54 protein-coding genes (2 of these 54 only partly in view) are annotated in these 57,671 nt (G+C 51.4%); 25 read left to right on the top strand and 29 right to left on the bottom strand.

Going from position 1 to position 57,671, the window contains the following annotated elements; genetic code table 11:
- On the bottom strand, positions 1–403 hold the beginning of the coding sequence (locus C7W93_RS12395) for an efflux RND transporter periplasmic adaptor subunit (protein ID WP_108440647.1). The gene continues 821 nt to the left of window position 1, outside the view; the window shows 403 of its 1,224 coding nt (coding positions 1–403); its start codon is at positions 401–403; its stop codon lies off the left edge, out of view.
- Positions 404–624: 221 nt separating this feature from the next.
- Between C7W93_RS12395 and C7W93_RS12390 the strand changes: the two genes are divergently transcribed.
- Complete coding sequence (locus C7W93_RS12390) at positions 625–1,260, top strand: TetR family transcriptional regulator (protein ID WP_108440281.1); 636 nt, start codon at positions 625–627, stop codon at positions 1,258–1,260.
- Positions 1,261–1,357: 97 nt separating this feature from the next.
- On the opposite strand, the gene C7W93_RS12385 is transcribed toward C7W93_RS12390, so the two are convergent.
- From C7W93_RS12385 to C7W93_RS12375, 3 genes are all read right to left on the bottom strand, one after another.
- On the bottom strand, positions 1,358–2,671 hold the full coding sequence (locus tag C7W93_RS12385; protein ID WP_370446450.1) for a TolC family outer membrane protein: 1,314 nt from the start codon (positions 2,669–2,671) through the stop codon (positions 1,358–1,360).
- Between the two features lie 95 nt (positions 2,672–2,766).
- The gene (locus tag C7W93_RS12380; RefSeq protein WP_108440279.1) at positions 2,767–3,090 is read right to left on the bottom strand and encodes a rhodanese-like domain-containing protein; all 324 of its coding nucleotides are present in this window, start codon (positions 3,088–3,090) and stop codon (positions 2,767–2,769) included.
- A gap of 15 nt (positions 3,091–3,105) precedes the next feature.
- Positions 3,106–3,771 carry a protein-L-isoaspartate O-methyltransferase gene (locus C7W93_RS12375; RefSeq protein WP_108440278.1) on the bottom strand — a complete coding sequence of 222 codons (666 nt, stop codon included), beginning with the start codon at positions 3,769–3,771 and terminating at the stop codon, positions 3,106–3,108.
- Between the two features lie 415 nt (positions 3,772–4,186).
- Between C7W93_RS12375 and C7W93_RS12370 the strand changes: the two genes are divergently transcribed.
- The 4 genes from C7W93_RS12370 to recQ all read left to right on the top strand — a co-directional run bounded on the left by C7W93_RS12370 (position 4,187) and on the right by recQ (position 8,631).
- Complete coding sequence (locus tag C7W93_RS12370; RefSeq protein ID WP_161539926.1) at positions 4,187–4,723, top strand: DUF1439 domain-containing protein; 537 nt, start codon at positions 4,187–4,189, stop codon at positions 4,721–4,723.
- Between the two features lie 147 nt (positions 4,724–4,870).
- The gene (locus tag C7W93_RS12365) at positions 4,871–5,716 is read left to right on the top strand and encodes an undecaprenyl-diphosphate phosphatase (RefSeq protein ID WP_108440276.1); all 846 of its coding nucleotides are present in this window, start codon (positions 4,871–4,873) and stop codon (positions 5,714–5,716) included.
- Between the two features lie 172 nt (positions 5,717–5,888).
- Positions 5,889–6,761, top strand: coding sequence for an undecaprenyl-diphosphate phosphatase (locus C7W93_RS12360; protein ID WP_108440275.1), 873 nt, complete (start codon positions 5,889–5,891; stop codon positions 6,759–6,761).
- Positions 6,762–6,810: 49 nt separating this feature from the next.
- Complete coding sequence (gene recQ / locus C7W93_RS12355) at positions 6,811–8,631, top strand: DNA helicase RecQ (protein ID WP_108440274.1); 1,821 nt, start codon at positions 6,811–6,813, stop codon at positions 8,629–8,631.
- A 148-nt stretch (positions 8,632–8,779) separates the two neighbouring features.
- Here the strand turns inward: recQ and C7W93_RS12350 are convergent, their stop codons facing one another.
- The 5 genes from C7W93_RS12350 to C7W93_RS12330 form a co-directional block, all read right to left on the bottom strand.
- Complete coding sequence (locus C7W93_RS12350; protein WP_108440273.1) at positions 8,780–9,664, bottom strand: copper resistance D family protein; 885 nt, start codon at positions 9,662–9,664, stop codon at positions 8,780–8,782.
- Positions 9,664–10,068 (bottom strand): copper resistance protein CopC, encoded by a 405-nt coding sequence (locus C7W93_RS12345; protein WP_108440272.1) that lies wholly within the window; start codon positions 10,066–10,068, stop codon positions 9,664–9,666. Before C7W93_RS12345 ends, C7W93_RS12350 begins: the two co-directional genes overlap by 1 nt.
- 11 nt (positions 10,069–10,079) lie before the next feature.
- Complete coding sequence (locus tag C7W93_RS12340) at positions 10,080–10,976, bottom strand: hypothetical protein (RefSeq protein WP_108440271.1); 897 nt, start codon at positions 10,974–10,976, stop codon at positions 10,080–10,082.
- 141 nt (positions 10,977–11,117) lie between these two features.
- Positions 11,118–11,609 (bottom strand): DUF2946 family protein, encoded by a 492-nt coding sequence (locus tag C7W93_RS12335; protein WP_255419137.1) that lies wholly within the window; start codon positions 11,607–11,609, stop codon positions 11,118–11,120.
- 207 nt (positions 11,610–11,816) lie between these two features.
- Positions 11,817–12,623 carry a tyrosine-protein phosphatase gene (locus tag C7W93_RS12330; RefSeq protein ID WP_225869821.1) on the bottom strand — a complete coding sequence of 269 codons (807 nt, stop codon included), beginning with the start codon at positions 12,621–12,623 and terminating at the stop codon, positions 11,817–11,819.
- 330 nt (positions 12,624–12,953) lie between these two features.
- On the opposite strand from C7W93_RS12330, the gene C7W93_RS25370 reads away from it, so the two are divergent.
- The 5 genes from C7W93_RS25370 to C7W93_RS12305 all read left to right on the top strand — a co-directional run bounded on the left by C7W93_RS25370 (position 12,954) and on the right by C7W93_RS12305 (position 18,692).
- On the top strand, positions 12,954–13,406 hold the full coding sequence (locus C7W93_RS25370; protein ID WP_108440645.1) for a pilus assembly protein TapA: 453 nt from the start codon (positions 12,954–12,956) through the stop codon (positions 13,404–13,406).
- Between the two features lie 170 nt (positions 13,407–13,576).
- Positions 13,577–14,842, top strand: coding sequence for an SfnB family sulfur acquisition oxidoreductase (locus tag C7W93_RS12320; RefSeq protein ID WP_108440269.1), 1,266 nt, complete (start codon positions 13,577–13,579; stop codon positions 14,840–14,842).
- A gap of 181 nt (positions 14,843–15,023) precedes the next feature.
- A complete protein-coding gene (locus tag C7W93_RS12315) occupies positions 15,024–16,280 on the top strand; it encodes an SfnB family sulfur acquisition oxidoreductase (protein ID WP_108440268.1) in 1,257 nt (418 codons plus the stop codon).
- Positions 16,281–16,443: 163 nt separating this feature from the next.
- Positions 16,444–17,826 carry an LLM class flavin-dependent oxidoreductase gene (locus C7W93_RS12310; protein WP_108440267.1) on the top strand — a complete coding sequence of 461 codons (1,383 nt, stop codon included), beginning with the start codon at positions 16,444–16,446 and terminating at the stop codon, positions 17,824–17,826.
- A gap of 50 nt (positions 17,827–17,876) precedes the next feature.
- Entirely contained in the window at positions 17,877–18,692 is an 816-nt protein-coding gene (locus tag C7W93_RS12305) for a MetQ/NlpA family ABC transporter substrate-binding protein (protein ID WP_108440266.1), read from the top strand.
- A gap of 113 nt (positions 18,693–18,805) precedes the next feature.
- On the opposite strand, the gene C7W93_RS12300 is transcribed toward C7W93_RS12305, so the two are convergent.
- Both C7W93_RS12300 and C7W93_RS12295 read right to left on the bottom strand, forming a co-directional pair.
- Positions 18,806–20,890 (bottom strand): M13 family metallopeptidase, encoded by a 2,085-nt coding sequence (locus tag C7W93_RS12300; RefSeq protein ID WP_108440265.1) that lies wholly within the window; start codon positions 20,888–20,890, stop codon positions 18,806–18,808.
- 141 nt (positions 20,891–21,031) lie between these two features.
- Positions 21,032–21,754: a hypothetical protein gene (locus tag C7W93_RS12295; protein WP_108440264.1), complete on the bottom strand. Its 723-nt coding sequence runs from the start codon at positions 21,752–21,754 to the stop codon at positions 21,032–21,034.
- Positions 21,755–22,130: 376 nt separating this feature from the next.
- On the opposite strand from C7W93_RS12295, the gene C7W93_RS12290 reads away from it, so the two are divergent.
- The 3 genes from C7W93_RS12290 to C7W93_RS12285 all read left to right on the top strand — a co-directional run bounded on the left by C7W93_RS12290 (position 22,131) and on the right by C7W93_RS12285 (position 24,592).
- Positions 22,131–23,426 carry an MFS family transporter gene (locus tag C7W93_RS12290; RefSeq protein ID WP_225869820.1) on the top strand — a complete coding sequence of 432 codons (1,296 nt, stop codon included), beginning with the start codon at positions 22,131–22,133 and terminating at the stop codon, positions 23,424–23,426.
- A gap of 394 nt (positions 23,427–23,820) precedes the next feature.
- Positions 23,821–23,973: a DUF5993 family protein gene (locus tag C7W93_RS24840; protein ID WP_201747207.1), complete on the top strand. Its 153-nt coding sequence runs from the start codon at positions 23,821–23,823 to the stop codon at positions 23,971–23,973.
- 13 nt (positions 23,974–23,986) lie between these two features.
- Positions 23,987–24,592, top strand: coding sequence for a disulfide bond formation protein B (locus tag C7W93_RS12285; protein ID WP_108440262.1), 606 nt, complete (start codon positions 23,987–23,989; stop codon positions 24,590–24,592).
- A 215-nt stretch (positions 24,593–24,807) separates the two neighbouring features.
- Here the strand turns inward: C7W93_RS12285 and C7W93_RS12280 are convergent, their stop codons facing one another.
- From C7W93_RS12280 to C7W93_RS12245, 8 genes are all read right to left on the bottom strand, one after another.
- Positions 24,808–25,536 (bottom strand): amino acid ABC transporter ATP-binding protein, encoded by a 729-nt coding sequence (locus C7W93_RS12280; protein ID WP_108440261.1) that lies wholly within the window; start codon positions 25,534–25,536, stop codon positions 24,808–24,810.
- Positions 25,517–26,173, bottom strand: a complete 657-nt coding sequence (locus C7W93_RS12275; RefSeq protein ID WP_108440260.1) for an amino acid ABC transporter permease — start codon at positions 26,171–26,173, stop codon at positions 25,517–25,519. The genes C7W93_RS12280 and C7W93_RS12275 overlap by 20 nt, the downstream gene beginning before the upstream one ends.
- Positions 26,170–26,850, bottom strand: coding sequence for an amino acid ABC transporter permease (locus C7W93_RS12270; RefSeq protein ID WP_108440259.1), 681 nt, complete (start codon positions 26,848–26,850; stop codon positions 26,170–26,172). The genes C7W93_RS12275 and C7W93_RS12270 overlap by 4 nt, the downstream gene beginning before the upstream one ends.
- Positions 26,851–26,966: 116 nt before the next feature.
- Complete coding sequence (locus tag C7W93_RS12265) at positions 26,967–27,746, bottom strand: transporter substrate-binding domain-containing protein (RefSeq protein ID WP_108440258.1); 780 nt, start codon at positions 27,744–27,746, stop codon at positions 26,967–26,969.
- Between the two features lies 1 nt (position 27,747).
- On the bottom strand, positions 27,748–28,494 hold the full coding sequence (locus C7W93_RS12260) for a GntR family transcriptional regulator (RefSeq protein ID WP_108440257.1): 747 nt from the start codon (positions 28,492–28,494) through the stop codon (positions 27,748–27,750).
- A 266-nt stretch (positions 28,495–28,760) separates the two neighbouring features.
- Entirely contained in the window at positions 28,761–31,658 is a 2,898-nt protein-coding gene (locus C7W93_RS12255) for a LuxR C-terminal-related transcriptional regulator (protein ID WP_108440256.1), read from the bottom strand.
- A gap of 420 nt (positions 31,659–32,078) precedes the next feature.
- Entirely contained in the window at positions 32,079–32,909 is an 831-nt protein-coding gene (locus tag C7W93_RS12250; RefSeq protein ID WP_108440255.1) for an OmpW family protein, read from the bottom strand.
- 158 nt (positions 32,910–33,067) lie between these two features.
- Positions 33,068–34,225 (bottom strand): collagen-like triple helix repeat-containing protein, encoded by a 1,158-nt coding sequence (locus tag C7W93_RS12245; RefSeq protein ID WP_108440254.1) that lies wholly within the window; start codon positions 34,223–34,225, stop codon positions 33,068–33,070.
- 403 nt (positions 34,226–34,628) lie between these two features.
- Here C7W93_RS12245 and C7W93_RS12240 point away from each other — a divergent pair, with 403 nt between their 5' ends.
- The 8 genes from C7W93_RS12240 to trpS all read left to right on the top strand — a co-directional run bounded on the left by C7W93_RS12240 (position 34,629) and on the right by trpS (position 42,773).
- Positions 34,629–35,441 (top strand): FadR/GntR family transcriptional regulator, encoded by an 813-nt coding sequence (locus C7W93_RS12240; protein ID WP_108440253.1) that lies wholly within the window; start codon positions 34,629–34,631, stop codon positions 35,439–35,441.
- A gap of 37 nt (positions 35,442–35,478) precedes the next feature.
- On the top strand, positions 35,479–36,369 hold the full coding sequence (gene ltnD / locus C7W93_RS12235) for an L-threonate dehydrogenase (protein ID WP_108440252.1): 891 nt from the start codon (positions 35,479–35,481) through the stop codon (positions 36,367–36,369).
- Between the two features lie 4 nt (positions 36,370–36,373).
- Positions 36,374–37,675, top strand: a complete 1,302-nt coding sequence (gene otnK, locus C7W93_RS12230) for a 3-oxo-tetronate kinase (protein WP_108440251.1) — start codon at positions 36,374–36,376, stop codon at positions 37,673–37,675.
- Positions 37,672–38,334 carry an aldolase gene (locus C7W93_RS12225; RefSeq protein ID WP_108440250.1) on the top strand — a complete coding sequence of 221 codons (663 nt, stop codon included), beginning with the start codon at positions 37,672–37,674 and terminating at the stop codon, positions 38,332–38,334. Before otnK ends, C7W93_RS12225 begins: the two co-directional genes overlap by 4 nt.
- 50 nt (positions 38,335–38,384) lie before the next feature.
- The gene (locus tag C7W93_RS12220) at positions 38,385–39,725 is read left to right on the top strand and encodes an MFS transporter (protein WP_108440249.1); all 1,341 of its coding nucleotides are present in this window, start codon (positions 38,385–38,387) and stop codon (positions 39,723–39,725) included.
- A gap of 56 nt (positions 39,726–39,781) precedes the next feature.
- The gene (otnI, locus tag C7W93_RS12215; RefSeq protein WP_108440248.1) at positions 39,782–40,570 is read left to right on the top strand and encodes a 2-oxo-tetronate isomerase; all 789 of its coding nucleotides are present in this window, start codon (positions 39,782–39,784) and stop codon (positions 40,568–40,570) included.
- Positions 40,571–40,693: 123 nt separating this feature from the next.
- Entirely contained in the window at positions 40,694–41,671 is a 978-nt protein-coding gene (denD, locus tag C7W93_RS12210; RefSeq protein WP_108440247.1) for a D-erythronate dehydrogenase, read from the top strand.
- Between the two features lie 79 nt (positions 41,672–41,750).
- Positions 41,751–42,773, top strand: coding sequence for a tryptophan--tRNA ligase (trpS, locus tag C7W93_RS12205; RefSeq protein WP_108440246.1), 1,023 nt, complete (start codon positions 41,751–41,753; stop codon positions 42,771–42,773).
- 90 nt (positions 42,774–42,863) lie between these two features.
- On the opposite strand, the gene C7W93_RS12200 is transcribed toward trpS, so the two are convergent.
- From C7W93_RS12200 to C7W93_RS12165, 7 genes are all read right to left on the bottom strand, one after another.
- Positions 42,864–43,760 carry an efflux RND transporter periplasmic adaptor subunit gene (locus C7W93_RS12200; protein WP_108440245.1) on the bottom strand — a complete coding sequence of 299 codons (897 nt, stop codon included), beginning with the start codon at positions 43,758–43,760 and terminating at the stop codon, positions 42,864–42,866.
- A gap of 7 nt (positions 43,761–43,767) precedes the next feature.
- Positions 43,768–43,971 carry a DUF1656 domain-containing protein gene (locus tag C7W93_RS12195; RefSeq protein ID WP_108440244.1) on the bottom strand — a complete coding sequence of 68 codons (204 nt, stop codon included), beginning with the start codon at positions 43,969–43,971 and terminating at the stop codon, positions 43,768–43,770.
- Positions 43,961–46,189 carry an FUSC family protein gene (locus C7W93_RS12190; RefSeq protein ID WP_108440243.1) on the bottom strand — a complete coding sequence of 743 codons (2,229 nt, stop codon included), beginning with the start codon at positions 46,187–46,189 and terminating at the stop codon, positions 43,961–43,963. Before C7W93_RS12190 ends, C7W93_RS12195 begins: the two co-directional genes overlap by 11 nt.
- Positions 46,190–46,219: 30 nt before the next feature.
- Entirely contained in the window at positions 46,220–47,854 is a 1,635-nt protein-coding gene (locus C7W93_RS12185; RefSeq protein WP_161539924.1) for a TolC family protein, read from the bottom strand.
- A gap of 185 nt (positions 47,855–48,039) precedes the next feature.
- Positions 48,040–48,312: a DUF4148 domain-containing protein gene (locus C7W93_RS12180; protein WP_108440241.1), complete on the bottom strand. Its 273-nt coding sequence runs from the start codon at positions 48,310–48,312 to the stop codon at positions 48,040–48,042.
- A gap of 659 nt (positions 48,313–48,971) precedes the next feature.
- Positions 48,972–50,126 carry a tRNA 2-thiouridine(34) synthase MnmA gene (gene mnmA / locus C7W93_RS12170; RefSeq protein WP_108440239.1) on the bottom strand — a complete coding sequence of 385 codons (1,155 nt, stop codon included), beginning with the start codon at positions 50,124–50,126 and terminating at the stop codon, positions 48,972–48,974.
- Entirely contained in the window at positions 50,119–50,604 is a 486-nt protein-coding gene (locus C7W93_RS12165) for an NUDIX hydrolase (RefSeq protein ID WP_108440238.1), read from the bottom strand. The genes mnmA and C7W93_RS12165 overlap by 8 nt, the downstream gene beginning before the upstream one ends.
- 411 nt (positions 50,605–51,015) lie before the next feature.
- Between C7W93_RS12165 and C7W93_RS12160 the strand changes: the two genes are divergently transcribed.
- From C7W93_RS12160 to C7W93_RS12145, 4 genes are all read left to right on the top strand, one after another.
- Positions 51,016–52,131, top strand: coding sequence for a Re/Si-specific NAD(P)(+) transhydrogenase subunit alpha (locus C7W93_RS12160; RefSeq protein WP_108440237.1), 1,116 nt, complete (start codon positions 51,016–51,018; stop codon positions 52,129–52,131).
- Positions 52,132–52,246: 115 nt separating this feature from the next.
- Positions 52,247–52,603 (top strand): aspartate 1-decarboxylase, encoded by a 357-nt coding sequence (panD, locus tag C7W93_RS12155; RefSeq protein WP_108440236.1) that lies wholly within the window; start codon positions 52,247–52,249, stop codon positions 52,601–52,603.
- A 71-nt stretch (positions 52,604–52,674) separates the two neighbouring features.
- Complete coding sequence (locus C7W93_RS12150) at positions 52,675–53,019, top strand: NAD(P) transhydrogenase subunit alpha (protein ID WP_108440235.1); 345 nt, start codon at positions 52,675–52,677, stop codon at positions 53,017–53,019.
- Positions 53,019–54,479, top strand: a complete 1,461-nt coding sequence (locus tag C7W93_RS12145) for an NAD(P)(+) transhydrogenase (Re/Si-specific) subunit beta (protein WP_108440234.1) — start codon at positions 53,019–53,021, stop codon at positions 54,477–54,479. The genes C7W93_RS12150 and C7W93_RS12145 overlap by 1 nt, the downstream gene beginning before the upstream one ends.
- A gap of 196 nt (positions 54,480–54,675) precedes the next feature.
- Here the strand turns inward: C7W93_RS12145 and C7W93_RS12140 are convergent, their stop codons facing one another.
- The 3 genes from C7W93_RS12140 to murU all read right to left on the bottom strand — a co-directional run.
- Entirely contained in the window at positions 54,676–55,896 is a 1,221-nt protein-coding gene (locus tag C7W93_RS12140; RefSeq protein WP_108440233.1) for an FAD-dependent monooxygenase, read from the bottom strand.
- Between the two features lie 7 nt (positions 55,897–55,903).
- A complete protein-coding gene (locus tag C7W93_RS12135) occupies positions 55,904–57,241 on the bottom strand; it encodes an aminopeptidase P N-terminal domain-containing protein (RefSeq protein WP_108440232.1) in 1,338 nt (445 codons plus the stop codon).
- A gap of 89 nt (positions 57,242–57,330) precedes the next feature.
- Positions 57,331–57,671, bottom strand: partial view of an N-acetylmuramate alpha-1-phosphate uridylyltransferase MurU gene (gene murU / locus C7W93_RS12130; RefSeq protein WP_108440231.1) — the final stretch only. Its footprint extends 361 nt past the window's final position; the window shows 341 of its 702 coding nt (coding positions 362–702); the start codon falls outside the window, past its right edge; it ends in the stop codon at positions 57,331–57,333.

Raw genomic sequence — 57,671 nt, 5'->3', positions numbered from 1 at the left:
CAACCAACGGTTTGTAGCGTTGCGCTTTCAGTGTGGCTTGCGTCAAATTAGCTTCGGCTTTCGCCAGCGATGCTTGGGTGCTTTCGTAAGTTGCTTGCAATGGCGCCGGATCGATCCGGAACAATACTTCGCCAGCCTTGACGTCGCTGCCTTCGCGGAAATTGCGCTTAAGAATAATACCGGCTGCGCGCGCCCGAACTTCGGCAATGCGCGTAGCTTCCAGACGGCCGGGTAATTCGGTCGATAGAGAGAGTCGTTCTGGGGCAATACTAATAACGGATACTTCGGGTGGCGGTGGTGCAGCCGGAGCGGCGGCTTTCTGACCGCAGGCGGCGATTGCTGATAATAACGCTACGGCTAGCGCTATGCGCGTAAAACGATAAAGAGGGCCTACTGAAGTCATAAATTTTCTCGCACGTAATTGAAGAAAAGCATTGGATAAATAAAGATCATGCCGAATTCGGGATTGCATTGCACAATGGGGGAATAATGATCGGCTTCGTTAATGCCAGTTAGGTATAACGCGGTGAACAGTGATATTATACATACATTCACGAATGTATGTGCTCGGGTTCCCTAATATGTTGCACCCGCACATCGATGCACAGTTTGGAGATGCTGAAAATGGCAAGATGTACAAAAGAGGAGGCTCTGGAGACGCGTTCGCGTATTTTAGACGCAGCGGTCGACGTGTTTTATACGCGGGGCGTATCGCAGACTTCATTAGCCGATGTCGCAAACGCGGCAGGTGTTTCTCGAGGGGCGATTTATTGGCATTTCACTAATAAGAGTGATTTGTTTAATGCTATGTGTGAGCGCGTCCGGTTGCCGATGGAAGCCTTGATACGCAACAGCGCGGAAGAAAGTTCTATTGATCCTTTAGGTCAATTTCGTAGCTGGTGTTTATTCGCTCTCGAAGAAGGCGTAAATAATCCTCAAACACGGAAGATAATAGCGACTATATTGCATAAATGCGAATTTGTTGATCCGCAAGATCCGATTTATATGCGTCAGCAAGAATGTTTTTTGCAAGGACGTATTAATATCCAGCGAATTTTGCGATATGCAGTGGCGAAAGGTCAGTTGCCACGCAATCTGGATCCAACGTTATCGGCGATTATGGTGCAGTCTTTATTATCTGGCGTGTTGGATAACTGGCTGTTTAGTCCGGATAGTTTTGATTTAGGTGAACAAGCTACCAAAATAGTCGATCTTTGTATTCATATGCTGACGACAGCGCCGAGTTTGCAAAAAAGCTAATTCGGGGATAGTGCAGAGATGAATATATCAGCCTGCTCGGCTTAATTTAAACCCTAAGCCGAGAGGTGTTTGCGGTCTTTATTTATGCAAATGGATATTAATAATAAGCTGGTATCAATAGTGCATTCACTTGCAGCAGGTCATTCTCTTTTAAGGCACCCGCTGCAGCTTTCAATTTTAGACCATTCATTAACGTGTCATAACGGGCTTTAGCCAAATCCCTGCGCGTTGAAAATAATTGTTGTTCTGCATTTAGCACGTCAATATTGATGCGGACGCCGACCCGATAGCCGAGTTTGTTGGAGTCCAGCGAAGACTGGCTCGAAATTTCCGCGGCTTCTAGCGCCTTTACTTGTGCCAAGCCATTACTCACACCTAAATAAGCCTGGCGGGCGTTCAATGCCGCTGTTCTGCGGGCATTATCCAGATCAGATCGCGCCTTATCTTCCAATGCAATCGCTTGCCTGACTTCGCTATCGACTGCGCCGCCCGAATATAGCGGGATCGTCCATTGCACGCCTATCGAATTCGATGCGCCTGCACCATTCGAGATTGGATTGTTGTTGCCACTAATATGAGAGAAGTTGCGACTTGCCACCAAGTCGACCGTCGGTAAATGACCGGCGCGATTTATTTTGATCTGGCGTTTCGCTGTTTCGAGCGCGATTTGCTGGCCCAAGACATTGTAATTTTGCTCTTCCGCGATGCTGACCCATGGGCCAATCTGGGCCGGTTCGGGGTTGGTCAATTTGACGCTTGGGCGCAAGATTGCCAGTGATGCAGGGGCCTGACCGATAATTTGTTGCAACGTGCTGCGGGCGACTTCCAGATTATTCGTGGCAGCGATTTCCTGCGCTAATACCAGATCAAAGCTGGCTTGCGCCTCGTTGGTATCCGTAATGGTCGCCGTGCCAATTTCAAAATTGCGTTTGGCGGAGGCCAGTTGTTCGGCGATCGCGCTTTCCTGGGCTTTGAGGAACGTTAAAATATCTTGCGCCGCCAACACATCAAAATAAGCTTGTCCGACGCGCAAAATCAAATCCTGCTGAACTTGTGAAAAAGCTACTTCGCTACCGGCAACCAAAAGCTTGGCTTGCGCGTATTGTTCCCAGTTTGCGGGACGATATAGCGGTTGGACTAATTGCAAACCGTATTGATTGCTTGTTTTATTCCAGTTATCACCAGACCGATTGTAAGTGCCGCCTAAACCGATTTGCGGCAGCAATCCAGCGCGCCCCTGAATACTAGCCTCGCGCCCGGCGCTAAGAGCATAACGCGCGCTGGTGTAGACGGCATCATTGGCGAGGGCTTGATAGTAGGTTTGCACCAAATCGAGTGCTTGTGCATTAGCAGGCAACAAAATGCCGGTAATCGGGCCCGCAATGAGCGCCGCAATCAGTGTATTACGGATGTGGCGCATCAAATTCTCCGGGGCGTTCGACAGTCGTGCGATGTTTGGAGCAGGTATTCGGGCAGCAAACGCGTATGCGTCGCGCTGTGCCGACCTCAATAGACTGGCATCGTGCTATCTACTTGCTGCGCCCAGGCGTGGATCCCGCCCGTAAGATTGATCACGTTAGGAAAATTATTGCGTTCTAAAAATGCCGCTACTGACATGCTGCGTGCCCCGTGATGACAGATACAGACAATTTGCTGATCTTCTTCCAACTCGTTCAGACGCGCCGGAATCGTTTGCATCGGGATTAACTGCGCATCAGCGATATGGCAAGTTTGATATTCCCAAGGTTCGCGTACGTCTAGCAAGAACGGCGTTGGACGATCCGGGTCAGCGATCCAGGCAGCTAGTTCAGGAGCAGTTAAATGTTGCATGATCGTCTATGGGGTTTAGAATTTGAAGTGAGAATGCGGCGCGGCATCACGCAAAGGCTTGGCGCTGGTCTCAAATAGATTCCGCGTATCGTAAGCGGAGTCCGAAATGCGCGTAATCACTTGCGCAGTCATGACAGGCGCTTCGCCAATAATGGCGACAATGCGGCCGCCGACCTTTAATTGCGCTAAGAAAGCATCCGGTAATGAGGCCAGTGAACCGGAGATGACGATGACGTCATAGGTCGACTCTTTGCCTTCGGTCCAGCCCTGTGCGCCATTGCCTTCGACAACATCGACGTTTCTAACGCCATAAGCGCTCAGATTTTTTTCAGCAAAATCTTTCAGTCCGGCGTCAATTTCTACTGTGACAACGTGACGGGCTTTGTGCGCTAACAATGCCGCCATGTAACCGGAACCCGTACCGATTTCCAGCACAATTTCATGTTTTTTTACGGCGGCTTCTTGCAGCAGACGCGCTTCGACTTTTGGTGAAAACATGCTTTCGCCGCCGTCGCCCGGCAGTGGTATTTCTGTATCGCTAAAGGCCAGACTTTTGTAAGCGGCCGGGACGAACTCTTCGCGCCGTACCACCGTCAGCAGGTCTAAAATGTCTAACTCCAGCACATTCCAGGGACGGATTTGCTGTTCGATCATATTGAAACGGGCTTGTTCGATATTCATGGCGAAGGCTCAATAACGGGATAAAAGAAGCATTCTATCAAGGTCACCCTCAAAAACCTACAGCGCGGGTCAATCTTGGGTCTGAAATACTGACTTTACTGAAGCGTTTTTAATTTGGCGGCTTGGTTCTTACGATGCCAGCCTGCTTGTCACCTTCAATAAGTCTGCACAATATCCCCATCGCGTATTTATGTTGTGTGAGGCTTTAGCCGCAAGAGCACAGCCTTTTGCAGGTAAAATGCGCCTTTACCAAGTTGCGCCGCTGCGTAAATAATCACAGAATAAATTGCCAAAATGGCATAGTTTTGACGATTTAACCGGCGATGACGATGGGCGGTGGAGATGTCGGATGACAATGCTTACTTTCACCCATGAAATAACTCCAAGGATATCGATGAAATCAACGCGGCTAGTTATGCTCTCCCTTGCTCTGATAGGCGCGGTTTTACTGAGTTCCTGCGCGATGCTGATCGGGCCGCGAGATGTCGATTTTCCATTGGCAAAACTACAAGAATCGCTGAATAAACGTCTGCCCTTCACAAAACGCTATCTCGGATTAATTGAAGTCACCGCCACGCACGCAAATTTAGCGTTGGATGCGACTCAGGGGAGGCTGCTTATCGATATGGACGTCACAATGGCCCTGCCTGTAGCAGGCAAATCCTGGACCGGAAAACTAGCAATATCCGGCGTCATGGCGTTGGACCCTGCGCATAATGCGGTGGTGTTGAACGACACAAAGCTGGATAAAGTTGCAATAGATAACATGGATGGTGCTTATAACGGTCAGGCAACGCAAATCGGCGGTTTACTGGCGCGCGAATTATTGCAGACCATTCCTTTATATACTTTTAAGCCGGAAGACTTGCGTTATGTCGGTGTCACATTTGCGCCGACCAAGATCGTCACAAAGGCTGATCGCCTCGTGGTAACCTTTGAGCCGCAAAAATGAGTCGCGGCTGTCTTTATGCCGATCACCGCCCGTTTGCGCTTGTGCTTTTGATTGACCCTGTTTAAAGAAACCCGCGAGTTCGGACTGCGGGTTTTTTTATGACATTTCGTGGCTTCACTTTATTTATCACCATAACTTAACAAAAGCATGGATCTTCTCTTAGCGTTAAAAGTCATCATCATGGGTGTGGTCGAAGGATTGACCGAATTTCTCCCGATTTCATCAACTGGTCATTTAATACTCGCAGGAAGTTTGCTGGATTTTACCGCCGACATCGGTCGCGGCAAGGCAGAAGTATTTGAAATTGCGATTCAGGCTGGTGCCATTTTTGCGGTCTGTTGGGAATATCGGGCGCGTATTGCCGCTGTTTTACGTGGCTTAACCACCCAGCGCAGCGCGCAAAAGTTAGTCTTAAATTTGATCATTGCTTTTATTCCCGCTGCCATATTGGGTTTGCTGTTTAGCAAAATGATCAAAGAGAAATTATTCTCTCCAATTCCCGTCGCAATCGCGCTGGTCGTTGGCGGCTTGATTATTTTATGGGTCGAGCGTCGCAATAAAAATCGCCAACATGCTATCCGTGTCGATACTGTTGACGATATGACCGCACTCGATGCTCTCAAAATCGGGATTGCACAAGCCTTTGCGTTAATTCCCGGCACCAGTCGGTCTGGCGCGACGATTATTGGCGGCATGATGTTTGGCCTGTCACGCAAAGCTGCCACCGAATTTTCTTTTTTTCTGGCGATTCCCACGCTATTCGCCGCTACCATTTATTCGCTCTACAAAGATCGTGCCTTATTAAGTGCCGCCGATATTCCGCTGTTTTCGCTCGGAACTGTTGCGGCATTTATTTCTGCATTCTTTTGCGTGCGCTGGTTGTTGCGCTATATCAGCAATCATGATTTCACCGCGTTTGCCTGGTATCGGATTGCGTTCGGTTTGATTATTTTGATTTCCAGTTTTACCGGTGTCATGGATTGGGAGCATTAATTACTTCGTGTCTTTGCTGATGTGATTGCAAAAAAGTAGGGCGATGCTAAACAAGGCGCGTTCTATTTTTGTAATTATTTTCTGATGTATCAGCCGAGATACGTATTAGCATTCACGTTTTAGTTAGTTTTTTATTAATTGTTGCGCTTCAATACGCTATCGGAGAATAGTTTTGGCAAATGTTTGTTCAGCCGGTCTGGATATTGGCTTCGCTTCGCTGGATTATGTGCAAATCGGGATTCTTGGCATCATTCAAGGTATCTCTGAGTTACTACCCATTTCGTCGACTGCGCATATGCGGATTGTGCCAGCGGTATTAGGCTGGCACGACCCCGGTTCGGCATTTTCAGCCGCTATGCAATTAGCCGCACTGGTCGCGGTTGTGAGTTACTTTTGGCGCGATGTGCGTGAGGTCACGGTTGGCAGTATCACTGCGCTGCGTCAACGTGACTATCGTAATCCGTCGTTTCGATTGGGTATGGCCATCCTGATTGCCACGATTCCGATTGGTATCGTCGGCCTGGCCTTGTCGCCGGTATTGAATGCCTGTAATTCGCCATTACGTAGCCTGACAGTCATCGGTTACGCTTGTATCGGCCTGGCGGTGTTATTGGCGTTGGCAGAGATGACCGCACGTCACAAACGCACCGTCGGTGAGATGCGCATGCGCGATGCTGTGATCGTTGGCTTGGCGCAAGTCGGCGCGCTGATTCCCGGTGTGTCGCGTTCCGGGTCGACGTTGACTGCTGCTTTATTCCTTAACTTCAAGCGCGAAGAAGCGGCACGTTTTTCGTTTTTGTTAGGGTTGCCTGCGATTGCGCTGGCCGGTTTAAAAGAACTATGGCATTTGCTGCACGCGCATATGCCGATAGATGCCTGGTTACTGCTGTTGTTTGGTCTTGTGGTTGCCAGTATTTCAGCGTTTTGCGCGATTTGGGGTTTGATGAAATTCCTCGAAAAATTCTCGACCTGGCCGTTTATTATTTACCGCGCTGCGCTGGGAATATTCCTGCTGGTCGCCGTACATAATGGCTTTCTGCATTAACCTTTTTTGATGTGCCATGCTGCAATGCTGTCTAACTTAGTACCTATTAATGCCTGATCAAAATAATTCGCAAGCCCTGACTATCCTGCAGACCGTTTTCGGCTATCCGTCGTTTCGCGGTCAGCAGGCGGAAATTGTCGGCCACGTAGCAGGGGGTGGCGATGCATTGGTATTGATGCCGACCGGCGGTGGAAAATCGTTGTGTTATCAAATTCCGGCGCTGTTGCGGGATGGTGTCGGTGTCGTGATATCGCCGTTGATCGCATTGATGCAAGATCAGGTGGATGCGTTGGCAGAAGTTGGCGTGCGCGCCGCGTTTCTGAATTCCACGCAAACCTATGAAGAAGCGTCACAGATTGAGCGCCGCGTGCGTAGCGGCGATCTCGATCTGGTGTATGTTGCGCCCGAGCGTTTATTAACACCGCGTTGTCTGGAGTTGCTGGAGTCGTCAAAAATTGCCTTGTTTGCGATTGATGAAGCGCATTGCGTATCGCAATGGGGTCACGATTTCCGACCCGAATACATCAAGCTGTCGATACTGCACGAGCGCTTTCCAAATGTCCCGCGTATCGCGCTGACGGCGACGGCGGATCATCAGACGCGCGAAGAAATTGCGCTGCGTTTGCAGTTGCAAGATGGCGCAAAATTTGTATCGTCATTCGATCGCCCGAATATTCGCTATCAAATTGTTGAGAAGGCCAATGGCCGCAAGCAATTACTTGATTTTATTCAGGCCGAGCATGTTGGCGATGCTGGTATCGTCTATTGTTTGTCACGCAAAAAGGTTGAAGAGACCGCCGACTTTTTGACGCAACAGGGGATTTCGGCATTGCCTTACCACGCCGGTATGGACTACGCCACGCGCACTAAACACCAGAAGCGATTTTTGCGAGAAGAAGGCATCGTGATGGTCGCGACCATTGCTTTCGGGATGGGGATCGATAAACCCGATGTGCGTTTTGTGGCGCATCTGGATTTACCCAAAAGTATCGAGGGCTATTATCAGGAAACCGGGCGCGCCGGACGCGATGGCGGCCCCGCCAATGCCTGGATGGCGTATGGCTTGCAGGACGTCGTGCAACAGCGCCGCATGATTGATGAGTCCGAGGCTGTAGAAACCTTTAAGCGGGTGCTTGGCGTCAAGCTCGACGCGATGCTTGGCTTGTGTGAAACGCTCGATTGTCGACGTGTACGCTTGCTGGAATATTTCGGGCAGGAATCTACCCGGTGCGGCAATTGCGATACCTGCATGACGCCGCCGGTGTCGTTTGACGCGACTGTCGTTGTGCAAAAATTGCTCTCTACAATTTATCGTGTCGATCAACGCTTCGGTGCGATGCATGTGCTGGATGTATTGCGCGGAGTTGATTCGGACAAAATCAAGCAGTGGCGGCATGAGGATTTATCGACCTTTGGGATCGGCAGTGATCGCAGCGAGCCGGAATGGCGGGCGATTTTACGGCAGTCGATTGCGTTGGGTTTAGTCAGTGTCGATTATGAATCCTATAACGCATTGAAGCTGACCGATGCCGCTAAACCTGTGTTGCGAGGCGAACTTCAGGTACAACTGCGGCAATACCAAAAGCCGGTGAAACAGAAGGGCTCCAGCACTAAGCCAAAAGGCTATGTTGAGTCCGATCTATCGAGTGCCGAGCAGACGATTTTTGATAAATTGCGTTGGTGGCGCGTGGAGACTGCACGCAAGCATAATGTTCCGGCGTATGTGATTTTTCATGATGCGACTATGCGAGAGATTGCTAAGGCGCGGCCGGGGTCGCTGGAAGATTTGCGTGGCGTAAGCGGCGTGGGCGAGAAAAAGTTGGAGACTTATGGTGCCGAAATCGTTGAGCTGATTGCTGCGGTTTCTTAAGGGGGCGAATGTATCTGTCTCATCGTTCATTCACACCGATTCATTTAAATCCTCAACGTAATGGATGCATGTTGAGGACTGCCCGACGCGCTTTCCACGTGATGAGCGCGTAAGCATTTAATAACGAGCGTTGAACGCAGCCAACATTTTATTGCGCTGGCATAGTAATCCCTAACTTTGTAGCGATCGCTAGCACAACCAGCAGCAGCACCATCTCAGCCAATAATACTCGCCGAAATCCACTAGCGCCAGTTTGCTGGCCCCGATCCAGTTCTGCCAGCCAGTGCCAGCGATTTCGCACTCCCAGCGCGGCAGCAATCGCCACCGTAAAAAGCTTCGCCAGCAATATCCACACATAGTCAGAGGCCCAGATATTGCTAGCGTGTCCCAGCGTCCGCGCCACGTTAAACAGGCCGCTACACACTACGACGACCAACGCCAATGTCGCCACCTCAGACAAACGATGCGCCAATGCGCTGCGCTGCGTCAACTCCCAACGCACCCAATCTGCCGTGATCAGCACACACACGACAACTGATCCTACCCAAGCCGTTGCCGCCAGCACATGAGCAGTATGGACCGCGACGGCGATGCTAATAAACCCCTGATCAGCCGCATGGCCGGTAGCTGCTCGGGCTAGCGAAAATCCGATCAGACCCAGCACGAAAAGGCCATGGCGCCCCGGCAATGCAACGCTGAACGTTGCCAGCATCAATACCAGCCAGGCCACCAAACTCAGCCAAATCATCGTCCCGAAATGCGACTGCGTCAGTACCAGCCATAACGAATTCGGCAGATCATCAAGACTGGTATCCGTTATCGCAATCGTGCCTGCACACCAATACCCCAGCAATCCGATGCCAAGTAGCGAGCAAGCCCAACGCGTAATGCTGTCGAGTCGATCCGCAGTGATCGCAGATAATTTACCTGCTTGCAACACCGGTCGCAGCACGGCAATGCCGACCGCCGTTGCCAGCGCCGCCGTCATGACCGCTGCAACCAACGGTTGCAGCCAACTAGCGACCAGCGTCATTATTTCACCGTGAAGTTAAAACTACCCTGCGTGCGATGCCCGTCATCCGCCACCGCCACCCATTTCACCTGATATTTGCCCGCCCCCAACGCAGGCAGTGGAACCCGCATCGTTTTGTGCGTTGTGGCGTCCACTTCAGCTTTGGCGCTATTAACTTGTTTGCCTTTCGCATCGCTGACGATCAGGCTGCTAAACGCCGGTTCTAAGGCCTCGTTATAAGTGATCTTAACTTCCGAGGGCGCGCTGACAATTTCACCGGCAAGCGGCGACTGGGTGTCTGGCTGTGCATGGGCCCATGCCTGACCGATACCGCCTACGCAAAGCGCGCCGACCACCGTCAGCAGACGCAAAAACGACCGTAAAAATACGGCGCGAGTAGAAAGATAAAAAGAAGCGTTACGCATGATGTGGCCTTTTAAAAAATGGGTTTTCCAATTGAATGGGGAAAGATGTCGTCGAAAAAGAAGTGCGTTTGCAGCAGCACGCCGATGCTATGACCGCTGGCGCGATTCGCTGGTATTTGCGCTTCTAACCCGATTTGCATCGCCCGCGATTCCCACAGAACGCCGGGATTGATGGTGCCGGTGGTCTGGCCCGAACAACTGCCGCTGGTGCACGTACTCATTGCTAGTTCGACTACCGGAATCATGTTTGATATCGGCTTCGGCAAGCCGATGTTCTTTACGAAAGATTGCAAGTAAGGCAGGCTGTATTGCAACGTCACGCCCCAGTTCAGCGCATTAGGAACGCTGCGGTCGCTAGCATATTGCTGCCCTAACGTTGCGGTAACGGCAAAGGGTCTGAGCCAATTTAATGTGTCCGGCAAATCGCCAAAACCTTTACCGGCATAGATCGTCGGCGTATAGGTTGAATAACTGCTGCCGATCGCCTTGCTGCCACTGCCGCCGATTTCACTATCGACCCCGACCGAAAGCATGAATTCATGAACGGGATTGACGTACATCATGTATTTAATTCCCAGCCCCAGATTATCGAAACCTTTAACAGTCGGATTGCCTGTGCTGCGCTGATTGCTATAGTTGGTGCCGATACTTAGCGCCAGATTGGGCGTGATGGTTTTAGCATAATTCGTCGACCAGCTATTCACACTGGCGCTGCTGCCGGGGTTGTCGTCATCGTTTGGAGTGCGGATGTGGCCGAACTGAAAATCGAGCTCATCGCCGACACCGGGGTCGTCGACCGCCATGGTGGCGGGGAATATCCGGTTGCCTGCTATGGCGTGGGCGTGACCAAGTGGCGTCAGGCTTGCAATGGCAAGTCCCAGCGCCGCACGTGTAAGTACGTTTCGCATGATGTTTAGTCCATCGAGAAAAAGGATGCTGCAAGCTGCCGCGCAAATACGCCTGAAATGCAAGGCGCTACTCAGCGCGATGCTTCTTAAGGACGATATTCAGGCGATAAAGCGCGGCAATATCTCAACAATTCAGGAGGATTACATCAGCGGCGGTGGCTGTGGACGACTTGCTGCGGCAACGGTGTAAGGCCGGAACGCAGCACCCATGGCGGCGATAAAAGCGTGATGGGTAAGAGTGGCAGAGGTGATTTGCAGCAGAGTATTCAGCAGTAATGGGCTATGCGCGAACAGATTGCAATAACCGCAAGCTTCCTGACCGTCGTGCCCTTCATGGCCTTCATGGCTATGCGAAGAAGGCTGGCTAAGTTTGCTGTGCTGCATAGGCATCGCTTTAGACGAAGACATCATCGCCATTCCAGACATCGCAGTATCCGTTGTCGCCGCCACCTTCTTCGCATCATCCGAGTCTGAAGCATCATGGAAAAGGCACAGCGGCGCGGCCTGGATAATGTCAGTAAAGCTAGTTTGATGAGCGCTGAGAAAACGTCTGGCTGTCAGCGTCTGAGAAATCATGGGGGCGAAAGCGCTCATCAGGATAACCATGATCCCGATCCATGCGCCGTAGTGCATTCGCCGTAAGCCCAGCATGTTGATTTACACACCCACCAATGAAGAGACTTGCAATTATCCCATATTCAGGACGGATTTGATGCGTGATGATCGGCTGCCTGGCTTCTCATCACGCACCGTAAGCGGCCTGCGCAACGACGATGGATTATCGTTAAACAGGCGCAAATGTTGCTGTGATTCAACTGTGACGTAAGTACAACCGTCCAGTTAAAGCGCGGTCACGGTTTCCAGATAATTGCGTCGAATCAATGCCACATCAATCCCCAAAGTGGCCTCTAAATAATGCTGCATTCCGCCATACTCAGTATCGATCACTTGCTGCGCAGCATCCAGATAGGCGGGCTCCACCAACATTAATGGCGCCATCACCTCAACCGACATCCCGAACTTGTTAACTTGCTCTTCCAGTTGACGATTTCCCGTGGCGCTGGCGTGATTTGATTCCAGATAATCGCTAACGATATCGCTACGATCCAGGCCCAACGCCGATAGCAGCAGCAGACTTGCAAAGCCGGTCCGATCCTTGCCTGCGGTGCAGTGATAAAGAATATTGTGATTCTGTTCGGCCAATTGCAGAAAACGTCGGTATTGCGCCTGATACTGAATCGGAAAATCCCGATAGAACCCCAGCATAAACGCACGGCTATCGTCGGGCGTGCCGTTTCGTAATGCGCTCAGCACCGATGATTTGCCCAGATTGCCGACCAGTATCGGGTCGGCAACCCAGTTAAACATGTCTGCGAACGGCGATTCTGCAATCTGTTTTTCGCCAGCAGAGCGAAAGTCGATGACGACATCCAGATTAAAACGCTGCAATTGCGCTATATCGGTCGGCGTTGCCAACCCGGGATTGGCGCTGCGCAGCAAACGCCCGCTTTGAATACGGCGGCCATCCAGCGTGATCTTGCCACCGAGATCGCGGATATTCTGCACTTGCTGAAACAGAAATTGCACATCGGGCGGCGAGTCTTCGGCATGCGAGTTCGTAGCGGGCGGTGTGGGTTTTTGGGTCAAAAAAGCTCCTTGATGAGTGCAATTAGCGTCCGTGCTGCACAGCGCCCTCAGGCTGTCTACTCTGGCGCGTGACGGCAGACTGCTTTAAAGCTTGTCAGTCTACGGCAAGAGTTTATCGTAGGCCTGTTTTAGGGGCGGAAACGTCCTGTTTTTTCACTTCCACAAGTAAGGAAATAACCTAATTACAGATTGGTCTGCGGCCTAAATGCAATTATCTGGATTATTCTCGTTGCCAAATACAGCACAAAGAGGTCACGGTTGAAATTATCAGGAGATGTATTTAAGCGCTGCAAACGTCGGGTACAAAACGGCTTCACGCTCATCGAATTAATGGCCGTGGTGGCGATCATTGGGGTGTTGGCTGCCATCGCATTACCGGCTTATCAGGATTATGTTGTAAAGGCTAAATTTGCGGAGGCTTATTCGGTGGCGGCGCCTTATAAAACTCTGATTGCTGTGTGCATGCAAATAACGGGAGATAAGACGAAGTGTGATAGCGGAAAATATGGAATTCCTGTGAATGGCTTGGGCGGTCGTATAACTAAGCACGTTAAGCGGGTGTATGTTAACGAGGCCACGATTTTTGTCGTAATGGATCCAATGACGTTTGGATTGGAGCCAAGATTAGTGCTCAGCGCGCACTTTGACAGACCTGTTCTTATTTGGGACAACTCGGGCAGTAGTTGTCTGGAGAAGCAGATAGACCCAGCAGGGAAGAGAATTCCGGTTTTATGCACGCGAACTGGCACTGATCCCGCACCTTCTCGTCCCCGTGGATGGTAGATATTTCGGGTACCCGATTATCTAGCGAGCCGCAACATTCCCTCATACCAATTTCAACCATACAAACACGAAATTCTTCGTTCGAAAAATCCTCTAATTTTGTTCTAATGGCTGGACCGTCTTGCCTTGCCGTTGTAGGCGGTGCATCGCACATTAATAAGAGGTAGGTCATGTCAGCAGTAATCATACCCTCCGGCCCACAAGGTGCGGAGGTGGAAAACGCGTCTTCGTTGCCAGTATCGGCAGCACTGATTACCTCAGCGCATCGCATACAAAGCGATCTTGAAGCGATCAAAACGGCGCATATTCTGGCGCTGGATTTCAAACGGGAAGCTGCTGTGCGGGACCGCGAGCGGCGCTTGCCGCATGCCGAGATTGCACGGTTTTCCGAGAGTGGTCTATGGGCCATCACGGTCCCCAAATCCTATGGCGGTGCCGGGGTGTCATGGGCGACTGTGGCAGAAGTTATTCGCATCATTTCCAGTGCCGATCCGGCGCTTGGACAGATTCCACAAAATCATTTTGGCATCCTGAATATATTGTCGCAAAGTGGCAGCGATAGTCAGAAAAAATTCTTCTACGGTCAAGTATTGAAGGGTGCGCGCCTGGGAAATGCCGGGCCGGAACGCACCAGCAAAAATGTGCTGGATGTGCGAACCCGTGTGACTATCGATGGCGGTCAATTTCGCCTAAATGGAACGCGATTTTATTCGACCGGCGCACTGTTTTCGCACTGGATACCGACTAAAGCGGTGGATGAGCAGGGCCTTAGCGCGCTGGTATTTGTCGATCGCAATACTGCTGGGGTAAGCGTAGTAGATGACTGGTCGGGTTTTGGTCAACGCACTACCGCCAGCGGAACCGTGATATTCGATAACGTGCAAATTTCGTCAGAGCAAATTATCTCAATGGATAAAATTATCCATCAGGCCAGCAACACTGGTCCGGTCTCGCAATTAATACAGGCCGCGATTGACGCAGGGATTGCGCGTGCGGCGTTGGACGATACCGTCGAATTTGTAAAGACGCGCTCACGGCCGTGGGTCGATAGCGGTGTTGAACGCGCAGCCGAAGATCCGTTAGTGTTGCGTGAAATCGGTGCGTTATTTATACGTCTGCACGCTGCAGAAGCGCTGCTTGAACGTGCTGCCAATACGATCGATAAGATTGCATTGCCGATCGATTTTTCTCAGATGGCGCAAGCCTCGATTAACGTGGCTGAAGCAAAAGTCTTGACCACGGAAATTGCGTTGAAAGCGAGTGAGAAATTATTTGAATTAGCAGGTTCGCAAGCCACGTTGGCGCAGCATAATCTCGACCGCCACTGGCGCAATGCGCGGGTGCACACACTGCATGATCCGGTGCGCTGGAAGTATTTTGCGATAGGGAATTATTACCTGAACGATGTCGCGCCGCCGCATCATGCGTGGAGTTAAGGTTGATGGGCCACCGTGCCATCTAGTTATTCAAAATTTCAACGTCCAGACCAGACGGCTTAGCCCGAACGATTGGCATGTCAGATTCATTTCGGTATGACAGAGTGGCTTTTGATATTGCTAAAAGCCACTCTGTACGTATCCGCACCAACATCGATTCACAGATATTTTTGGGATATATATGCCGAATAGCACCGCAGCATTAGCCGAACAAATTGTCGCAACCAGTAAGAGTCCTGCTGCGCGTATCGTCGCCAGAATCCGTGATGATGAAGAAGCTTTAGCGGTTGCACATCAGCTTGCCGCCGAGTTCGCGGTTGAAGCGGGACTTCGGGATCAGCAAAGAAAATTACCGTGGGACGAGTTAGAACGCTACGTTTGTTCAGGATTGTGGGCGATTTCTGTGCCGAAAGAATATGGCGGCGCGGGTGTGTCGAAGGTGACATTGGCGGAGGTGATTGCGATCATTTCCAGTGCAGATGGATCGATTGGTCAAATCCCACAAAATCATTTTTATGCGGTAGAAATTTTGATCGTCAATGGCACCGAATGGCAGAAACAGTTTTTCTTTAACCGGGTATTGCGCGGCGATCGGTTAGGAAATGCGTTGGCGGAAATCGGTACGCGTACTTCGCAAGATCGCAAGACGCGACTGACAGCAAATGCTGCTGCGAATGGCAGAGGATTTCGGATTAATGGCCGTAAGTTTTACGCAACTGGTGCGTTGTATGCAGATTGGGTGCCGACGTCGGTTATCGATGATGCAGGGGTTCAGCAATTGGCGTTTGTTCCGCGCAATTCAGAGGGCTTGACGATCATCGATGACTGGTCGGGTTTTGGTCAGCGCACGACGGGTAGTGGATCGGTGGTGTTCGATAATGTTGCCGTGGATGCAGATCATGTTGTGCCGTTTCAGGCGGCGTTTGAACGTCCGACGGCAATCGGGCCGTTTGCGCAGTTGTTGCACGCTGCGATTGATATTGGGCTGGCGCGGGCTGCCTATGCGGAGGTGATTCTGTTTGTGAAAACCAAATCGCGGCCGTGGGTGGATAGCAAGGTTGAGCGGGCTGGTGATGATCCATTGACGATTCATGAAATCGGCAATCTGACGATTCGGTTGCATGCGGCGCAGGCGCTGCTTGAACGGGCTGGGCGGAAAGTGGATTTTGCGGGTGCGCAGCCTGATGAGGCTAGCATTGCGGAGGCGTCGATTGCGGTTGCTGAGGCGCGGGTATTGACTACGGAAATTTCGCTGTTGGCAGGGAGTAAGTTGTTTGAGTTGGCGGGATCGCAGTCGACGTTGGCTGAGCATAATTTGGATCGGCATTGGCGGAATGCACGGACGCATACTTTGCATGATCCGGTGCGGTGGAAGTATTTTGCCGTTGGGGATTATTATTTGAATGGGAAGAAGCCGCCACGTCATGGGGCTATTTAAGGTTTTGGTTTAGTTCGGTTCATTGGTCATTGAAATGGTTGGCGCTCCGTGGCTAGTTTGTCGGACTACCTCCGACAAAGCCCCGACGGAGCGCCAACCGTTTCAAATAACACTCCCCGACATACATCAGCTAAAACCACATCCCCATCACCGAATAGAAAAAATGCCAAAAAAGAAAATCCTCCTCAACGCCTTCAGCATGAACTGCGTGAGTCACATCAACCACGGCCTCTGGACTCATCCCCGCGACCGCTCAGAAAGCTACACCGATATCAAATATTGGACCGATCTGGCCGAACTGCTAGAACGCGGCAAATTCGATGGATTATTTTTAGCCGATATAGTCGGCGTCTACGACGTCTATCAGCAGTCCGTAGACCTGACATTACGCGAATCAATCCAACTCCCAGTCAACGATCCGATGATGCTGATCTCGGCAATGGCGCACGTCACCAAACACCTCGGCTTCGGTGTCACAGTCAATCTCAGCTACGAACAACCATTTTTATTCGCACGAAAAATGTCCACGCTAGATCACCTGACCAAAGGTCGCATCGGTTGGAATATCGTCACTGGCTACCTCGAAAGCGCCGCAAAAGCGATGGGCCAAGCCGAGCAATTACCCCACGATCAACGCTACGATCGTGCCGATGAATTCATGGAAGTTGTCTACAAATTGTGGGAAGGCAGTTGGGAAGACGGAGCAGTCCCGCGTGACCGTAAGCAACGCATCTACGCCCACCCCGACCGGGTCCACAAAATCGACCATCGTGGCGACTACTACCGCGTCGAAGCGCACCATTTGAGCGAACCCTCATTGCAACGCACGCCAGTCCTATATCAGGCTGGCTCCTCCGGCCGAGGACAAATTTTCGCTGGCCGTCACGCCGAATGCGTCTTCATTTCCAGCCAAACCAAAGACGCAGCCCGTCAACTAGTTATCAGCGCCCGGCAAGCTGCGCTGGACCAAGGCCGAGCCGCCACCGACGTCAAAATATTCATGGGACTGACGGTCGTCGTTGCGCCTACCGAAAAAGAAGCCTGGGAACTGTATGGCGACTATGTCAGCTACGCCAGCCCCGAAGCAGGACTGGCGCACTTTTCCAGCGGGACCGGCATCGATTTCTCAAAATACGAACTAGACGAACCAATACGCAACGTCAAAAGCAACGCGATTGAATCGCTGGTCAAGACCATCACCAATCCCGACCTTGCCTGGACCAAGCGCAAGCTGCTCAAGCAATTGGAATTAGGCGGCCGTTATCCAGTGATTGTCGGTTCACCCTCGCAAGTTGCAGATGCATTGGAAGAGTGGATACAGGCAACCGATATCGATGGCTTTAATCTCACCCGCACCGTCAGCCCCGAAAGTTTTGAAGCCTTCGTGGATTTGGTGATTCCAGAACTGCAACGGCGCGGCGTCTATAAAACCGACTACGAAAACGGCACGCTGCGAGAAAAGTTATTCGGTAACGGCCATGCACATTTGCCCGAACAGCATCTTGCAGCGACCTATCGTCAGCAGGCTGCGGCAGTAGCGGTCTAGTTTTTAAGAATGTCTAGCGTTGGACAGTAATTTTATTTCAGGGGAAATATATGCCGAATCGGTTTAAGCAGTTTAAGTACGTGATCACAGGATTGTTATTACTGGCAGCGAGTATCAACAGTTTCGCCGAAGACAAAATCATCAAAATAGGCGCGACCAGCGGGCCGCAAGCGCAAGTGCTGGAAGTGGTTAAACGGATTATCGAACGGCAGCCGGGTTTGAAATTACAGATCATCGAATTTAACGATTACATTCAACCCAATGCCGCGTTGGACGCCGGTGAACTGGATGCTAATTCCTATCAACATCGGCCATTTTTGAACGCGCAAATCAAAGCGCGTGGATACAAACTGATTGGTGTCGGTCGCACTATCACTGGTCCGATGGCGCTATATTCAAAAAAATACCGCACATTAGCCGCGTTACCGGCTGGCGCCAAAATTGGCTTACCAAATGACCCGGCCAATGAAAGTCGCGTTTTGCTGCTATTGCAGAAGAATGGTCTCATCAAATTGCGGACGGGCATCGATCCAGTCTCGGGCGTAAATGCGACGCCGATAGATATCGTTGAGAATCCGAAGAAATTCAAATTCGTCGAGATCGATGCGGCGCAGTTGCCACGCACACTGGATGATCTGGATGCCTCTGCAATCAATGCTGATTACGCCGTCAAAGCCGGTTTGAATCCCGCACGCGATAGTCTGGTCATTGAAAGCGCTGATGGCCCATACGCTTGCCTGATTGCCGTACGCGAAAAAGATAAAGACCAGCCCTGGTTGCAAAAACTGGTGAAAGCCTATCAATCAGAAGAGGTAAAGAAATTTGTCGAAACAGAATTCAAAGGTGGGATGCTGGCAGCCTCGTAATCTGGTTAGACCGCAGTAATTGCATCCTGCTGTAATGCAAAAAGCCACCGCTGATAACGGTGGCTTTTTTATATTTCCGGCAATCGATTATTGTCTGAATTACCTGCAATACATCACCACATAATGACGCGCTGTGCCGGTGGTAAATACATCTTGTCACCGGGTTTTACATCAAACGCGCTATAAAATCCCGGTTGGTTAGCCAGCGTGCCATTACCGCGGAATTGCGGCGGAGAATGCGGGTCGGTTTTGACATATACGATGGCTTGGGCTTCGCGCACTTTACTGCGCCAGACTTGCGCCCAGCCCAGGTAAAACCGCTGGTTGCCGGTCATCCCGTCGATCAACGGGGCGGTCTTGCCAGCCAATGATAATTGATAGGCTTTGTAGGCAATTGTGAGGCCGGAATTGTCAGCGATATTTTCGCCCAATGTAAGTTCACCATTCACTTTATAGCCAGCTACCGGACTATATGCACTGTATTGCGCCACTAATGCCTTAGTCTTCACCGCAAATTTTTCGTGATCGTCTTTGGTCCACCAGTCACGCAAATTGCCGACTTCGTCGTACTGGCTACCCTGATCATCAAAACCGTGACTGATTTCATGCCCAATCACAGCGCCGATGCCGCCATAGTTCACGGCGTCATCCGCCTGCGCGTTAAAGAATGGCGGTTGCAAAATTGCTGCCGGGAACACTACTTCGTTCAGCTCCGGATTGTAATACGCGTTCACAGTTTGTGGCGTCATGCCCCATTCATCGCGGTCGACCGGTTTGCCCAGTTTATTGATATTACGTTGATATTCAAAGGTGTTTGCCCGGATGATATTACCGACCAGATCATCTTTTTTGATGGTGAGAGTGCTGTAATCACGCCATTTATTCGGATAGCCGATTTTGGTGCTGAGCGTCGAAAGTTTCTTCTCTGCCTGTTGTTTGGTGGCCGGTCCCATCCAGTCCAGCGTGTGAATACTTCCACGATAGGCTGCGATCAGATTGCTGACCAGTTTTTCCATTCGTGCTTTGTTTTCCGGTGGAAAATATTGGGCGACGTAAAGTTCGCCGAGTCCTTCACCAACGGTATTTTCGACCATTTTTATGCCGCGCTTCCAGCGTGGTTCATTTTCTGGAACGCCGCGTAATACGCCGCCATAAAACGCAAAATTTTCGTCAACGTAAGGCTTGGATAACGCTGACGAGAATTTGCTCAGAACGTGCCATTTAAAGTAGGCTTTCCAAGCATCGAGCGAGGTTTTTTCTAATACCTGATCGAAGCCCTGAATGTAGCTGGGCTGACTAACTACCACGTAGGAAACTTTGTCCTTCAGGCCAGCATCGGACAGATAGCTATGCCAATTATTGTGCGGTGCCAATGCGGGCAATTTGCTAAGTTCAACTTTGTTATAGGTTTTGACGGGGTCTCGGTTTTGGACTTTGCTCCATTGCAAGGCGGCCAGTGCAGTTTCGAGACTTAGGACGTCGGCAGCTTTTTTTGCAGCATCGGCGTCGCCTGCCAGTGTCAGCATTTTCTCCATATGCGCCAGATACTTGGTGCGGGTGTCTTTCAGTTTGGCGTCATCGTCTTTCAGATAGTAATCACGATCCGGCAACCCGAGGCCGCTTTGCCCCAGATCGGCAATCACTTTGGTGGAATCCCGTGCATCCTGATGAATCCCGATATCGTAGGGAACCGTTACGCCGATACGAGACAGATGGGCAATCATGCCCGCGATCTGATTTTTATTTTGTAGTGCATCAATTTTGGCAAATTCGCTGCTTAACGGCGCCACGCCCAGACTATCGAGCGCCTTTTCACTCATAAAGCTGGCGTACATGTCAGCGATTTTTTGCGCATTGGTGCCGGGCTTGACTGCGGTGTCTTTACTGATCGCATCAACAATCGTATGTAACTGATTTAACGAATTTTCGCGTAACTCGTAGAAGGCTCCCCATGACGATTTGTCGGCGGGGATCTCTGTCTTTTTTAGCCATTGTCCATTGACAAACGTGTAAAAATCATCTTGCGGGCGAACCGCAGTATCGACGTTTTGCATGTCGATGCCAGATATTAGCGCGGTGGATGAGACGGTAATCGGGGACGTTGAAACAGGCGAAGTAGTGGGGGATAAGGCGTCGGCAGCGCTGCTGGTGCCGGTGATCATCGTTATTCCTGCTGCGGCAATCAGAGTTTGAGTCATAAAACGATTCACGAGTAAAAAATCCTTAATAGTTAATCGAAAAAATAGTGTTTCGCCGTTTGCGCTTTTAAAAAATGCGACGTTTTACAGCGCGATCCTATCAACAGAAAGCCCACGATTTGGCCATAGTAATCCCCATTTTTATTGACGGCGATAGGTGCTTTCTCTGGTAGGCGGCCCATTGAAATCGCTGCCGATGGCGTACAGCGAAATCACAATTCGCTCAGCTTCGGTCGTTCTGGTCAGAATCATTTTGGCAACCGATACTTCATCTAATACGCATTTATTGCGCCGGTCAACGCGTAACTCCACCACAGAATCGCTAGTCGCCACCACCGTATGGTTCACGTGTTTGCAGCTTGGTGCGTTGAGTGTTTTGCTTGAGATGGATAGTTTTTCATCGGCCGCATATTCGGTATTAGGGGCGTCGGCAGTCAGACTTTCGGCCCATGTTCCCTGCGTCCAGTTAGGCATTGCATAACCCGACAGAGAGATGGATTGCACCGGCGTAGACAACAGACTGGGAAACACATTGCGCGCCATTTCGCGCGAAAGGCTCAGCTTTAGATGCGGACTTTTCATCACGCTACGCACGATGGTCGTACTGATGATATTGCCATCCAGACTGATCGTCATATCTTGCTGTAAAGAGCCGCGTGACGCCTCTTCTAACCGGCGTCTTGCCATGGGCGTCAGGGTCACGCTAAGGACAACAAATTCCGCGTTGCCAAGACCCTGATCTTTAATATTGAGATTGATTGCCAGGAAATCGTGATCCGATGAAAAATTGATTTCGCCGGCATGGGCTGATATCGCCGTGAATGCGCTCAGAAAAAATACCAACAGTGTTTTTCTCAGCGACATTATTTTTTTTGCGTAACGCATGATCAGCACCCATTCTTACAATTGTTCGATCTTACACAAGTCTGGCAGGTATAAGCATTTCTATAGTTGAGAGTGATTGCGTCCCAGATGCGAAAAAATGGTGCATTTTGATCGCGTAAAGGGCTGGCAGCCCTCGAAGAACGCCACATGCAGGGCTTGGGATCAAGGGAAAGTGTCCACTGAAGCTATTTTAAGTTGCCATCCAGAAATTGATCGTTGAGGCGCATGCCGCTATTTATATTGTTATTTTATTAAAATTGGATTCGCAGTCAGTTCGACAGGCCCGGCATAAAAGGCGTATAAAACGTTATAAAACTATAAAACGTTGTTGTTAATTAAATATAGGATGGGACACATGCCACAACAAGAACTTTCAGTTAGCGAAGATCGCCGCAAGCGTGTTTTCGCCATTATTGGTGCTTCATCAGGCAATCTGGTGGAATGGTTCGATTTTTACGTTTATTCCTTTTGCGCGATTTATTTCGCGCCAGCATTTTTCCCCAGCGGCAATTCCACCACCCAATTATTGAATACGGCAGGCGTCTTTGCTGCTGGCTTTCTGATGCGTCCTATTGGCGGCTGGGTTTTCGGTCGTCTCGCGGATAAGCGGGGTCGCAAAACCGCGATGATGACGTCGGTGCTGATGATGTGTGCCGGTTCACTGCTGATCGCTTTCTTGCCGACTTACGCTACCATCGGCGCAGCGGCACCGGCGTTGCTGTTGTTTGCCCGATTGTTGCAAGGGCTTTCGGTCGGTGGCGAATACGGCACTAGCGCGACGTATATGAGCGAAGTTGCGCTTAAGGGCCAGCGCGGGTTTTACGCCTCTTTTCAATACGTGACGCTGATTGGCGGTCAGTTGCTGGCGGTGCTGGTTTTGGTAGTTTTGCAGCAATTGCTGAGTACCGAGCAGCTCAAAGACTGGGGCTGGCGGGTTCCCTTCGTGATTGGCGCGGGCGCGGCGGTAGTGGCGCTGTATCTGCGTCGATCCTTGAATGAAACTTCGACCGCCGACTCGCGCAGAAATAAAGATGCGGGCACGCTGGCTGGCCTGATGAAGCATAAACGGGCGTTTATGACGGTGATCGGTTTTACCGCCGGTGGTTCGTTAATTTTCTACACATTTACTACCTACATGCAAAAGTATCTGGTCAACACTGCAGGGATGAGCGCCAAAACATCTAGCGCGGTAATGACCGGTGCGCTGTTGGCTTATATGCTGATGCAACCGCTGTTTGGCGCGTTGTCCGACAAAATCGGGCGACGTACATCCATGATCTGGTTTGGCGCGTTGGCGACGCTGGCCACTGTCCCGATTTTGCACGCATTAGCAGTGGTCACGAATCCCTACGCTGCGTTTGGATTAGTCTTGCTGGCGTTGGCAATCGTCAGTCTTTATACGTCGATTAGTGGCTTGATCAAGGCCGAAATGTTCCCGCCAGAAGTGCGCGCCCTGGGCGTTGGTTTATCGTATGCATTGGGAAATGCAATCTTTGGCGGATCGGCTGAATTCGTCGCGTTAAAGCTGAAGTCTATCGGTATGGAATCCACTTTTTACTGGTACGTCACTGCCTTGTGCGCGATAGCATTAATCGTCGCCATCCGCATGCGTGATCCAAGCAAAGAAGGGTATTTGCGGCACGAGCCATAGTCGGTTATTGCATGCGGCTTATCGGCATGTTGAGGCGATAAAATAAAATGACAGCGTACAATGTGCTGTCATTTTTAATGATCGTCAATATTGCCTTTGCGCTTCGGTCAGCGGCTTAATTTGCGTCGATATTTTGTGTTGAAAAATCGGCGTCGGTTTTTCCAGATAGTTTAGTCTGTTAAGAATAGTATGTATCAGAAACAGAATTGTCTGTATTTTCCTTCCGTATTCGATCAGCTATACTTTTCCACTTCTTCGAAAATAGCGCTTCTCTCACAAGTAGTCGTCGCTCTATAAAAGCCAGCCCCATTACCCAGAAATTTTCGCTTCTCTGACAAATATCTTTATCAGAATTTTTTTCATCCCGGTTAACAAAAGAGAGTTTTTCATGTTCATGTTTTTGCCATTCTTAATCGCCTTACTTGCTGTGGTGAGTATGATCCTCGGCAAGAAAAAAACGGGCTTCGGTTTGTGGTTTGCGCTGTTAGTCGTCTCTGTCGCATGGTTCAACCACCACGCGACTAGCCCACTTAATCTTTCCTTTTGAAGCGCCGACTATCATGCAGACGCAATTTTCGATCAATCATTTTTCTTCCGCTGTAAAAAAGACGACCGCACAGGCCATCCGTATCAGCGAATTACTCAATATCCTAGCGTTATTTGGCATCAGCCTGTCGCTGTTGATTGCCTTCTATTACCAGTTGGTGCTGAACGAACTTCCATGCCCCCTATGCTTATTGCAGCGTGTCGGCATGATCGCTATCGGGATTGGATTTTTGATGAATGTCCGATTTGGCATTCGTAGCGCACATTACGGCGTTGCCTTGTTGGGCGCACTATTGACCGGCTTGGTGGCAGGACGTCAGGTTCTGATACATATTATTCCGGGACGCACAAACGGCTATGGTTCGGATGTTTTTGGCGTGCATTTTTATACGTTGGCAGTGCTGTCGGCAATCGCGGCGGCGCTATTTATTTCTGTGATGTTAATGCTGAAAACGATAGAGCGCCCAGCAGAATATAGACAGACCTCGCCCGTTTTAGGGAAAATTTCAATTGCCGTTTTCACGCTGTTGATTGCGGCGAATCTGGTCTCTACCGTGTTGGAATGCGGTGGCGGCGAATGTGAAGGTAATCCAACTTTTTATCAATTGCTTGGAAAATAAAAAACAGAAAAATTATTTTGTATTCTCTCGATTAGAGGAATAAAAGAGTGTGACGCTGGACCGGCAGTTTTAATCTGGTTTTAGATTGCGCCATCGCATCATAAATTGATGCGATGGCGTTTTGCTTTAAATCGTAGTTATATGAAAAATATGGACGAATAGCGGGATGTTGCTATCAAACAGAACGCGCTGTATTGCATTCCCTCATCACATTATCACGCGCCTGCACCCAAAAATTGTTGTAGCTCTACCGTCTTGGGATGCGCGAAAATATCTTCCGGCGGTCCGATTTCGTGTACTTTTCCCTGATGCATAAACACTACCCGATCACATACTTCCCGCGCAAAACGCATTTCATGCGTGACCATCAGCAGCGTCATTCCTTCATCTGCCAAACCGCGCACAACACTTAATACTTCGTTCACCAGTTCAGGGTCTAGCGCAGAAGTAATTTCATCGCATAGCAGTGCTTGCGGTTGCATCATTAACGCTCGTGCAATCGCAACGCGTTGCTGCTGGCCGCCGGATAATTGATCTGGATAGGCGTCGAATTTTTCTGCTAGCCCAACCCGTGCCAGATTTTTTTGCGCCAGCGTCCGCGCTTCGGCTTCCGCTGTACCTTTGACAATCATTGGTGACAACATCACGTTGCGGCCGACAGTTAGATGCGGAAACAGGTTAAATTGCTGGAAGATCATTCCGACCTTTAGGCGCAACGCACGTAATTCAATTTCGGTTGATCCCAAATGCGCACCGGCGACGCTGATACTGCCTTCGTCGATGGTTTCAAGGCCGTTAATGCACCGCAATAATGTGCTCTTGCCTGATCCGCTTTTGCCGATGATGGCAATGACTTCACCTGGCTCGACATCCAGCCGGATGCCCTTTAACACCTGATTGGTGCCGAAGCTTTTTTTGACGTTATCAATTGCGATGAGTGGCATTGAATTTCCTTTCCAGAGACTGACTGAATTTAGATAGCGGCCAACACAATGCGAAATACATCAACGCCACCAGCGCATACACGGTGAACGGTTGAAAAGTCGCATTGGTAATCATCGTTCCGGCCTTCGATAACTCGACGAAGCCGATGATGGAGGTGACCGCTGTACCTTTGACGATTTGCACACTAAAGCCGACGGTAGGGGGAATCCCCATGCGCAAAGCTTGCGGCAAGATAACGTGGCGCATTTGCTGTAAATAGCTCATCGCCAGACAAGATGATGCCTCCCATTGACCGCGTGGAATAGCCTCGACGCAACCGCGCCAGATCTCCGCCAGATAGGCGCTACTCCAGCAAGTCAGTGCCACCACAGCAGCCAGCCATGCCGGTACTTCGAGGCCGAATAATGCCAGACCGAAAAATACCAGAAACAGTTGCATCAGCAACGGCGTGCCTTGAAATAACTCGATGTACAGCTTAGTGACGCGACGCAACCAGGCTTGTCTGGAAGTGCGTAAAAACAGCACGATCAGACCGAGAATGCCGCCCATCGCGAACGCTGCTAATGACAGCAACACCGTCCAGCGTAGCGCCAGCAACAGATTGCGCACGATATCCCACAGCGAAAATGAAATCATACGGCGCTCCTGATAGTGGCGCGACCAAACAGCCAATGGCCAATCAATCGCAGCAATTGACGTAAGCCGATCGCCAATATCAAATAGATCGCGGTAGACAATAAATAGGCTTCAAACGAACGGAAGTTGCGACCTTGAATAAAGTTTGCTGCATAGGCCAGTTCTTCCACTGCAATTTGTGAGCAAACCGCTGAGCCCAACATGACGATGACGATCTGACTGGTTAATGCAGGCCATATTTTTTGTAAAGCGGGCGGCAAAATAACATGCCGAAAAATCTGCATTCTGGTCATTGCCAGACTCAATCCCGCCTCGATCTGACCGGGCGCAATGGCAGCTATACCGGCCCGGATGATCTCGCTGCTATAAGCGCCCAGATTGATCACCATTGCCAGCGATGCAGCTTCCATTTCAGTGATATGTACCCCGATCCCAGGCAGGCCAAAAAAGATAAAAAATAACTGGATCAGAAACGGCGTATTGCGGATCAGTTCGACATACGCGCTAACAATGGGGCGCAACCAGCGCGGTCCCTGCGTGCGCGCCCATGCCGCGAAAATACCCACCACAATCCCTAATACACCGCCAATTGCAATCAATTCCAGCGTTATCAACACACCCTTAACAAGCACGCCGGTATAGTCAAACGGCGCTAGAAAATCGAAGTGATAACTCATGTATTTGCCTTAATTTCCTTAACATGCGTGCTGTCGGTGGCGACAGGATTAGCCGTATTTGCGCAGGCAATACGAACAATGCCGATCGCCGTTTGCAGAGGATGCATGACGGTTTTTTACAGCGATGCTGGCAAAGGCAAGCCCAGCCATTTCACGCTGATGGCATTTAATTCACCATCTTTTTTAGTCTCAGCCAGAATCGCGTTCACTTTATCCAGCAACTTTTTTTCGTCCTTATTCAGACCGATGGAACATGGCGAATTTTTGATTAAGAACTTGGTTTCAGGCTTGCGCGGAGGATTCTTAGCAAGAATCGCTGCCGCTACCACGTTGCCTGTTGCGACCAATTGAACCTGGCCCGACAGGAACGCACTGATCGTGCCATTGTTATCTTCGTAGCGCTTAATAGTGGTGCTGGCAGGGGCCATCTTAGTCAGTTCCAGGTCTTCGACAGCGCCACGGGTGACGCCCACGGTCTTGCCAGCAAGGTCGGTCACGCTGCTGACTTTTTGATCGGCTGTACCGAATACGCCGTTGTAGAACGGTGCGTAGGGCGCGCTAAAATCGATGACTTTTTCACGTTCTGGATTTTTGCCGAGACTGGAAATAATCAGATCGACTTTCTTGGTTTGCAGGTAAGGCACGCGGTTGGCGCTGGTCACCGGAATCAGTTCAATCTTGACGCCCAATTTCTTGGCGATCAATGTCGCGACATCGATATCCAGACCTTGCGGTGTGAGATCGCTGGTCACAGAACCGAATGGCGGAAAATCTTGCGGTACGGCGACTTTCAGCACACCGCTTTTAACAATCTGATCCAGTGCATCGGCGCTTGCAGTAGCGCTGGCAAAGGTGGCAGTGGCACAGAGGGCGAGCAAAATAGTGGAAAATTTCATGTTAAGACTCCTTTAGCTGAGGATGAAGAACGGCGGTGGATGGGGATGTTGGATTGGTACGTAAGGGCGGCAGCGCAAGTGCTTTTCGTAACGGTGAGAGCGGATCGGTACGCACGGATTGGCTCAGGCCAGCTTCGACATTGCAGAGATGCGTATTCATTAGTTCTTCAGCCAGCGCCAGATCGCTGTTTTCCAGCGCGGTGACGATGCCGCCATGTTCTGCGCAGGATTGTTTGGCGTGGTGCGACGACTGGTACAGCATGGCCGTTAGAGTGGTGCGGGTAGTGAAATCGCGCAGGGTATCGGCCAATAAAGTATTGCCAAACGATTCGCACAGACAGACATGAAAATCGCCCAGCAGATAACTACGCGCCGCCACGTCATCGCCGTCAATCGCGGCCTGTTCACGCTCGACATGCTGACGCAACTGCTGAATTGCTTCCACGCTGATGGGGCGCGCATGGCGTAGCAATCCCAGCTCCAGCACTCGCCGCGCCTCGAACGCCTCCCGCGCATCTTCAGGCGTCGGCGCAATCACATACCAGCCGCGCCGGGGACTGACAGTGACAATGCCGCGCGTCACTAATCGCGTCAAAGCTTCGCGAATCTGCGTGCGACTGACGCCAAATAACTCAGCCAGTTGCTGCTCGCCTAACCGCGTGCCCGGAGCAAGCTTTTGCGACAGCATCGCATCCGTAATTTGATGGGCGATCTGCGCAGATGATTTGATGGGGGTGTCGGCTGTCATACAACTCTATGAGCAAGTCGTATGCCAGCGCGGGTGTAAGACTGGTAGACCAATCTGATATACAAGATTGATGAACAAAATTCACCAAGATGGGATGACGGATTCTGGGAATGTTCGCAAAAGGGGAGCGTGCTCCCTGTTTTGGTGTGATGAGAAGATCGCTATTTGCTTTTGGGAAATAAATTATTAGCTGTAAAGAGCAATAGTGAGGAAGGCCCGGATTGAAGAGATTTTGCTAGATTTATCCGTCTAGAAAATCCTCATAATCAACGAATAATGGCGCGTTTTCGGGCAATCGCGATGGCTTCGGTGCGGTTGTGAACTTCGAGCTTCAAATTGATATTGCGCAGATGTGCGCGGACGGTGGTGACGGAGACGAAAAGCTTTTCAGCGATGATTTGATTGCCATAACCTTGGGCTAGCAGTTGTAATACATCGCGTTCGCGGTCGGTGACTTCGTTGTTGCCCGCATTGCGAGGGCGGCTAGTTTGTTCCGGCGGTGGGGATGGGAAGTGTTTCGGTACGATCTTGTGCGTTTCTTTATAGGCGTCGCATATTTTTCTTGCGAACAATATCAGCTCTGCTGAGATGTGTGGGCTACCAGAACCGCCATCCAATGCTTGCGGCAGGGCATTTTTTGATAGGCGCTGGCTGTCATCCAGAAATTCTTCAATCAATCCAATCAGCTCTGGGCCTTCGTCCAAAAAGATACGCGTAAATGTTTCCGACAGCGCTTCTTGCAGGGCTTCGGCAATGGTCCTCAGCGCCAGATTGCGCTGGCCTGCATGGGTCAGCGCCAGCGCATAGACTACTTTAGTGCGCAGGGCGTAGCGCATGCGACCACGGCGATAGGCGTCTTGCAAATGCTCTTTGAGTAAAGGCAATGCAACTGCCGCTTGATTACACTGAATTTTCAGTCGCATCAGTGCCAGCGTCGGACTATCGATATCATTTGCGATTGGTTGAAAATCGCGATGGTCGCTGGGGATTGCAGTCGGAATTAATGCCAGCAACTCTTTTGCAGCGACCAGATCGCCATCGAGCAGAGCGCCGCGTGCGCGTTCGATTCGCGCCATATTTACGATCCGTGAAAGTCCGCGCTGCAAGCCAAGATGTTCCATATCGAACAGCGCCTGCAACGCGTCATTACTGTTTCCTTCGGCCCTTAAAATGCGCGCATAAATGACGTGACTACTGATCACGTGGTCAGGAACGCCGGCCTCTTTCACCAGCGGCAAATACATTTTCAATAGACGTTTGGCTTTATCCAGTGCCCCGGTTTCATAGTAAATTTCGGCCAGATAAATACTAGAAAAACCGCTGTCTGCCGCATGTCTGGCGATGCCCTGTGTCGGTTGTTCGCCGATTAACATATGCAAGCGCGCAGCCGCCGAACGAAATTTTCCTTGCAGCATATCCAGCATGCTATTCATATAGCCCGCCACTGCATCGCCAAACAGAGATCTGGTATTAGCGCACTGGCGGGGTACGCGATCAAGCGCTTGGCGTGCTTCTTGATAACGGCCGATGGTGGCGTAGTAATAAGCGCAACCAATCAGTAACATGGTGTGTAAAAAGGGGCCGTATTCAGCGTTTTCGAGTAAATGTGCGCCTTCCCATATCGGGGCGGTTTCCTCAATGCGATCCAGCATGACCAGACTAAAAGTACGTAATGCCATCGACGCCGGATAGGACAGGAAAACGTCAGGGTCAAGTACCGACGCGTCTGCGCTATCGTGAATGCTTCCTTTGTTTTTATTGTCGATGGCTTCCACCAACGCCAACGCTTCGGCGCTGCGGTTGGTGTGGATCAACACCCATGCGTAGACAAAAATTAATTTTGGCTTACTTTCGAGACTGGTCCGTTTCAACGAGTCGAACCAGCGCGCCAATAAACGCACGCGGCCTTGCAATAATAACGATTCGGCTTTTTTCTCTAATAACGCCAGCACTAGTACATCATCTCCGGCGGCGACGGCGTGATCGATTGCCCGTATCGGCCGGTCTTGTTCCAGATACCAGTTGGCAGCGCGACGATGTAACGATTGCGATAAACCGGGATAGCGCTGCTCTAGTTGGGCGCGTAAAAACGTGGCGAACAGCGGGTGATAACTAAACCAATGGCGTTGATCATCCAGCGGCGTGATAAACATATTGGATCGTTCGCATTCATCCAGCAATTGCTGGCTATCCTGACGGCCCGTCACGGCGTTACAGCTTTCGACGCAAAATTGATGCAGGATGCTGGTTTGCAAAATGAATTCTTGCAAATATTGCGGTTTCCGCGACAGCACATCTTCTGCCAGATACGAGGCGATGGTGCTATTCAATCCAGAAAACGTTTTTACAAATTGGCGAGGGTCGGGATTGTTTTCAAGTGCCAGCGAAGACAGCCACAGCGCTGCCGCCCAGCCATCCGTGACTTCGTGTAGTTTTCGATATTCCTGATCGGTCAGCGCTAATTGACGCTTGTCGCGCAGAAATTCGGTGGTCTCTTGCAGACTAAACCGCAGATGCGTGGCGTCACATTCGAGTAACTGCTGGCGGGCGCGTAAGCGGGCCAGATTCAATAGGGGTTTCTCGCGTGATCCGATAATAATTTGCTGCCCGACGCCCAATGTTTCGATAGCCTGCTGAATCAGCGATAGCACAGCTGGGCTATGTAAGTTCTCGAATTCGTCAAGAATCAGCACGAACGGCAACGCAGTTGCAATGATGGTGTCCATCAGACCGGATCGCAGTTGGTCGTGCGGATGAGCGGCGGTATCGATCTGAATCGCGTCAGAAAAACCATCGCCAGCGCACATTTTTTGCAATGCCTGTGCGAGATTCTGAATCAGTTGATCCAAGTCGTTTTCACCGCTATCCAGCGTTAACCAGGCGACCGCCTTACCGTCGGCAATCAGTAAATCATGTAGCGAGCGTAATAGCGTGGTTTTACCAAATCCGGCAGGCGCGGTGATCATCATCAGCTTCGCGCCATCGGCATCCAGCATGCGCGCAATGACTTGCTGACGCGTGACTAGATGGAGAGTATTTAATGGCGGACTATATTTGGATGGCGGAGAACGACGAAGTGTGGATTTCTTGACGCTGTTTTTGGCAGAGGCGGTGACATCAATTTGCTGAGGGACGGTATCGTCTACGGGCGTCGCTTTTTTCATTCTGCCTTCTCACTTCTGTCATTACAGATCTATAGTCGCGCTATTAATAATGAGCGCGGGCAACGGCTCGCCACTGTTTCTCACCACTGCTTTTGCAGGGTTTGTCGGCTGGTTCCATGCCACTACGAATTTCCAGGAGTTTGTTGGGATTCTATAGCAAAATTTCTATAACGAAATCATTTCAACATTAACCAATTATTCTAAATTAATTATTAAAAATGCATTAAATGTAGGGTTTCACGACACATTGGCGCGGAATATCACTTTTTTCGGGATGATTTTTTTGGTGTTTATTCGGAGAAATAATCTGGAGCGAAAAGGCTTAACGGCGGCTGAAAACGACGGAGTGTTGTTTTCTAGCGCGATACTGCGGGTTGGGGCTTACGTCCCTGTCGATTTGCGACAGGGACTGCATAGCGTTTAAAACTTATAGCCGATCGTTACGTTGGTAGCAATTGCAGGAATATTAAGGCGTGCGGTACTAGTCAGCACGGTGTCACCGTTTTTGTCTTTAACCGTAATAATCGAATCGGTTTTTAATGGCAGATACGTTACGCCGATATTGCCCGACCATTTATCGTCGAATGCAATATTTAATCCGCCATTAATGACGGGCCGAAATGACGCCGTCGCTTTAGCCTGAACCGTGGTGGCATTGCTGCCGGTTGAGATAAATGCCAGATAACCGCCGGTATTTTTCAAATCCCGCGTGAAGTTATCGTTTAGTTTGACGTGAGTAAAGAAGTTATAGCTGACACCAGCGCCAAGATAAGGACGGAAAGTGGCATTTGGTTCACGGAAGTAATACTGAAAAATCATCGTCGGACTCCATTGCAACACGCTTGCTAATGGATTATTACCGGATTTGTCTAATACAACCGGAGGAACGGCCGCGCCTAATACGCCGGGTGTTGTGACTGTGCCGCTGCCATAAATATCAAATCTCGGCGGTAATCCAGCAACGCTGGTAACGGCGATATGGTCGGTAAAAAAATGCGTAACCGTCAATAGCGGTGTAACCGCATTGCCGACTTTCAGATTGGTCCCCGGTGAATCGAAATGCTGCGGCAATAATGTTGTTTGTGTCAGTAGCGATACGCCCAGATCGGTATGCAAAGGTTTGCTGCTGCTGTTTTGATTGTTAATGTATAAGCCGCCGACGTTGACGACTGTATCGCCAGCTTTTTGCGCTGCTGCCATACTTGATACTAAACTGAGGGAAAGCGCAGCAATGCAAGGATTTACTCTCATTTTTATTGTCTCCTGTTGAAGCTTTTTTATTGTTGTTCACTAGCTGTTAAGGCTAGATATTCAAATCATATTTTTAAATCGATAAAAACCTATGCTGCAAAGATCGACAGCCCTTGGCTGCTGTCAGACCTTGCAACATAGTAATCGGTTAAAAATACTTAATGTGTTCTGCCGCCCATCGTGCCCAGATTTCCCAGTAATCCGGTGAGTGGTGTCAGAGGACTGCTGGCAGATCCAGAGCCAGATGCACTGGCTGAGCCGGATGCGCCGGAAATGAGACCAGTCACTGGCGCAAGTGGGCTGCTGCCTGCAGTCGACCCGGACGCGGACGCGTTAGCCAAAAGGCCCGTGATCGGTGCCAGTGGACTTGCACCGCTACTGCCAGTCCCGCCAACTGAAGATAGTGAAGACAAGGACGATAGCGACGGCAGTGCCGCAAGCGGGCTGGTAGATGGACTGCCGGATGCGCTGTCAGACGTCAACAAGCCGGATGTGCTGGTCACAACGCCCCCAACCGTGGTGACAATCCCACCGACGTCTTTGGCCAGAACGTTGCTGGAGCTGCCCCCAACTTGGGTCCCGGCGCTGCTGATGCCGTTGCCGATCGTCGCTAACAGGCCAGAGACTGGCTGACCCAAACCGGTGGTTTGACCGATGGTTTGCGTGGTGTCGGTCACAGTGGTAATCGTTGGTACGATAGCGGTGCTGAGCGATTGCGTTACCTGTTGGACCGGACCGATAGCAAGCGACAGCGCCGCCAGCTGACCAGCGCTGTCGATCGATACGCCAGCGCTACTCAGCGCCGATCCAATCGGTGTCGTGAGCGGGCTGAGCGGTTGCAGCGGACTGCCGGTAGCACCGAGATCGGTCACAAGCTGCCCGGCACTGCCGACAGTGATGCCAGTTTTAGAAATTACCGTCCCGGTACTGGCCACGGTGGTGCCGATCGGATTTGGATTGCTGCCCATTTTCCCCAACCCGCTGCTGATGCCATCACCCAATGCAGTGACGATCTGGCCGCCATTAGTGACGGTGGTGCCGAGGTCTTGCTGGCTAGTGGCGACGCCGGGGATTGGCAATGGCGTGTTGGAAATCAGTCCGCCTGCGTCAGAAACGGTGTTTCCGGTCTGGCTGACGACGTTTCCAGTTGCTGCTACCGTGCCTGCCGATGCTGTCGGCGTGCCGTTGCTACTCGCGGCTGGGTTGGTACTGCCGCTGCCTGCACCCGCGCTGCTGCAACCGGCCAATGTCAAGGTCGCGGCGGCACAGCTCATTGCGCAGGTAAGCATGATGAATTTTTTAGAAAGTAATGGCATTTTGTCTCCTTTTTTGTTTATCAGATCCGCTAATGCGTTAAATCTGAGTCTGAAAACTCCTGCGTGACGCTATCGCTCACAGCTGCGGAGTGTGGCCCGTTGATATTGGTTTCAAGGTGGCCATAGTCTTACTAGTTCATGTCAATTTATTAAGCCTCTCGGTACATTTTGGCAATCACGCGCCAGATAATCGATTTCATTCAATGTACCGATGAATATTGCCGGAGAGTATCGTCCGATCGGACTATATTGCAGATGACTTTTTAGCATTAACGTTTTGCAGGAAACGCAGGCGAGTGTGCCGATGCAGCAAAAATAATTTAGGCCGACGCTTGATTTTTATTCAAAGTCATATGATGATATGGTCACATTACGAAAATTAAAATGCTGTAATCGAGACAAAATGTTCAAAAAACTAGCTGCCAACCGTGCATCGCTCAGCGACACCGTTGCGCAAGAATTACTCCAAAAAATTGAAAGTGGCGAGTACGGCCCTGGCGCAAAGCTGCCTACCGAGCCTGTCCTCTCTGAAGAATATGGCGTCTCTCGCACCGTCGTGCGGGAGGCGATTTCGCGTCTGAAGAATGAAGGTGCGGTTGAGCCGCGCCAAGGCAGCGGTGTGTACGTCAGCGAGCAAGGTCATTTGCGGCCGCTGCGGATTCAGTTCGACGAAGCATCGTCGGCCGACGCCGTTCTTCAAATCGTCGAATTACGGCGCGCGATTGATGCAGAGGTCGCCGCGCTGGCAGCGACGCGCCGTACGCCGCGTCAATTAAAGGCGATTGAAAGCGCGCTGCGCGGGATTGAAGCAGATGTCGTTGCTGGTGGCGATGGCGTCAAGGCCGATGTGCTGTTTCATCGCAGCATTGCTGACGCCACAGGCAATCCCTTTTTATTGCAAACGTTGGCATTCTTAAATCAATATCTGGAAGCCGCCACCAAAGTCACGCGTACCAACGAAGCACGCCGTGGTGATTTTATGCGTCAGGTGTACGAAGAACATGCCGCTATCGCTGCCGCGATAGCGGCTGGTGACGCGCTCAGTGCGCGCAATGCAGCCCAGACTCACATGTTTAACGCTGCGCGCCGGATGTCGCGGGGCGTAGCAGAATCGGCTCCCAAAGTTGTTGCCGTCAAGAAAACGACGGCTAAAAGTACGCGTGCCTCCAAGCTGAAAAAAGCTGTTGATGCTGCGTCATCGTGCGCTGGCGACTAATTACAGCCTTACATAAATTAAAAAAACAGGATAAATAATGACCATCAACGTAGGTGTTATCGGCCTTGGTGCCATGGGTTTGGGCGTTGCCCGTTCGTTGTTACGCGCAGGTATCGCCACCCACGCGTGCGATCTGCGACCAGCGGTTTTGGCGCAGTTTGCCAGCGAAGGCGGGCAGGCCCATGACACGCCAGCTGCGCTTGGTGCCGTCTGTGACGTTGTCATCACGGTGGTGGTCAATGCAGCGCAAACCGAGCAAGTGTTATTCGGTGAAAACGGCGCTGCTGCCAGGATGAAACCGGGCAGTCTGGTCATCGCCAGCGCAACGGTTGCGCCAGATTTCGCCGTGACACTGGGCGCACGATTGGCTGCGCAACAATTGCTAATGCTAGATGGTCCATTGTCTGGCGGCGCTGCCCGCGCTAATGCTGGTGAAATGACGATGATGACGTCAGGACCTGCGGATGCGTATGCCAAAGCAGAGCCGGTTTTGGCTGCGATTGCAGGAAAAGTTTACCGACTTGGCGATGCGCACGGCGTTGGTTCGAAGGTGAAAGTAATCAATCAATTACTGGCGGGCGTACACATCGCCGCCGCCGCTGAAGCGATGGCGCTGGGGATGCGCGAAGGCGTTGATCCGGACGCGTTATATGAAGTCATCACCAACAGTGCAGGTAATTCGTGGATGTTTGAAAATCGCGTGCCACATATTCTGAAAGCTGACTATACCCCGCTGTCAGCCGTGGATATTTTCGTCAAGGATTTGGGATTGGTTCTGGATACCGCACGTGCCAGCAAGTTTCCATTGCCGTTGTCGGCGGCGGCGCATCAAATGTTCATGATGGCTTCTACCGCAGGCTATGGCGGCGAAGACGATTCCGCCGTGATTAAAATTTTCCCCGGCATAACCTTGCCGGCGGCGGAGTAATCAGATGTCGATTTCAGTTAACCCACAAACAAAGCCGCTGCTAGGGTGCATCGCCGACGATTTTACCGGAGCAACCGACCTTGCTAACATGTTGGTACGCGAAGGTATGCGCACTGTGCAGACAATCGGAATTCCAGAGTGCGCGCCGACCGACGTTGACGCCATCGTGGTCGCGCTAAAGTCGCGCACGATTCCTGCTACTGAAGCAGTGGCCGAATCATTGGCGGCATTGGCATGGTTGCAGCAACAAGGATGCCAACAATTTTTCTTCAAATATTGTTCCACTTTCGATTCAACTGCAGCAGGCAACATCGGTCAGGTGACCGATGCTTTGCTAGCCGCATTGGGGGCAGATTTCACGATCGCCTGTCCGGTATTTCCGGAAACTGGCCGTACCTTATATCGCGGTCATCTGTTTATCCAAAATCAATTGCTTAACGAGTCAGGGATGCAAAATCATCCTTTGACGCCGATGACAGACGCCAATCTGGTGCGGGTACTGCAACAGCAAACATCTGGCAAAGTCGGTTTGGTGGGGTATCCCGTGGTGGCGCAAGGGGCCGAGGCTATTCAGACAGAAATCGCCGCGCTACGTCAGCAAGGTGTGCGCATGGCGATTGTCGATGCGCTGGAAAATGCCGATTTGTATGCGATTGGTGCTGCTTGTGCAGGATTGCCGCTGGTGACAGGCGGTTCTGGTATTGCGTTGGGATTGCCCGGTAATTTTATTCGTGCTGGTTTATTAAACCCGTCAGAAAATGCACCGGCAAACACGTTGCCAGCGGTTGAAGGTTGGTCGGCGGTGTTAGCTGGCAGCGCATCGCTGGCTACCAATGGGCAAGTCGCGCACTGGAAAGAAAACCATCCGGCCTTCCGCATTGATGCATTAGCCGTCGCCCGTGGTGAGCCGGTTGTTGCCAACGCGTTGGCCTTTGCCTCACAACATTTAGCTACACAAGCATCGCTGATTTACGCTACGACCACGTCTGACGAAGTCAAGCAGGTACAAGCCACGCTAGGCGTAGAGCGCGCTGGCGCATTGATTGAAGATACGCTGGCCGAAATTGCTCGCGGTCTGTTCGCCCTGGGCGTGCGGCGCTTCGTGATTGCGGGGGGCGAAACTTCTGGCGCAGTGGTGCAGGCGCTCAATGTTAAGGCGTTACGCATCGGCAAGCAGATTGATCCCGGCGTTCCCGCGACGACTTCAATCGGCGAGACGCCGGTGGCGTTGGCGCTCAAATCTGGTAACTTCGGCGCGGTCGATTTCTTTGAAAAAGCGTTGCGCCAATTGGGCGATGCGCGATGAGTACAACGACTCATTCGACGTCTCTGAAAGAAACGGCTTTGCGCGAGGAAATATGTCGTGTTGGGGCGAGTTTGTTTCAACGTAATTACACGGTCGGCTCATCCGGCAATATCAGCGCGAGGCTAGAAGATGGTTGGCTGATTACGCCGACCGATGCCTGTCTGGGATTGCTGGATCCGGCCAGAATTGCCAAAGTTGATGCCAGCGGCAAATGGATTAGCGGCGATAAGCCATCCAAGACACTGACGCTGCATCGCGCGGTCTACGACAACAATTCGTCCGCCCAATCGGTACTGCATATGCACTCGACCAATCTGGTCGCGCTGACCTTGGCCGGGGTCTGGAGCAAAGACGACGTATTGCCGCCGATTACGCCTTATCAGGTAATGAAAGTCGGCCATATTCCGTTGATTCCGTATTGCCTTCCCGGTCATGCCAGCGTTGCTGAACAAGTCAGTTTATTGGCGAACTCAGTACGCGGTGTTTTGCTGGAAAGGTTGGGGCCGGTGGTATGGCATCAAAGTATTGCGCAAGCCGCTTATGTATTGGAAGAGTTAGAAGAAACAGCGCGCTTGTGGATGATGTTGCAGGACAAACCGGCGGCGCTTAGCGTTGCCGAGATTGAAGCGTTGTGTAAGACGTTCGGCGTGCGCTGGTAAAAAGTGCGCTGTTCAATTATTAATCAATAAAATCAAAAGACGGAGATAAGATGTCATCAACAATTAGTCCGGGGCAGAACCGCGCCAATTCCGGTCAGCCAACAGGCGCAAACAAGCATCCTATCGATGCCGACGGCTTGTATAAAAAAGTATTCTGGCGCTTCGTGCCATTCATCATGCTGTGCTACGTGATCGCTTATCTGGATCGCGTGAATATCGGTTTTGCCAAGCTGCAAATGTCGGTCGATCTGGGTTTTAGTGAAACCGTTTTCGGTCTGGGCGCAGGAATTTTTTTCCTTGGTTATTTTTTATTTGAATTACCTAGTAATTTGATCATGAATCGCGTCGGTGCAAAGCTCTGGATCGCCCGAATCATGATTACCTGGGGATTGTTATCAGCATGTTTTGTGTGGGTGCAAACACCGACGCAATTTTATGTTTTGCGGTTTCTGCTGGGTTTGGCAGAAGCGGGATTTTATCCCGGGATCATTCTTTATCTGACGTACTGGTTCCCTTCGCATCGCCGCGCTAAAGTTGTCGCGACGTTTATGGCGGCGATTCCGTTATCCGGCATTTTCGGCAACCCGTTATCGGGCTGGATTATCCAGACATTTAACGGTACCAGCGGCTGGCACGGCTGGCAATGGATGTTCGTGATTGAGGCGATTCCGGCAGTGATTATTGGCGTTGCTGTTCTGTTCGTGATGGATAACAGTATCCGTAAGGCGAAGTGGCTAACCGAAGCAGAAAAAGACTTTCTTGAAGCCGCCATCGTTGCCGATCAGAAAGATAAAGTCAGCCCGACATCGACCGCCGGTGTATTCAAAGATGCGCGTATCTGGCACATGTGTCTGATCTATTTCTGTATCGTCATGGGTCAGTATGGCTTGACGTTTTGGTTGCCGACGTTGGTGAAGGCATCCGGCGTTGAAGGTGCACTCAACATCGGTCTGATCAGTGCGATTCCGTTTTTATGTGCGGTCTTCGCGATGATTTTAATCGGTCGCCGTTCGGATCGTTTGCGTGAACGTCGTTGGCATTTGATGATTCCAGCGTTGCTGGGCGCGGTCGGATTTGTCGTGTCGGCGCTTGCTGCGGATAACACTGTTATCGCTATCACTTTCCTGTCACTGGCAGCGATGGGTGTGTTGACCTGCTCACCTTTGTTCTGGTCATTACCAACTGCATTTTTGTCCGGCACAGCGGCCGCTGCCGGTATCGCGGTGATTAATTCGGTCGGGAATCTGGCTGGATTCGTTAGCCCGTTTTTGGTAGGCTGGCTGAAAGATACGACTCACAGCAATGAAAGCGGCATGTTTATGCTGGCCGGAATGTTAGTGATCGGGGCATTTGCTATTTCGCGGACTTCAGCGAAAATGGTGAATAAATAGTTATCCGACAATCGGCAGCTTTTAAGTTGCCGAAGTCATTATTGAGGAGTTTGGCGATGCCACGTTTTGCTGCAAATCTAACGATGATGTACACCGAATATGCTTTTCTTGATCGCTTTGAAGCGGCAGCTAAAGATGGATTCAAGGCGGTTGAGTTTCTGTTTCCGTATGAGTATCCGGCGATTGAATTGAAAGCGCGTTTGCAAGGCAACGGTCTGACGCAGGCGTTGTTCAATGCGCCGCCAGGAGATTGGGCTGGAGGTGAGCGCGGTATTGCGTCACTGCCGGGGCGCGAAGAAGAATTCAAACGTAGTATTGATCTTGCGCTGGAGTATGCTAGGGTACTTGGCAATGATAAGTTGCATGTTATGGCTGGTCTGATTCAGCCGGACCAGGATCGTGCGCGGCACCGTGCGGTGTATTTGGAGAATCTGGCGTACGCGGCGGGGCGGATTGCTGCGGATGATATTACGCTGGTGATCGAGCCGATTAATACACGTGATATTCCGGGATTTTTTTTGAATCGCCAGGATGATGCGCAGGGGATTTGCGCTGAGGTTGGAGTGGATAATTTGCAAGTGCAGTTTGATTTGTATCATTGTCAGATTGTTGAGGGGGATCTCGCGGTTAAGCTAAAGCGCGATATGGTGCGGATGCATGGCGGGATTGGACATATTCAGATTGCGGGGGTGCCGGATCGGCATGAGCCGGATTTGGGCGAGATTAATTATGGCTATTTGTTTGAGTTGATTGATCAGTTGGGTTATGAGGGGTGGGTTGGGTGTGAGTATCGGCCTAAGGGGCGGACTTCTGATGGGTTAGGGTGGATGAGGGAATGGGTTTGAGTTAGTTCAATTGCCAACAAACGAAATCAGCACGAACCCCATCTAACAATCCCTCTGACCCGAATCAGACAAAATACGGCAACAAGTTAAACAGAATTCAATAAACTTTTAGAAGAGAATCCCATGCAAGTAGTCATCACTGGCGGAGCCGGATTTTTAGGTCAACGCCTGGCACGCCAGCTATTAAAGCAAGGCACCCTACCCGACAACAACGGTCAAATCCAAACCATCACTAAAATTGTATTGGTCGATATCGTAGCCGCGACCGGCTTCACCGACCCCCGTATCCATCAAATCACCGGCGACATAGCCGATAGCAAGTTACTAGAACTCGCCATCACCCCAGAAACCGTAGCAATATTCCACCTGGCCGCTATCGTCAGCGGCCAAGCCGAAACCGACTTCGAACTCGGCATGCGCATCAACCTGGAAGCCGCAAGATTGCTATTAGAACGCTGCCGCCAATGCGCCCACCGTCCCCGGGTAATATTCACCAGCTCCGTAGCAGTCTTCGGCGGCGAACTACCGCCAGTCGTACAAGACAACACCGCCCTAAACCCCCAGTCATCCTACGGCGCACAAAAAGCCATTGCAGAGTTACTGTTAAACGATTACAGCCGCAAAGGCTACGTCGACGGCCGCGTCCTACGCCTCCCCACCATCAGCGTCCGCCCCGGCAAACCAAACAAAGCCGCCTCATCGTTCGCCAGCGGCATCATCCGCGAGCCACTCAGCGGCGAATCCGCAATCTGTCCAGTCGGCCCAGACGTCAAACTCTGGCTGTTATCGCCCCGCAAAGTCATCGCCTGCCTGATTCACGGCTACACCCTCACCGCCGAAGCATTAGGCAAAAGCCGCACCATCAATTTACCCGGCGTATCAGTCACAGTCGGCGAAATGGTGGCCGCCCTCGAACGCGTAGCCGGTGCCGAAGTCGCCAACCGCGTTGAATGGCAGCACGATCCAGCGATCGACCGAATTATCTCCAGCTGGCCTGGCGCATGGGACGCCAAGCGTGCAAACGCACTCGGCTTTACCAGCGACGCCAGTTTTGACGACATCGTACGTGCCTATATTGAGGACGATTTGCCAGCCGCCTGATGCGGTTAGAAGTGAATATTCTTCCGAATAATGGGGTTTACACGTTTATACTTCTTCATCGCGATTAAGGTGTATCCCCATGAATTCATTAGCAACGTCTAGTACTTCCCCCGTTATTCTGACCGGCGACCGTCCTACCGGACCTCTCCATCTCGGTCATTTCGTTGGCAGCCTGCGCAATCGCGTCGCCTACCAAAGCACCTATCAACAATTCATTATGCTGGCCGACGCGCAAGCGCTGACCGACAATATGGACGACACTGGCAAAGTGCATCGGAATGTTGTCGAAGTTGCGCTGGACTATCTGGCAGTCGGCATAGATCCGCTGCAATCGACGATCTTTATTCAGTCGCAAATCCCCGAGCTGGCCGAACTTACGTTTTACTATTTAAATCTCGTCACCGTAGCGCGCTTAGAGCGTAATCCCACCGTAAAAGAAGAAATTCGCTTACGTGGATTTGAGCGTGATATCCCCGCGGGATTTTTGACTTATCCCGCCAGTCAGGCAGCCGATATCACCGCATTCAAAGCGATATTAGTCCCAGTCGGCGAAGATCAAATCCCGATGATCGAGCAGACTAACGAAATCGTGCGCCGCTTCAATCGCGTGGCAGGACGTGAAATTCTGATCGAAGCGAAGGCTTTAGTACCAGAAATCGGCCGTCTGCCAGGAATTGACGGCAAAGCCAAAATGAGCAAATCGTTGGGTAATACCATCAATCTCGGTGCCAGCGCCGATGAGATTCGCGCAGCGGTAAAGAAAGTCTATACGGATCCCTTACATCTGCGGATTGAAGATCCGGGCCATCTTGAAGGGAATGTTGCCTTCCTCTATCTGGATGCATTCGATCCAGATCAAGCAGGCTTGGCGACATTGAAAGAACATTATGTACGCGGCGGTTTGGCTGACAGCATCGTTAAAGTGCGGCTAGAAGCTTGTTTGCAAGAACTGCTCGCTCCGATCCGCCTACGCCGCCAGCAGCTGGAAAGCGACCGTGGCTATATTCTGCAATTGCTAAAACAAGGCACAGAAAAAGCCCGAGCAGTTGCAGCGCAAACCACGGCAGAGGTTAAGTCGGCGCTGGGATTAAATTACTTTTAGGGTGTCAGCGTATCAGGAGTTACTCACCGCGCCATTGTTTGTTGGATGGGCGGTGAGGATTTGTCTGCGATTGAAAAGCGTATTTGTTGGCTAAAGCGTTTTTTCCTTCGTTGCAGCAGGTTTAATAACCACACTACAAGTCATCCCTGCCGCCAGCGTAATCCCTTCCGGCACATTATCAATATGAATCCGCACCGGCACGCGTTGCGCCAATCGTACCCAGTTAAAGCTAGGATTAACGTTCGCCAAGCCACTAGTGCCGGGCCCGTTATCACGATCAGTAATCCCGCGAGCGATGCTGTCAATATGACCCAACAGCAATTTATCGCTGCCAAGCAAGCGCATTTCAGCCTTATCCCCCACCTGCATTAACGGCAATTTATTCTCTTCAAAATAGCCATAAACCCAAAATGAACTAGCATCAATCACGGCCAGTTTAGGTACGCCTATTTGCGCAAAATCGCCAGCGTGCACGTTCAGGTTGGCAATCCAGCCATCGGCAGGTGCAAGCACTGAAGTGCGTTCCAGATTCAGTTTAGCCATATCGCGCGTGGCGAGCGCGGCCTGATACATGGCTTGCGCTGAGGATGCATCGGCACTGGAATTTTCGCGATTTTCATTTGAAATTACATCGCCATCCAGCATCGCGCGACGTGCGGCATCCCGTTGTTTCATGTTCAACGCTACGCGCCGCTGAGCGACCGTTGCATCGGCCTCTGCCAACGCCAGCGTGTAATGCGCCGGATCGATTTTCATCAATACGTCGCCTTTGTGGACGTAGGAGTTATCTTTTACCGGCACTTCAATGACACGTCCTGAAACATCGGCTGCGACGCTGATGACGTCTGCGCGGACTCTGCCGTCACGCGTCCATGGTGAATTCATATAGCGATCCCACAGAGCGCGCGTCAACCAAAAGGCTAGCGCAACGACGATCAGCGTGATCGCAATTTTCAGGAAAAGTTTAAAAGTAGTCGATGATTTCATAGAGGTCTCAAGCAGCGTGCAGCAATAAACCTGCGCCGCTAAAAATACAAAAAAATAGTGCAATTCGGAATAGACTTGGATGCCAGACATAGCGATACAAGCGCAAGCGGCTTAACAACCAATCAATGCCAAATTGTAAGATGACGCAGCCGACAAATACTAAAAGTAACGTCGGTATAAGTGCATCCAGAAATGCGATTTCACGCGGCATTGTAAATTCTCGTTGAAGGATTGTTGATGAGGGATTCCGGCGCGGTGTGCTCAAGTAATGAAGTACGAATCAGATGCAAGTTAGCCAGCACGGCAGCAGAATTTGGCATCGCTGGCGCTGCGCGGCAGGCAGTAATGGCGATCAACACTGCATCCAGCGTGATCTCCAGATTGCGCGCTTTTGAATGTGCATGCGAGAACAAATGGGCGATAGCCGCTACGCTGCGGTTGATCTCCTGATGCGCTGCCATACCGTCAGCGCTGATCATGTGGGCGTCATTGTTAAAAGGGGCGTTGGCGATACTAATATCGTCACGCAAGTGAATCACTGCGCGCCCAATTTCAAACACCGACAGTAACCACGCCATGACTTCTCGATCATCTTCGCTGGCAATGGAATGCGACATGGCAAAGCGCCCTACCAGATCGCGGGTGCCGCTTTCAAAACGTGCCAGCAAGCCGTTCAAAGGTTTGTTGCAACCGTTGACGACTTGGCGTCGCAGTGCACGCACCAAGCGGACTTTGGCCCAGCGACTATCTGCCGGATCAATGATCATATAGGTGGCCGCAGCGATAGCACAGCCGATCAAGCCGCCAACCATACCGTTCAAAAATCCCACGTAGTCAAACATATACACATTGCCGACCGCAGCATAAGACAAGAAAAATATCAGCAAACCTGCACCCATACCGGCATGTTTCGGCTGGGTTGTAAGCCACGTGCCGAACAGAATAAACGGTGCCAATGACAGGCATAACATTGTGAAGTCTTGCGCCCCCGGCTGGACATAGTAGGCGCAGACGAAACCCAATAACCCGCCGAGGGCGGCCCCCTGCATGAAGCCGATGATGGTTTTTGTGGGGGACGGCGCAGCCGCGAATAACGCGCTGGCTACTGTGGCGAATATCACCGCGTCGATACCGGATGGCCAGCCACTTTGCTGCCAGAACAGCATCGAGATGCAGAACCCGACGGCGGCCCGAAAAGCAGACATGACGACCAATACAGGGTCGGTGCGGTTGACGTAATGCGCGGTCAGCATAAGATCGTCGGGCAACGTGCTATCGCGATTGAGTACGGCGTTGTGTATGCGTGTGTAAAGTCGCAGTTCATCGGTGAAGCGCAGTAATAGCGCCGCGGCAGAGTCGAAATCCAGCAACGCGTCGCCATTGTGATTGGGGCCTAGCCGGAACATTTCGGTAATGCTGAGTTTCAGACCGCGTCGTAATGCGGCCAGTCTTTCTTGCAATTGCTGGCGACATTCCTGTAACTGAAAAGGAATATCGGCTTTGTCGGTTTTAAGGATGGTAACTATGGCGTTGTATTCCATCATGATCGCGTTGAAGGTATTAACTTTTCCCGAGCTTTGCAAGCGCAGAAAAAGCTGATCAAGCGAATGAAAAGTAGTGGATAACGTCATAAAGGCGGTATTCAACTGGCGCAAGTGGTCGCTTTGCAAGTGGCCTGTAGCGCTTTCAAATGTTGATGACGTGCGCAGGTTTTCCAGCGCGATGACTTCACCGATCAGGCGTAGCATCATGCTGTCGCGATCCGGTTGCGTGCGTTGAGATTGCCGAGTGCCTTTGTCGGCTTGCGCAAGTTGCACAAACTGCGAAAAATGCGCAAAACGTTTTCCGATGATGGCCAGCACGGTATCGGACAGGCGGGTTGGAAACAGCACATCACTGACGATGCCTGCGCATAGCAAGCCCAGCATAACTTCGCTGAGTCGCGTTGTAGCGATCTCAAAAGTCTGATCCGGTGCCAGCGCTGCGGGTAATCCCACGATGACCAACGTATAACCGGCCAGCACGAAGGCGTAGGATTGAAAGTTACGGAAAGTAATTGAGCCGGCGGTGCAGAGCGCCATCCAGCAAGCGCCGGCGATTAAAAATAGTCCCGGTTGTTGCGTAAAACACGCTGCCAAAATCAATGAGACGACGACCCCGACCAAGGTGCCCAAAAACCGATAAAAGCCTTTCGCCATCACCAGCCCGCTGCCGGGCTGCATGACGATCGTGACGGTGATCATGGCTGTGCCGGGCTTGGATAAATCGAACAGCATCGATAAGCCCATTGCCAGCAAAATTGCTAGCAACGTCTTAATCATGTGCAGCAAGTTGGGCGCTTGGGCGAACAGCCACGCACCGCTGCCATTTTTCAAACGGCGCAGCCAATCATTATCAGATGGCATTGTTTTCTGGATGAGTTCGCTCATGGCTGGAGATAGGTTTGCATGGGAGGATGCTTATTTAGCCGCTACGTTAGCCGCTGCTGGAGGATGCGGTAAATCATCTCCCAGACCGCCGCCGAGCGATTGCATCAGCTGCGCCCATGCATCCAGATACGCGGCCCGTGTTTGTGCGACTCTTTGCTGCTCTTGCAGAGTTGCCATTTGGGTTTGAATCACGTTCAGATAAGAAGTCAGGCCTGCTTTGAAACCGCGCTTCGCGAGTGAGGCTGATTTTTCTGCCAGCGCCATAGCGCGCTCTGACTGATTGCGCTGCAATTCTATCGATTTTAATTTGACGATTTGGTCAGCGACGCTTTGCAGCGATTGCAACAGCGTGTTGTTGTAAGTCTCAATGGCAGCGTCGAGGATGGCGGTTTGCGCACCGAGATTAGCGCGCAGGCGGCCGCCGTCAAAGATGGGTAAAGAAATCGCTGGCGCAAAGCCACGCACGGTCGAATCGCCGGTAAGAAAACGGCTTAAGCCAATCGACTCAAAACCGATAAAGGCGGAAATATTGATGTTCGGATAAAACCCTGCTTTGGCGACTGCAATATCTTTGGTCAATGACTCTACGCGCCAACGCTGGGCGATTACGTCGGGGCGGCGTCCAATTAAATTGGCGGGAATGTTATCGGGAAGTGCAATCGGCAACGCGGTGCTGCTCGCCAGCTGCTTTTCTGCAGAATGATCAGCGCCGTTTTCGGATACATTCGCAGCCATATTTTTAGCCAGGACAGGGCGTTGAATGGCGTCGCCTGCGGAGGGGCCTTGACCCGTTAGCGCGGCAATCTGATTACGCGACAGGGCGATGGCTTCGTTGATTTTTTCAATCGCGGCGCTGGTAGTCGGCAATGTCGTTTCAGCCTGACTGACTTCAAGCCCGGTGCCGATACCGGCATGCAGACGGCGTTGCGCAATGTTGACGATCGCTTGCTGCTGCGCCAGAGATGCCTCGGTAATATCTTTTAATACAAATTGGGTCGCCAGTTGCAGATAGCTGCGTACAACAGTGCCTTCCAGACTTAATTGCGCAGCGCGTGCCTCAGCCGCGCTGACGTGCACATTGTCGAGTGCAGCTTCTAGCGTATTGCGATCCTTGTCCCACAGATCGAGGTCATAACTGGCTTTGATGCGCGCATCGTTGCTCCAGTCCCAGCCGCCGCCTAATGGCGCAGGATATAAACCGTCGCTGGTGAACAATTCGCGCGTGAGCGATGCTTCTGCGCCGATTTTTGGCAGGGTTCCTGCCTCAGCGATACCCGCCATGGCGCTGGCCTGGCGAATCCGGGCTTGTGCGATCTTGATGGAGGGACTATCGGCGATTGCCTGCGCTACTAATTGGTTGAGTTGCGGGTCGCGATAGGCTTGCCACCACGTGACGGTCGGCCATTGCGCGTTAATCTGCGTGGCATCCATCGTTGCGCTGCTGTTCAAGATTCTGCCGTCGATTGTGTGACCGTCACTGAGTCGTGCTTGCGGATCGATCCCGGAAAAGCTGGCGCAACCATTCAGTAGCATCAACAGTAGAAGGAGGGCAAGAGGAGTGAAGTAGGTCGAAAAACGCATCAACCATGTTTGATGTGAAGTCGTCTTGATGGCGAAGCCTGAAGACAGGATGTTTTGTGGCAAAGTCAAAGCGAGGAGCCGCATGGTGAAGCCTAATTTGTTGTGTGTTGCAGCTGCGATGGGTGACCTGCAACGGATATGCTGCTTTTTTATTGTGCATAAGATGCTTTGCATAATAGCAAAACGCCACTCTCGGTGGCGTTTTGCTTATATGGCTTATAAGCACGACGTTTTTGCAAATTTAACCTAAATTGCTAGTCGTTAATGATTTAGTTGCCAGTGTAAAGACCGGTTTCTAATTTATCCGACGCATGCTGTTCTACTTGGGCGCGTGTCAGCTTGCTTTTTTCTTCTGGCAGGATTGGATAGGCGTTGCCTTGATCCATCAAGCCTTGTTCACGTGCGACGACTAGCTCAGCGCGAACGTCGGCGCGGGTCTTGGTCGATGTGAAAGGGGCTTCTGGTGGATATGGTGTTACTGCAGCAGCTGCACCAGCGGCGGCTAAGATAACTAAACCAGCGATCAATTGTTTGGTATTCATTTTTGTTCTCCAAAAAGTTAGGGGGATAGCACCGGGCTCGGCGGAACAGGCAAAATGCAGCCCGTCGGGTCCTGCCTCGGTGAACGATCACTTGCGTCACATGTACGGTGTTGCTATGTGGTGCTGCTTGTGTGTTGCGTCCATCGATGAAGCAAAGTGTATAGAGGCTTCTATTAACAATAAACAATGAAATTTATAATTCACTATTTCTGAATTAGAAATAATGCGGACGATATTGTGTGATAGATAGTTTTTAATTATTGATAATTAAAAACTAATAGTTATTTGTAATAAAGTGTAACGGCGAAAAAATAGTGCGTTTATTCGCTGAATTGGTGTGTTTGCGCGGAAGCAAACAGAACGGCTGCGGAGGTGTGATGGTGGATACGGCAGGGCTAAAATCAGTCCTGCCGCATCAGTTTAAACCTTATTTTATTTATTTCTTGTTACACATGACTTGCCATTTATATGCGGATATCTACGCCAGACGCCGTGTTATAGACCGCTCAAGCGGCGCGCCACGCTGAAACGATAGGCAATTGGGCCTGATAACAGAATAGGACTAAGTTATATGCAAAGCACAAGATGCCGGATGTAATTGATGTTCGTTGTGCATGAACGCAGAAAACCCACCGGCAGGCGACGTCCAATCGTCCCTATTATTTAAGCGAATTTAGATCGTTGCCATTCGAGATAATAATGCCGCCGCCCAGACAGACATCCCCCTCATACAGCACCGCCGATTGTCCCGGCGTGACGGCCCATTGTGCGGCATCGAAATTTAACGTGAAAATTTCAGAAGCCTCGCCATCCTGTGATTGCCCGCTGGTGAAGTTGCACGCCATATCAGCCTGACGATAGCGGGTTTTAGCTGACAATTGCACTTGCTGCGGCGCTTCGCCAGCGACCCAGCTGACTTGCCCTGCTTGCAAGCTAGAAGACAGCAACCATGGGTGATCGTGGCCCTGAACGACATGCAGCGTGTTATTTTCAATATCTTTTTTGGCCACGTACCAGGGATCGCTATCGCCAACCGCATTTTTATGCGACTGCATGCCGCCGATGCCTATTCCTTTGCGTTGTCCCAGTGTGTAAAAACTCAATCCCACGTGTTGCCCGACGGTATCGCCAGCATCAGTTTTCATCGGGCCGGGTTGATACGATAGATAGCGATTGAGGAATTCGCGGAAAGGTCTTTCGCCGATGAAGCAAATACCGGTTGAGTCTTTCTTTTTTGCGTTCGGCAAGTGAATTTGCTCAGCAATTTTGCGGACTTCGGTTTTTTGGATTTCGCCTAGCGGAAACAACGTTTTGGAGAGTTGCGCCTGATTTAATCGATGCAAAAAGTAGCTTTGATCCTTGCTGGCATCGAGCGCTTTTAATAACTCAAAGTTGCCAGCCGGAGCTTGCCGTACACGCGCATAGTGGCCAGTGGCGATAAAATCCGCCCCCAGTTTCATCGCGTGATCGAGGAAGGCTTTAAATTTGATTTCGGCATTGCACAGAACGTCGGGATTAGGCGTGCGTCCGGCTTGATATTCGCGTAAAAACTCAGCAAATACACGGTCTTTATATTCCGCTGCAAAATTCACCGCTTCGATATCCACGCCGATGACGTCGGCTACGCTGACCGCATCGATCCAATCTTCACGCGTTGAGCAGTATTCGGAATCGTCATCGTCTTCCCAGTTTTTCATGAATAGGCCGATGACTTCGTAACCCTGTTGTTTTAGTAGCCATGCAGAGACGGATGAATCAACGCCGCCGGACATGCCGATAACGACGCGTTTTTTTGTTTTATTTTGGTTAATCATGATTGTTTCCGATGACACTAGGATCTGTATGCAGCATCGATAGCGGTATGCGGTCGCCGCGTAAATAGTCATCGACGCATTGCAATACTTGTGGACTGCGATGGCGTTCTGGACACGCGGCTAATTCGTCACGCGACATCCATAAGACACGCAAAATACCGTGATCGAGTGATCGATCATGGCTTGCGCCCAGCGTTCCGCAAAAGGCAAAACGCAAATACGTGTTGCTTTTGCCTGTGCGTGCGGAGAAATAACGCGCCAGATAAGTACCGACTAGTGCGGTGGGCGTGAAATCGTGCGCGGTTTCTTCCAGCGTCTCGCGTATCACGGCATGAATTAATGATTCATGTGGGTCCAAATGACCCGCTGGCTGATTGATCCGGATGCCGTCACTGGTGTGTTCTTCTATCAATAAAAAACGGCCATCACGCTCAATAATAGCTGCCGCAGTGACAGAGGGTTTCCAAACTTCAGTCATAAATTCCTCAGGTAATCCGACATTTTAACGTGGCTGTCAACTTTTCGATTGCCCCGCGCAATACCGTGTATCCGTTGCAACATAATGCGGCAGTTGGCGAATACACAGCGTTACCGTCTTCGTCATATTGTTTATGAACAAAAATTCCGCTAAGATCGCTGGCAGAGTTGTCCGGGCGTGCCTCAGATGGTCCTCAGTTGGTTCAAAAAATCAGGACCGTTGTCGTTGTTGCCGCCCCGGTTTTGCCAGATTCGTAGCCGTATTTTTACGTAGTAACTTCATTATTGCGCTTCTACTATTTTAGCTAGGCTAAACGTCATTCAACGCTGGGAAACACCGCGTAATCGACGAATCGCTTTAAATGAGAATGGTGGATCGCCGACAAGAATTTTTACAATCAGGGAGAATTACATGAAAATCGGCATCCCCGCCGAAACGCGGCCGGGTGAAACCCGTGTCGCAGCGACACCAGAAACGGTCAAAAAACTGGTAGCAGCGAAACATCACGTCATCGTCCAATCGGGCGCTGGCACCTCATCCAGTATTACTGACGAAGCGTATGCGGCTGCAGGCGCGCAAATAGGTAGCGCAGCGGAGGCATTCGGTCAGGAAACGATACTGAAAGTACGCGCTCCCGCCGCTGACGAATACGCGTTGCTGAAAAGCGGCACGGTGATCGTCGGTATGCTCAATCCGTTCGATGCTGAGAACATTGCGCTGATGGCCAGTCACGGCCTGACCGCCTTTGCGCTCGAAGCTGCACCACGGACGTCGCGTGCGCAATCGATGGATGTACTGTCATCGCAAGCCAATATCGCCGGTTATAAGGCAGTGCTGATGGCCGCCAATACCTATCAACGCTTCATGCCGATGCTGATGACTGCGGCCGGGACGGTCAAAGCGGCGCGCATGCTGATCATGGGCGCGGGTGTTGCAGGCTTGCAAGCCATTGCTACGGCCAAACGACTGGGTGCTGTTATTGAGGCATCGGACGTACGGCCAGCGGTCAAAGAGCAAATCGAATCGCTGGGCGCAAAATTCCTCGATGTGCCATTTATCACCGATGAAGAGCGCGAAATCGCGCAAGGCGTCGGCGGGTATGCACGACAAATGCCTGCGGATTGGATGCGGCGGCAAGCCGAGGCGGTGCATGAACGCGCCAAGTTAGCCGACATCATCATCACGACCGCATTAATTCCGGGTCGTAAAGCCCCCATCCTGATTAGCGAAGAGACGGTCAAGGCGATGAAGCCTGGTTCCGTCATTCTGGATATGGCAGTCGATCAGGGCGGCAATTGTCCGTTGTCTGAATCCGGAAAAACCGTGATCAGACATGGCGTGCATATCATCGGCGAAGGCAATCTGGCGGCGTTGGTCGCGGCCGATGCTTCCGCGCTGTATTCGCGCAATGTATTGGATTTTTTGAAGTTGATCGTTACGCCAGAAGGCGGACTGGTCATCAATCTTGAGGACGATATCGTGGCTGCTACTTTGTTGTGTAGCGCCGGTAACGTCCTACGGAAGTAATGTATTTAAATAGTGTTATTGCAGACTGCTTCGGTCTTACGCCAGCCCTTGTAAATGCTAGTAATGCAGCAAGGGCAGCGCAAGCCAACAGCGTCGAACAAAGGAGAAACAAGTAATGCATCGCATCATGTTACGCGCGAAAATTCATCGCGCAACCGTCACCCAGGCCGACCTTCACTACGAGGGCTCATGCGGGATCGATGAAGATTTGCTGGAAGCGGCAGACATTCTGGAAGGCGAAAAAATCGAACTCTATAACGTGAATAACGGACAGCGTTTTTCAACCTACGCGATCCGCGCTGAGCGTGGCAGTGGCGCAATTGCGTTGAATGGCGCAGCCGCCCGTTGTGCCCATTTGGGCGATTTGCTGATCATCTGTACTTATGCACCGTTGTCGGATGCTGAAGTCGCTACGCATGTGCCGAAAGTGGTATTTGTCGATGATAAAAACAGCATCACGGGGATGAAATAAGTAAAACGAAGTTAGGGGAGGCCGCAGTGCTTTAGTCTGTCACTGCGGTTTTGCCACATAAGGGGAAACGTATGGAAGTGTCACACACCATCACAAATTTGATCATCTTTGTACTGGCGATTTACGTCGGTTATCACGTGGTCTGGACCGTTACACCGGCGTTGCATACGCCGTTGATGGCGGTGACGAACGCGATTTCTGCGATCATTATTATCGGCGCGATGTTGGCGGCGGGATTGACCGAAGGCATTGTTGGTCAAGTTGCCGGAACGCTGGCGGTTGGCTTGGCGGCGGTGAATGTCTTTGGTGGCTTTCTGGTCACGCAACGGATGTTGGAAATGTTTAAGAAAAAAGAGCCGAAGGTGAAAGCGCTTGCCGTTGACGCCGAAACTAAAGCCAAAGCAGGAGCGCATTGATGGGTGCCGAAATCGCGAATTTGTTAAGCATGAACCTGGTCACAATGTTCTACCTGATTGCTTCGGTGTGTTTTATTCAGGCTTTAAAAGGGTTGTCGCATCCGTCGACGGCGCGGCGCGGGAATGCGTTCGGGATGGGCGGCATGGCGCTGGCGATTCTGACGACGATTGCGCTGATCATCAAACTGAAAGTTGAGTCGCAAGGTGCCGGATTCGGTTTCTGGTTAGTCGCCGGTGGTGTCGTCGTCGGTGGCGGTATCGGTGCGTATCTGGCCAAAAGTGTCGAGATGACCAAGATGCCGGAACTGGTCGCGGCGATGCATTCGTTGATTGGGTTGGCGGCGGTGTGTATTGCGGTGGCAGCAGTGTCGGAGCCGTGGGCGTTCGGAATTGCCGCGCATGGTGCTGCATTGCCGGTCGGCAATCGGATTGAATTGTTTATCGGGACGTTTGTTGGGGCGATTACCTTCTCTGGATCGGTGATTGCGTTTGGCAAGCTGTCCGGGAAATACAAGTTCCGTCTGTTCCAGGGCGCGCCGGTCAGCTTTCAAGGGCAACATTTTATTAACCTGTTGCTGGCAATCGCCATGCTGGTATTGGGCATCATCTTTGTAGCGACGCAATCGTGGTTGCCGTTTATTTTGATGACAATCATTGCGTTTGCATTGGGCGTGCTGATCATTATTCCGATTGGCGGCGCGGATATGCCGGTGGTGGTATCGATGCTGAACAGTTATTCCGGTTGGGCCGCGGCCGGAATTGGCTTTTCGCTGAACAATGCGATGCTGATTATTGCTGGTTCGCTGGTCGGGTCGTCCGGGGCGATTCTGTCGTACATCATGTGCAAGGCGATGAATCGGTCGTTCTTTAATGTGATTCTGGGCGGCTTTGGGGGCGATGCGGCAGCGGCAACCACGGGTGGTGCGCAGGCGCAGCGGCCGGTGAAATCGGGCTCGGCCGACGATGCGGCGTTTCTGTTAGGCAATGCGGAAACCGTCATTATCGTGCCGGGCTATGGCTTGGCGGTGGCGCGGGCACAGCATGCATTGATGGAGCTGGCGGAGAAACTGACGCACAAAGGCGTGACCGTGAAATTCGCGATTCATCCGGTGGCAGGACGCATGCCGGGGCATATGAATGTGTTGTTGGCCGAGGCAGAAGTGCCCTACGATCAGGTGTTTGAGATGGAAGACATCAATAGTGAGTTTGCCCAGGCGGATGTGGTGCTGGTGCTGGGCGCGAATGATGTGGTGAATCCGGCGGCGAAAGATCCAAAATCGTCGATTGCGGGGATGCCGATTCTGGAGGCCTACAAAGCCAAAACGGTCATTGTCAACAAACGCTCGATGGCCTCTGGTTATGCCGGGTTGGATAACGAGTTGTTTTATATGGATAAAACCATGATGGTGTTTGGGGATGCGAAGAAAGTGATTGAGTCGATGGTGAAGGCTGTCGATTAATCCTGGTTTTTGGCTTGATGAAGAAACCGTTCTGGGCGAATGCTTGGGGCGGTTTTTTTGTTTGTTGATTGGATGTTGTCGTACGGGGGGCGTTTGTTGGTAATTGAAACGGTTTGTGCTCCGTTGATGCAAGCCGGCTCGGGCCGCCCTTGACAAAGCGTCAACGGAGCGCTAACCGTGTTAAACAACAATATTCTCAACGCCTCCCAAACATCATCTGCTCAGCAAGCAAATCCTTCGCCGGCCGAATCGCATCCACCAACCCCAACAACAACCCCAGCAACGTCTGCGAAACCGCTCCCTCCGGTGCACTAGCAAAAACCCGCGCCAGCAAATCAGTCATCCGAATCGTCATATTGCGATCAGTCTTCCTGCTGGCAGCAAATGCCTCCACCGCCGCTGAAGACAAATTTTGCGATAATAATTTAGCCAACACAGCTGCATCCCGCAATCCAAGATTAAGCCCCTGCCCAGCCACAGGATGCAAAGTCTGCGCAGCATTCCCAATAGCGACAATCCGAGCCGATGAGTTCGCAGGAACCACCTGAGCATTCAATCCAAGCGGAAAACTATGCCGCGTCGATACTCGAACGAAACGCCCAACCCGTCCACCAAACGCATCTTCCAGCGCATGCAAAAACGCCCCATCATCCAATCCAAGTAAGTGCGTAGCGGTCGCTGGACGCACACACCAAACCAACGCATAGCCATCATCCTGCGGCAAAAGCGCCAGCGGCCCTTGATCAGTAAACCGTTCAAACGCCCGGTGCGCAATCGCTGCGCTAGTCTCCACATGCGCAACAATCGCACATTGATCGTAATCTCGTTGCATCGCCTTGCCAGCCTGCTCGCCGAAGAGGCCGCCTTCGGCCTGCACCATAATTGCGCTACGTAGGGTCCGACCATCGGATAGCCGCATGACGACGCCATCATTCTCTTCATTGCTATCGCTGACATGCACCGGCCGCAAAAGCTGAATTCCCTCCAACGCAGGCAAGGCCGCCAACGCAGTGATTAAGCTTCCATAACGACTGACATAACCTAACGCAGCGAGTTGATATTCGCGCCGATCGATTAAGGTGCGGCCGAAATGTCCGCGACGAGAAACGTGGATTTCATGTATGGGTGTGACCGGCAATGGCCACGCACCGATATTTTCCAGAATCTGGCGACTACCATAAGACAGCGCAATCGTACGCGGATCGAGACGTGCCTGATCGATTGGCTTGCCGTCAATCAGTGTGATCCGATCAGGTGCTACGCCGCGTTTAACCAACAATGCTGCCAACGTTATTCCCACCGGCCCGGCACCGCAAATAGCGATGTCGGCAGTCAGATCGGCGGGCGCATTGTTTGCAGCAATTACAGAGGCAAGATCAGTACTATTGGAAATATCGGGGAGAAGGGTAGCGATCATTTATCTATCAGTTTCGCATCAGCGCTTCGATATCCGCGACGGTCCGTGGTGCGCCGGTCGTCATGATTTCGCAGCCCGTTTCTGTGACCAATGCGTCGTCTTCAATCCGAATCCCGATGTGCCAGTATTTTTCTGGGACACCCTCTGCAGGACGCACATAAATACCCGGCTCAACGGTCGTCACCATGCCCGGTTGCAGACCACGCCATGGCTTTGATTCACCTTCTGCAACTGCGGCATTCAAATCCCGATATTCGCCGACATCGTGCACATCCATGCCCAGCCAATGGCCGGTGCGATGCATATAAAACTGGCGGAAATCACCATTTGCAATCACATCTTCAAGCGTCCCGACTTTGTTCTTATTCAGCAAACCGGTATCCAGCATGCCTTGCGCCAATACACGGACCGCTGCGTCGTGACCATCCATGAAATGCTTGCCCGGACGCGTGACTTCAATCGCGGCGTTTTGAGACGCCAGTACGATCTCATACAATTCTTTTTGCGGGCCGGAAAACACGCCGTTGGCCGGGAAGGTGCGCGTAATGTCGGCGGCATAACTATCCAATTCGCAGCCTGCATCGATGAGGACCAAATCGCCGTCTTTCAGCACCGCATCGCTGGCCCGATAATGCAGCACGCAGGCGTTAGATCCAGTGGCAACGATCGATCCGTAGGCGGGGTATTGCGAACCCTTGCGGCGGAATTCATGCAGCAATTCTGCTTCCAGCGTGTATTCGTACAGACCTGGACGGGAGATCCGCATGGCGCGGCAATGCGCTTCGGCAGAGATCACGCCAGCGCGGCGCATCAATGCAATTTCGTCCGCGTCTTTAAATAGGCGCATTTCATCCAGCAACACGTGCACATTGTGAATGGTTGACGGCGCGACGACGCCAGCGCGTCCCATTGCGCGCACGCTGCCTAGCCAGCCTTGCAGCTTTTCATCGTAGTCGTTTTGTCCAAGGGCATAGAACACAGATGGCGCGTCAGCCAGCAGTTTCGGCATTTCCACTGCCATCGCTTCGATCGGGAAGGCGGCGTCAAATCCAAATTTCTCGCGAGCGGCATCGGGACCGTAACGATAGCCATCCCAGATTTCGCGTTCCAGATTTTTTTCTCTGCAAAACAGAATGGTGCGCGGGTTTTCGCATGCAATCAGGACGACGACCGCCTCTGGCTCCATAAAGCCTGATAAGTAATAGAAGTAACTATCGTGGCGATACGGGTAATCGGCATCGCGGTTGCGCATGACTTCCGGCGCGGTAGGAATGATGGCTACGCCGCCACCTTGGGCCTGCATCAGGTTGATTAGCCGAGCACGTCGTGTGGAATAGGGAGTCATGTGCATCCTTGAATGTCGTTGTGTGCGGTGTGTAAATGCGTTGCGTATATCGCCTTGGTCTGTATTTTCTTGACGGCAATGCAGAGCAGTTACATTGGCGTGTTTAATTGTTCCAGACGTTTAATGGTGCCAACGTCCGTCCAGTCACCACGATACACCTCGCCGCCAACTTGGTTGCGAGCTGCGTATTCACGCAGGATGGGGGCCAGTTTGCCAAATTCGCCAGATGCAATGGCGTCGAACATCATCGGACGGAAGACGCCAATGCCGGAATACGTAAACCGAGGTTCACCCTCATTAGAAACGGAAAAGCTATGTACGGCAAAGTCGCCTTCTGGATGATGGGCTGGATTTTTGACTAGGTATAGCCAAGCCACGTCACGCGTCTCGATCGGATGCGGGACACCCCATAAATCGTTATCTTCGAGTG

Source organism: Glaciimonas sp. PCH181 (genome assembly GCF_003056055.1).
Classification (GTDB): domain Bacteria; phylum Pseudomonadota; class Gammaproteobacteria; order Burkholderiales; family Burkholderiaceae_D; genus Glaciimonas.
This window is presented reverse-complemented; position numbering and strand designations above follow the sequence as displayed.

Coding starts and splice junctions, on each gene's coding strand:
- C7W93_RS12390 (WP_108440281.1), top strand. CDS start 625: ATGGCAAGATGTACAAAAGAGGAGGCTCTGGAGACGCGTTCGCGTATT.
- C7W93_RS12380 (WP_108440279.1), bottom strand. CDS start 3,090: ATGCAACATTTAACTGCTCCTGAACTAGCTGCCTGGATCGCTGACCCG.
- C7W93_RS12375 (WP_108440278.1), bottom strand. CDS start 3,771: ATGAATATCGAACAAGCCCGTTTCAATATGATCGAACAGCAAATCCGT.
- C7W93_RS12370 (WP_161539926.1), top strand. CDS start 4,187: ATGCTCTCCCTTGCTCTGATAGGCGCGGTTTTACTGAGTTCCTGCGCG.
- C7W93_RS12365 (WP_108440276.1), top strand. CDS start 4,871: ATGGATCTTCTCTTAGCGTTAAAAGTCATCATCATGGGTGTGGTCGAA.
- recQ (WP_108440274.1), top strand. CDS start 6,811: ATGCCTGATCAAAATAATTCGCAAGCCCTGACTATCCTGCAGACCGTT.
- C7W93_RS12350 (WP_108440273.1), bottom strand. CDS start 9,664: ATGACGCTGGTCGCTAGTTGGCTGCAACCGTTGGTTGCAGCGGTCATG.
- C7W93_RS12345 (WP_108440272.1), bottom strand. CDS start 10,068: ATGCGTAACGCTTCTTTTTATCTTTCTACTCGCGCCGTATTTTTACGG.
- C7W93_RS12340 (WP_108440271.1), bottom strand. CDS start 10,976: ATGCGAAACGTACTTACACGTGCGGCGCTGGGACTTGCCATTGCAAGC.
- C7W93_RS12335 (WP_255419137.1), bottom strand. CDS start 11,609: ATGCACTACGGCGCATGGATCGGGATCATGGTTATCCTGATGAGCGCT.
- C7W93_RS25370 (WP_108440645.1), top strand. CDS start 12,954: ATGGCCGTGGTGGCGATCATTGGGGTGTTGGCTGCCATCGCATTACCG.
- C7W93_RS12320 (WP_108440269.1), top strand. CDS start 13,577: ATGTCAGCAGTAATCATACCCTCCGGCCCACAAGGTGCGGAGGTGGAA.
- C7W93_RS12315 (WP_108440268.1), top strand. CDS start 15,024: ATGCCGAATAGCACCGCAGCATTAGCCGAACAAATTGTCGCAACCAGT.
- C7W93_RS12310 (WP_108440267.1), top strand. CDS start 16,444: ATGCCAAAAAAGAAAATCCTCCTCAACGCCTTCAGCATGAACTGCGTG.
- C7W93_RS12305 (WP_108440266.1), top strand. CDS start 17,877: ATGCCGAATCGGTTTAAGCAGTTTAAGTACGTGATCACAGGATTGTTA.
- C7W93_RS12300 (WP_108440265.1), bottom strand. CDS start 20,890: ATGACTCAAACTCTGATTGCCGCAGCAGGAATAACGATGATCACCGGC.
- C7W93_RS12295 (WP_108440264.1), bottom strand. CDS start 21,754: ATGTCGCTGAGAAAAACACTGTTGGTATTTTTTCTGAGCGCATTCACG.
- C7W93_RS12290 (WP_225869820.1), top strand. CDS start 22,131: ATGCCACAACAAGAACTTTCAGTTAGCGAAGATCGCCGCAAGCGTGTT.
- C7W93_RS24840 (WP_201747207.1), top strand. CDS start 23,821: ATGTTTTTGCCATTCTTAATCGCCTTACTTGCTGTGGTGAGTATGATC.
- C7W93_RS12285 (WP_108440262.1), top strand. CDS start 23,987: ATGCAGACGCAATTTTCGATCAATCATTTTTCTTCCGCTGTAAAAAAG.
- C7W93_RS12280 (WP_108440261.1), bottom strand. CDS start 25,536: ATGCCACTCATCGCAATTGATAACGTCAAAAAAAGCTTCGGCACCAAT.
- C7W93_RS12275 (WP_108440260.1), bottom strand. CDS start 26,173: ATGATTTCATTTTCGCTGTGGGATATCGTGCGCAATCTGTTGCTGGCG.
- C7W93_RS12270 (WP_108440259.1), bottom strand. CDS start 26,850: ATGAGTTATCACTTCGATTTTCTAGCGCCGTTTGACTATACCGGCGTG.
- C7W93_RS12265 (WP_108440258.1), bottom strand. CDS start 27,746: ATGAAATTTTCCACTATTTTGCTCGCCCTCTGTGCCACTGCCACCTTT.
- C7W93_RS12260 (WP_108440257.1), bottom strand. CDS start 28,494: ATGACAGCCGACACCCCCATCAAATCATCTGCGCAGATCGCCCATCAA.
- C7W93_RS12255 (WP_108440256.1), bottom strand. CDS start 31,658: ATGAAAAAAGCGACGCCCGTAGACGATACCGTCCCTCAGCAAATTGAT.
- C7W93_RS12250 (WP_108440255.1), bottom strand. CDS start 32,909: ATGAGAGTAAATCCTTGCATTGCTGCGCTTTCCCTCAGTTTAGTATCA.
- C7W93_RS12245 (WP_108440254.1), bottom strand. CDS start 34,225: ATGCCATTACTTTCTAAAAAATTCATCATGCTTACCTGCGCAATGAGC.
- C7W93_RS12240 (WP_108440253.1), top strand. CDS start 34,629: ATGTTCAAAAAACTAGCTGCCAACCGTGCATCGCTCAGCGACACCGTT.
- ltnD (WP_108440252.1), top strand. CDS start 35,479: ATGACCATCAACGTAGGTGTTATCGGCCTTGGTGCCATGGGTTTGGGC.
- otnK (WP_108440251.1), top strand. CDS start 36,374: ATGTCGATTTCAGTTAACCCACAAACAAAGCCGCTGCTAGGGTGCATC.
- C7W93_RS12225 (WP_108440250.1), top strand. CDS start 37,672: ATGAGTACAACGACTCATTCGACGTCTCTGAAAGAAACGGCTTTGCGC.
- C7W93_RS12220 (WP_108440249.1), top strand. CDS start 38,385: ATGTCATCAACAATTAGTCCGGGGCAGAACCGCGCCAATTCCGGTCAG.
- otnI (WP_108440248.1), top strand. CDS start 39,782: ATGCCACGTTTTGCTGCAAATCTAACGATGATGTACACCGAATATGCT.
- denD (WP_108440247.1), top strand. CDS start 40,694: ATGCAAGTAGTCATCACTGGCGGAGCCGGATTTTTAGGTCAACGCCTG.
- trpS (WP_108440246.1), top strand. CDS start 41,751: ATGAATTCATTAGCAACGTCTAGTACTTCCCCCGTTATTCTGACCGGC.
- C7W93_RS12200 (WP_108440245.1), bottom strand. CDS start 43,760: ATGAAATCATCGACTACTTTTAAACTTTTCCTGAAAATTGCGATCACG.
- C7W93_RS12195 (WP_108440244.1), bottom strand. CDS start 43,971: ATGCCGCGTGAAATCGCATTTCTGGATGCACTTATACCGACGTTACTT.
- C7W93_RS12190 (WP_108440243.1), bottom strand. CDS start 46,189: ATGAGCGAACTCATCCAGAAAACAATGCCATCTGATAATGATTGGCTG.
- C7W93_RS12185 (WP_161539924.1), bottom strand. CDS start 47,854: ATGCGGCTCCTCGCTTTGACTTTGCCACAAAACATCCTGTCTTCAGGC.
- C7W93_RS12180 (WP_108440241.1), bottom strand. CDS start 48,312: ATGAATACCAAACAATTGATCGCTGGTTTAGTTATCTTAGCCGCCGCT.
- mnmA (WP_108440239.1), bottom strand. CDS start 50,126: ATGATTAACCAAAATAAAACAAAAAAACGCGTCGTTATCGGCATGTCC.
- C7W93_RS12165 (WP_108440238.1), bottom strand. CDS start 50,604: ATGACTGAAGTTTGGAAACCCTCTGTCACTGCGGCAGCTATTATTGAG.
- C7W93_RS12160 (WP_108440237.1), top strand. CDS start 51,016: ATGAAAATCGGCATCCCCGCCGAAACGCGGCCGGGTGAAACCCGTGTC.
- panD (WP_108440236.1), top strand. CDS start 52,247: ATGCATCGCATCATGTTACGCGCGAAAATTCATCGCGCAACCGTCACC.
- C7W93_RS12150 (WP_108440235.1), top strand. CDS start 52,675: ATGGAAGTGTCACACACCATCACAAATTTGATCATCTTTGTACTGGCG.
- C7W93_RS12145 (WP_108440234.1), top strand. CDS start 53,019: ATGGGTGCCGAAATCGCGAATTTGTTAAGCATGAACCTGGTCACAATG.
- C7W93_RS12140 (WP_108440233.1), bottom strand. CDS start 55,896: ATGATCGCTACCCTTCTCCCCGATATTTCCAATAGTACTGATCTTGCC.
- C7W93_RS12135 (WP_108440232.1), bottom strand. CDS start 57,241: ATGACTCCCTATTCCACACGACGTGCTCGGCTAATCAACCTGATGCAG.